A 56928-nucleotide genomic window follows, 5' to 3' on the forward strand; every position below is an offset into this window, starting at 1 on the left:
AGTGTGGGGCTTCCCCATGTGAGAGTAGGTCATCGCCAAGCACTTATTTAAGACGCCCTGATCAGCAATGGTCAGGGCGTTTTGCTATGTGCGATTTAAAGACGCTCATATGAGCAAGCCCGCGATAAGCGTGTGGGGCTCCGAACGTCGGACCGCCCCCTGTGAGGGTCGCTCATCGCCATGCCAGGCATTTAATGAAGTGAAAGCCCCGGTCTCGTCGAGATCGGGGTTTTTGCGTTATGGGCCGCGCCAGAGCTGCATAAAGATTTACGCAGAACTTCCAGCTACCGCTTCAACTGACTACATCCAAGATCAAACTCGCTTACCCAGGTGCGATATTCAGCACACGGAGACTATATGAATGGCAGTGGATATTTGTGGGAATAAAATCGGTACAGTCTGGAAATGAATAGCCCTGGCAGGCAGAGGTTGTGTTTGGTGTAACGACTTCAGGTCACTGTAAGAGAAAGTAAAAACGTACTTGTGCACTGCCTTGGAAAAACGAATGGAAGGCAGTGTTATAAGGAAGGATTAACTGTGGGTAAAAATGAAGGGCCCCGACGCAATCCGTGCCAAGGGGCCCTGTCACCGACATCCATGTCAGCTGCTGCATGTTCCTGTGCAGCTTGAGGTGCGCTGTTCCTTCACGCTGTGATCACGTCCTGTGAACCTCGAGGACAATATTAGTCAGGCTTCCTGATCGGGTATATAAGAAAAATTCTTAAAACTCGTGGGGCAGGGCATTGCTATGACAGAAATTGATCCAAGTCATCTTTTGGAAAAGCCATCATAAATACAGATGCCTTGACTGGTGAAAGGGGCGAAGTAATGAAGAGTTGAGAGGGCTGGAAATCTTTCTTGGTGGCGTTAAAAAAGCGGCTTATAGCGTGTTAATCCATGGGTACGAGGATAAGGTTATCGATTGCCAGTGCGCGGGAAAAGGTGTTCGAGAAAAATGGCAGAAACAAAAAAGCCCCGCATATGCGAGGCTTCTTTGAAATGTTTGGTGCCCAGAGGCGGAATCGAACCACCGACACGGGGATTTTCAATCCCCTGCTCTACCGACTGAGCTATCTGGGCAAGTCGGGGAATTCTGCCAGTGACAGCTGAGCAAGTCAACTATCTTCATGATTTTAAATTAATTATTGCTCCTGATGGAATCTGCGCACCAGAGTGTCCAGGTTACGGCTGACATCATCCATCTCAAGTGCCAGTTGCTTGTTGTTATCCGCGCCTGTAGCCGATTCGGCTGCAAGCTCTGCACTGTGTTCGATGGCTTGCTGCAGGTCTGCCGTTGTTGCTGACTGTTGCTCGGTGGCTGACGCGATAAGTGCGTTCATTTCGGCAATCTGGCTGACCGCATCGCGTATCTGCTCCATGGAGGTACGGCTATCAGAGATGGCGCCAACGGTGGCATCAACCAGTGATTTCTGTTTCTCGACGCAGTTTGCGGCATCGTCGGATGCCTTGTTCAAGGTGTTGATCAGTTGCTGGATCTGCTCGGCGGATGCGGAGGTATTGGTGGCCAGGTTGCGCACCTCTTCGGCTACAACTGCAAAGCCACGCCCGGCTGTACCTGCGCGTGCGGCTTCAATGGCGGCATTGAGGGCCAAAAGGTTGGTTTGCTCGGCAAAGCCATGAATCACATTGAGTACTTCGCCAATGGCAAGGGTGTCACGTCGCAATGTTTGAATACTGGCTTCCGTGCGTTCGGCCTCCTGGATCAGCTGACTGGCATAGTCGCTGGTACTGAGGATACGCTTATGCCCAGTATCGGCCTGTTTGCCAGCATCAAAGGTGACATCGTTTGTGCGCGCGGCATTAGCGGCAACCTCCTGGAACGACTGGGTTAGTTGTTGCATCTGTTTGGCAGACTGGGCCGCTTGCTCATGCTGCTGGCTAACCCGTTGTTCAAGAGTTGCAGCACTATCAATGGCTCGACTTTTGAGAGAGCCCAGCGCGTCGGTTTGTTGGCCGATCTGGCTGATGAGCCGCTTGAAGTAATCCTGCAGACGGTTCAGTGCCTGGTTAAGCTGGCGGGCTTCTTCAAAGCGGCTGATCATATTGATCTGCCCGTGCAGCTCGCCTTCGGCAAGCTGGGCAATATGGTGGCTGCCCACGACCAGCAGGCAGGCCAGGCGGTTGAGCAATATTGTCATGAGAACAGCTGCCAACAGAATAAGGCCGACACCAATACCCAGAATCCAATAGGTGGTGCTGAGCGTGTTGCGGTATGACTCATTCAGCACTTCTTCGATATGGGCCAGCTCTTGCTGCAATGCCTGCATGCTCTCACTGGCTGCGGCCTGCCCCTGTTGCTTGAGAACATTGAACTTGCGGGCATTGCCGAGCTCTTTGGGGTAGCGGTTGATCAGGTTGCTGATCTGGCTAACCGGCTCTTCACCAATTTCAGTGCGTTCCTGATCGGTGTCCCACCCCATCAATGCCGCCATGGGGTCCTCTTCCTCGACCTCATAGAGGCCCAGTAATTCACGGGACTGTATCTCGGAGGCTTGTGCCTGCATCTTTTTCAGGTGCAACTCGATGGAGTCTGCTGTCTCGGCGTCAGGTTGGCTGAAGTAGCTTTGGCGCAAGAGGGTAAGGTGGTGAAGGCTGGACAGCAGGCTGGCACTGCTTTCCAGGAAAAACAGTGCGCGATCCTGTGCAGCTCCATTAGGTTGCTCGCCCAGATACTGTTGTGCATAGTCGGACAGGCTTTTGAGGCTATACGCCAGTTCCCGTTCGTTATTGATCAGTAATGATTGCGGGTCTGACAGTTTGCCGGCGCTGCGCAATTGGGGAAGCGTCTCCTGCTTCAGGCCTGACAGTATCTGTTGTATCTGGCTGCGAATGGCTTCCTCAAGCCAGAGGTTCTGGGTGTTGGTCTCCAGAGCCTGATCTATCCCATGATCCAGTTCGGTAAGGCGTGTGGCATTGCCGGTATTCAAGTACTGGTTGGCGGGTTGCTCGATCCGGTTTTTGATCTCGAGGGTATAGTCCTGGTAATTGGTGCTGTTGGAAAAGGCATCGCTGAGTAATTTCAGGGAAATAACGACAGATGCAGTCAACAGAGCCAGCATCAGGAGGAGCGTCAGGGATGAGAGGCGTGCTAGTGTTGAAATGCGCATGAGACTCACAATCAGATGTTCTTAAAAAGCGACAATATATTACTTCTCTATGACACTCAGATGACGCGGACGGGTTTCAAGCTGATAGACGTGCAAGGCGGGATAGTCTAAAATATTGCCGTTTACCTGCTACAAGTGCAGGACACAAACAGCCCAATTTTCGAAAGCGAGGTAAGCATCAAGTTTTGCCTCGCTTTTTTGCACGTATACTATCCAAATTTGTCCAGTGAAGCAGCGCATGCGCGGGGAGGTTCAATTGACGCGACCAGCCATTCTAGCCCTTGAAGACGGCAGTATTTTCAGGGGAATAGCGATTGGCGCTGATGGTGAGTCCAGTGGTGAAGTGGTATTCAACACTTCCATGACCGGTTACCAGGAGATCCTGACGGATCCCTCTTACTCTCGCCAAATCGTAACCCTGACCTATCCCCATATCGGTAATACAGGGGTAAACCAGGAAGACCAGGAATCCACTCGCACCTGGGCCGCCGGCCTGGTGATCCGGGATCTGCCACTGCTGGCCAGCAACTTCCGCAGTGAACAGAGTCTGGATGCGTACCTGAAGGACAATAATATAGTCGGTATCGCGGATATCGACACCCGCCGCCTGACCCGTATTCTGCGTGAAAAAGGTGCTCAGAACGGCTGCATCCTGGCTGGCGATGAGCTGGATGAAGAAAAAGCACTGGCCGCGGCACGCGCATTCCCGGGCCTGAAAGGCATGGACCTGGCTAAAGAAGCGAGTGTTGAAGCACAGTATGAATGGCGTTCATCTACTTGGAAACTGGGTCAGGGACACGCGGAAAAAGCAGACAGCGAACTGCCTTTCCATGTGGTTGCCTATGACTTTGGTGTCAAACACAACATCCTGCGTATGCTGGTCGAGCGTGGCTGTCGCCTGACCGTCGTGCCTGCACAAACTCCCGCTGCTGATGTGCTGGCTCTGAATCCGGATGGTGTGTTCCTGTCCAATGGCCCGGGCGACCCCGAGCCCTGTGATTACGCAATCACGGCCATTCGCGACATTCTGGATACTCAGGTGCCGGTATTCGGTATCTGCCTGGGCCACCAGCTGCTGGCTCTGGCATCAGGTGCCCGTACCGTGAAGATGAAATTTGGCCATCACGGGGCCAACCACCCGGTTCAGGATCTGGACAGCACTCACGTGATGATTACCAGCCAGAACCACGGCTTTGCAGTTGATGAATCATCACTGCCGGCCAACCTGCGTGCGACCCACAAGTCACTGTTCGATGGTTCCCTGCAGGGAATCGAGCGCACTGACTGCCCGGCATTCAGTTTCCAGGGTCACCCGGAAGCAAGCCCCGGTCCGCACGACGTGGCGCCGCTGTTCGATCGTTTCATTGAACAGATCAAAGCCCGCAAGCAGGCCTGAAGCCTGACTGTGAACCCGTGATAGCTATAGATACGACCGGTTAAGACAGATGCCAAAACGTACGGACATTAAAAGTATTCTCATCCTTGGTGCGGGCCCGATCGTTATCGGACAGGCCTGCGAATTCGACTACTCCGGCGCCCAGGCCTGTAAGGCACTGCGCGAAGAGGGGTATCGTGTAATCCTGGTTAACTCGAACCCGGCTACCATCATGACCGACCCGGTTATGGCGGATGCGACCTACATCGAGCCGATCAACTGGAAAACCGTCGCCAAGATCATTGAAAAAGAGCGCCCTGATGCGCTGCTGCCGACCATGGGTGGCCAGACCGCACTGAACTGTGCCCTGGATCTGGACCGTGAAGGCGTGCTGGCCGAGTTCGGCGTAGAGATGATCGGCGCTACCCAGGACGCCATCGACAAGGCGGAAGACCGCGAACGCTTTGACAAGGCGATGAAGAACATCGGCCTGGAGTGCCCGCGCGCGGCGATCGCACACAGCATGGAAGAAGCACTGCAGGTGCTGGATTCCATCGGCTTTCCGGCTATCATCCGCCCGTCCTTCACCATGGGCGGCTCCGGTGGCGGTATTGCCTACAACCGTGAAGAGTTCATCGAAATCTGTGAGCGTGGTCTGGACCTGTCGCCGACCAACGAGTTGCTGATCGATGAATCCCTGATCGGCTGGAAAGAGTACGAGATGGAAGTTGTGCGTGACAAAAACGACAACTGCATCATCGTCTGCTCGATCGAGAACTTCGACGCCATGGGCGTGCACACCGGTGACTCCATCACCGTGGCACCGGCCCAGACCCTGACCGACAAGGAGTACCAGATCATGCGTAATGCATCGATCGCGGTACTGCGTGAGATCGGTGTGGAAACTGGTGGTTCCAACGTGCAGTTCGGTGTGGATCCTGAAACCGGTCGCGTTGTGGTTATCGAAATGAACCCGCGTGTATCCCGTTCTTCTGCCCTGGCTTCCAAGGCAACCGGCTTCCCGATTGCCAAGATCGCGGCCAAGCTGGCAGTGGGTTACACCCTGGATGAGCTGCAGAACGACATCACCGGCGGTCGTACCCCGGCGTCTTTCGAGCCGTCCATCGACTATGTCGTGACCAAGATTCCGCGTTTCACCTTCGAGAAATTCCCGCAGGCCAACGACCGCCTGACCACGCAGATGAAATCTGTAGGTGAGGTCATGGCGATCGGTCGCTCTCAGCAGGAATCCCTGCAGAAAGCACTGCGCGGTCTGGAAGTCGGCTCTGTCGGTTTTGATCCGGTGCTGGATCTGGACGCTGAAGATGCCCGTGACGAAATCGTGGCCGAGCTGACCCAGCCGGGTGCACAGCGCATCTGGTACATCGGTGATGCCTTCCGTCTGGGTATGAGTGTCGACGAAATCTACAAGCTCAGTGGTGTAGACCCCTGGTTCCTGGTTCAGATCGAAGATCTGATCAAGGACGAGCAGCGTGTTTCTGAAACCGCGCTGAGCGAGCTGGATAAGGACCAGATTTTCCGCCTCAAGCGCAAGGGTTTCTCCGATGCGCGCCTGGCACAGCTGTTGGGTGTAAGCGAGAAGCAGTTCCGCAAGCAGCGTCAGAAGCAGGGCGTGCGTCCGGTATTCAAGCGTGTGGATACCTGTGCGGCTGAGTTCGCAACGGATACCGCGTACATGTACTCCTCTTACGAGGAAGAGTGTGAAGCCAACCCGTCTGATCGTGACAAGATCATGGTCATCGGTGGCGGCCCGAACCGTATCGGTCAGGGTATCGAATTTGACTACTGCTGTGTACACGCGGCACTGGCGGCCCGTGAAGACGGTTACGAGACCATCATGGTCAACTGTAACCCGGAAACCGTATCCACCGACTACGACACCTCCGATCGTCTGTTCTTCGAGCCGATCACGCTGGAAGATGTGCTGGAGATCGTTAACGTTGAACAGCCCAAGGGCGTCATCGTGCAGTACGGCGGTCAGACGCCGCTGAAACTGGCTGTGGCACTGGAAGCAGCCGGTGTGCCGATCATTGGTACCAGCCCGGAAGCGATTGACCGTGCGGAAGACCGTGAACAGTTCCAGCAGATGCTGAAACGTCTGGGCCTGAAGCAGCCGGAAAACGCGACTGTACGCAGCCTGGAAGAAGCGATCGTTGAAGCTGGCAAGATCGGTTATCCGCTGGTGGTTCGCCCGTCCTATGTACTGGGTGGTCGTGCCATGGAGATCGTCTACAAGGAAGATGAGCTGCGTCGTTACATGACGTCTGCCGTTAAAGTGTCCAACGACGCACCGGTTCTGCTGGACCACTTCCTCAACGCAGCGGTCGAAGTTGATATTGATGCTGTCAGCGATGGTGAAACCGTCGTGATCGGTGCCATCATGCAGCATATCGAGCAGGCGGGTGTTCACTCCGGTGACTCGGCATGTTCATTCCCGCCATATAGCCTGGCGGCAGATGTGCAGGACGAAATGCGCGACATGGTCCGCAAAATGGCGCTGGAACTGGGCGTTGTTGGCCTGATGAACGTACAGCTGGCTTACCAGGATGGCGAAATCTACGTCATCGAGGTGAACCCGCGTGCTTCCCGTACCGTGCCGTTTGTTTCCAAGTGTATCGGTACTTCACTGGCCGCTGTGGCGGCACGTGTCATGACCGGCAAGACCTTGCAGGAGCTGGGTTTCACCGAGGAAATCGTGCCCAAGTTCTTCAACGTCAAGGAAGCGGTATTCCCGTTCAACAAGTTCCAGGGCGTTGACCCCATCCTGGGCCCAGAGATGAAGTCCACCGGCGAAGTCATGGGCACAGGCGCGACCTTCGGCGAAGCCTTCATGAAGGCCCAGATCGGCGCTGGCGAGAAAATGCCGTCTGCCAAGGGCAAGGCGTTCATCTCCGTGCGTGATGTTGACAAGGCTGCCGTTGTACCGGTTGCCAAGGACCTGACTGAGCTGGGCTTTGCTCTGGTTGCAACAGGCGGTACTGCGGCGCTGCTGGAAGAATCCGGCCTGAGCGTTACCCGCGTCAACAAGGTAGCGGAAGGTCGCCCGAATATCGTTGATATGATCAAGAATGGTGAGATCAGCTACGTGATCAACACCACTGAAGGTCGCAAGGCGATTGCCGATTCTGCCGAAATCCGTCGTTCTGCTCTGCAGCACAAGGTGCCTTACACCACCACGCTGGCAGGTGCTGCGGCAACCGCCGAAGCACTGAAGTACGGTGAAGAGAAGACAGTTCGCCGTCTGCAGGACCTGCACGCAGGAGAAGCATCATGAATCGTGTTCCTATGACGGTCTACGGTGAAAAAATGTTGCGGGAAGAGCTGGCCGACCTCAAGTCGGTTCAGCGCCCGGCAGTCATTGCCGCCATTGCGGAAGCCCGCGAGCATGGTGACCTGAAAGAGAATGCTGAGTACCATGCCGCGCGTGAGCAGCAGGGATTTATTGAAGGTCGTATCCGCGAACTTGAATACAAGCTGTCCCAGTCTCAGGTGATCGATATCACCGAGATTCCGCACTCGGGCAAGGTTATTTTTGGCAGCACTGTGGATCTGCTCAACATTGATACCGATGAAGAAGTTCGTTACCAGATCGTGGGTGATGACGAAGCGGATATCAAAAAGGGCAAGATTTCAGTGAACTCGCCGATTGCGCGTGCGCTGGTGGGTAAGGAAGAAGGGGATATTGCCGCAGTGCAGACCCCGTCAGGCCTGATCGAGTATGAAGTGTCCGCGGTCGAGCACATCTGACCCTGACATGAAAAAAAACCGCCGGCATGCCGGCGGTTTTTTTATATAGGCTGTTTTACGTCTGCCAGTTAGCGCAGCAGGTTGGACAGCTTGGGGTTGGGTTCCTGTGCCGGGCGATACAGCAAGGCGATGTTGCCGATCTCCTGAACCAGCTTGGCTTCGACGATTTCGCACAGTTGGCGAATCAGTTGGCGCTTCAGGTTGCGGTCGCCAACAGCGAACTTCACCTTGATCAGCTCGTGGTCTTCCAGAGCACGATCCACTTCAAGCTGGATGTTCTCGGACAGGCCGTTACCGGCCACCATGACGATCGGATTCAGGTTGTGGCCCAGGGTGCGAAAGTGCTTCTTTTGCTCAGCCGTCAAGCTCATACTAGAATATGGTGCCTCTTGGTGGGGGCAGAGCCCCGTTGATCAACAATTAAACGACTATTTTACCTGAGTCAGATAAAACTGAGTAGCGGGTGCGAAGAATACAAGGGCAGTGTGGTGGCGGACAGGAACAAATTGCCATGCTGTCGATCAAACGGGCAGGTCGGAATAACCGGGCCGTGCTCGGAATACGCCACAGGGCCGTACAAGAGAAAAAGTTGCGTAGTGATGCTGATTCAGTAACAGTGGCAATCAGTAACGGCCGACAGAATTGAGTGAACAGAGGGTGGTCCATTGAACGATATGGCAAAAAATCTGGTGTTGTGGTTAGTGATCGCAGCGGTGCTGCTCACTGTCTTCAACAATTTCAGTGCCGAACAGGAAAGTAGCAATCTAAGCTATTCCGACTTTGTAGCCGAGGTGCAAAGCGGTCGTGTGTCCAAGGTGACTATCGACGGCTATACCATTGTAGGGCAGCGCAGTAACGGAGACAGCTTCCAGACAGTGCGTCCGGCCGTACAGGACCCCAAGCTGATCGATGATCTGCTGGACAATAATGTAGTGATTGAAGGCAAGCAGCCTGAGCGTCAGAGCATCTGGACGCAGCTGCTGGTGGCATCCTTCCCGATACTGGTCATTATTGCAGTGTTCATGTTCTTCATGCGCCAGATGCAGGGCGGCGGTGGCGGCAAAGGTGGCCCCATGTCGTTCGGCAAGTCCAAGGCACGGATGATGGCGGAAGACCAGATCAAAACCACCTTTGATGATGTGGCCGGTGTTGAAGAGGCCAAGGAAGAGGTAAAAGAGCTGGTGGATTACCTGCGTGATCCGGGCAAATTCCAGCGTTTGGGTGGTCATATTCCCCGTGGTGTACTGATGGCCGGTTCTCCGGGTACGGGTAAAACCCTGCTGGCGAAAGCGATTGCCGGCGAGGCTCGCGTGCCTTTCTTCAGCATTTCCGGTTCCGACTTTGTCGAAATGTTTGTCGGTGTGGGTGCGTCCCGTGTTCGTGACATGTTCGACCAGGCAAAGAAACATGCACCTTGTATCATCTTCATTGATGAGATCGATGCCGTAGGTCGTCACCGTGGTGTCGGCATGGGCGGCGGTAATGATGAGCGCGAACAGACGCTTAACCAGCTGCTGGTTGAGATGGATGGTTTTGAAGGTACCGAAGGTATCATCGTAATTGCGGCAACCAACCGTCCTGACGTACTGGACCCGGCGCTGCTGCGCCCTGGCCGTTTCGACCGTCAGGTCCATGTGGGCTTGCCGGATATTCGCGGTCGTGAGCAGATCCTGAAAGTACACATGCGCAAGGTTCCGCTGGGTGATGACGTCAAGCCGGAGCTGATTGCACGTGGTACTCCAGGCTTCTCCGGTGCCGATCTGGCTAACCTGGTGAACGAAGCGGCTCTGTTTGCAGCACGCAACAACCGCCGTACCGTGGGCATGGAGCAGTTCGAACAGGCCAAGGACAAGATCATGATGGGTGCTGAGCGCAAGTCCATGGTCATGTCCTACAAGGAACGCCTGAACACGGCTTACCATGAAGCCGGTCACGCCATCATTGGTCGTGTCATGCCTGAGCATGACCCCGTGTACAAGGTCTCCATTATTCCGCGTGGTCGCGCCCTGGGTGTGACCATGTTCCTGCCGGAAGAGGATCGCTACAGCCACAGCCGCCAGTGGATCATTTCTCAGATCTGTTCACTGTATGGTGGTCGTCTTGCCGAGGAGATGACGCTGGGTAAAGAGGGTGTGACAACCGGTGCCTCCAACGATATCCAGAAAGCGACATCGTTGGCGCGTAACATGGTGACCAAGTGGGGCTTGAGTGACGACCTGGGACCCTTGCTGTACGGCGAAGAGGATGATGATCCCTTTGGCCGTGGCATGGGGCAGGGCTCCAAGCCGATGTCTGAAGAGACACAGAAGCGCATCGATACCGAAGTGAAGCGGATTATTGACGAGTGCTACCAGAAAGCCTCACAGATCCTGCATGACAATCGTGATATTCTCGATGCCATGGCCGAGGCGCTGATGAAGTACGAAACCATCGGTTCAGACCAGCTGGATCAGCTGATGGAGCGTACCGAAGTTTCACCGCCGGATGGCTGGGAAGAAGCTCAGGAACGTGCCGACAAGGCCGAGCGTGATGTTGAGGAAATGAAGCAGTCTTCTCCCCGTGCAGAAGAGGCTCCGCAGGCGGAGCAGGATGCGGACGATGAGGGTGACAATCAGGACAGCGGTCGCGAATCGGACTCCTCCGAGCGCAGCGACGGTAACCCCTGGAACAAGCCGGACGGTGACCGCTAGGTTGCATTCGGCCTGAAGATCAAGCCGGCATACGTGCCGGCTTTTTTGTTTGTGATTGACCGCCGCTGAGAGCGGCAGCGTTTGCGAGGGTAGGGCAAATGGCAGTACTTGAATGTGGCACGCGCAGGCTGAATCTTGATCGTACACAGGTGATGGGCATTCTGAATGTCACCCCGGATTCTTTCTCGGATGGTGGCAGTGTCTATGATGACCAGGCGCTGTCTGTGTCCAGAGCACTGCAGAAAGCGGAGCAAATGGTGCGTGACGGGGCGAGCCTGATTGATATCGGTGGCGAGTCCACCCGCCCGGGGGCGACACCGGTTCCGGTACAGGAGGAGCTGGACCGCGTGGTACCGGTGGTCGAAGCGGTCGCACGCGAGCTGGATGTGGTGATTTCGGTGGATACCAGTGCGCCGGAAGTGATGCGGGCATCTGCAGAAGCGGGCGCCCACCTGCTCAATGATGTACGTGCCTTTACCCGTCCGGGCGCACTGGAGGCTGCAGCTGCCACTGATCTGGCGATCTGTACCATGCATATGCAGGGCAATAGCCCGATTGATATGCAGAACAGTCCACACTACGCAAATGTAGTCGAAGAGGTTGCCGCTTTCCTGCAGCATCAGATTGAGCGTTGTAGGCAGATCGGGATCAAGGATAATCGCATTCTGCTGGACCCGGGGTTCGGTTTCGGCAAAACTCTCGAACATAACCTGCAGTTGTTGAATCGTATGCAGGAATTGCACGCGCTGAAGTTGCCCCTGCTGGTAGGGACTTCACGCAAATCCATGATTGGCCAGGCGTTGAATCGCGATGTTGATGAGCGTTTGTACGGTAGCCTGGCGACAGCGGTACTGGCTGTTACCAAGGGGGCGAAAGTCATGCGTGTGCATGATGTCGCGGCCACTGTGGATGCCGTGCGCATGACCGAAGCGGTTATGTGTGAAAGTGCCGACCGGGAGAATAATGAGTGAGTAGAAAGTATTTCGGTACCGATGGTATCAGGGGAGAGGTCGGTCAGTTCCCGATTACACCGGATTTTGTTTTGAAGCTGGGCTGGGCTGCCGGCTGTGTATTTGCCCGCGAAGGGCGCAGCAAGATTTTGATTGGCAAGGATACCCGTATCTCGGGTTACATGTTCGAGTCTGCGCTGGAAGCAGGGTTGTCCGCAGCCGGAGTCGATGTTCTGTTGACGGGCCCCATGCCGACGCCGGCCGTGGCCTATCTGACGCGTACCTTCCGCGCCAATGCCGGCATCGTTATCAGTGCCTCGCACAATGTGTTTTCCGACAACGGTATCAAGTTCTTCTCCGAAAACGGCACCAAGCTGCCCGACAGTGTCGAAAAAGCGATTGAAGCACAGATGGATATCGCCATGACTACAGTCCCCTCGGCTGAGCTTGGGAAGGCGCGCCGTGTTGAAGATGCGGCCGGTCGTTATATCGAGTTCTGCAAGGGTACGCTGAATAACCATCTGAGCCTCAAGGGCATGCGTATCGTGCTCGACTGTGCCAATGGCGCAACCTACCACGTCGCGCCTAAAGTACTCAGCGAGCTGGGGGCCGATGTGATCGAGATCGGTTCATCGCCCGACGGTATCAATATCAATGATGGCTGCGGTGCCACCGATACGGCACGACTGGAAACAGTTGTGAAAGGTGAGCAGGCTGATCTGGGTATTGCGCTGGACGGGGATGGTGACCGTCTGATGATGGTCGACCATCGCGGCGAAGTAGTGGATGGTGATGAGCTGTTGTTCATCATTGCCAAAGCCTGGCAGGCACAGGGCACTATGCAGGGCGGTGTCGTCGGTACCCTGATGTCCAATCTGGGTCTGGAGCAGGCAGTGGAGCGCCTGGGGCTGCCGTTTGTACGTGCGAAGGTGGGTGATCGCTATGTCATTGAACAGCTCAAGGCTCACGACTGGGTGTTGGGTGGCGAGAGTTCTGGTCATATTGTGTGTGGCAATCTGACCACGACGGGCGATGGTCTGGTAGCGGCCTTGCAGGTGCTCAAGGCCATGCATGACAGCGGCCAAACGCTGGCCGAGTTGAAAGCCGGCATGCACAAAATGCCGCAGACCATGATTAATGTGGCCATGCCTGTGCGTGTAGATGTGATGCAGCAATCTGATGTGCAGGAAGCCGTGCGGGCCGTAGAAGCAGAGCTGGGCAGCCGTGGTCGTGTTCTCTTGCGCCCCTCGGGTACCGAGCCTGTTGTTCGCGTAATGGTGGAAGGCGAGTCTGCCGATGAGGTAGAGCGCCTGTGTCGCCAGCTCTCGGAAAACGTGGAAAAAGCCCTGGGGGCTCTTGTCAGTTGACAGGGGCTCCGATAAAATGTGCGCCTCTTTCATGAGGGGATATCGATGCGGAAGGCACTGGTAATCGGAAACTGGAAGATGAACGGTCGGCAAAATGCGAATGAGGCACTGCTGAACGCTCTGACAGCCGGATACGACAACAAGCTTGAACGTGTAGATGTTGCCTTATGTCCGCCCAGCGTATATCTGGCGCAGGCGCAGTCTCTGTTGCAGGCTGGCTCTATCGAGCTGGGCGCGCAGAATGTTTGCGCAGATGTCGAAGGGGCATTCACCGGTGAAGTGTCTGCGGGCATGTTGGCCGAGTTTGGGTGCCGCTGGGTTGTGATTGGTCACTCGGAACGCCGTTCGCTCTATGGTGAGGCGGATGCACAGGTGGCCGAGAAAGCAAAGCGCGTCCTTGATGCAGGTATGACCCCGGTCGTCTGTGTGGGTGAAACCCTGGATGAGCGTGAGTCCGGTCTGGCTCTTCAGCGTGTGCAGTCGCAGTTGCGCGCCGTGCTGGAAGAAGTGCCAGTCGAGCACTTGGCAGAGCTGGTTGTGGCGTATGAGCCCGTATGGGCGATAGGTACAGGCCTGACCGCAACGCCGGAGCAGGCTCAGGAAGTTCACCGTGCATTGCGCGATACACTGGCTGCGCAGCAGGTTGAACTGGATGAAAAAGTGCGTATTCTCTATGGCGGTAGCGTAAACGCGGCGAATGCCGATGCACTTTTTGCACAGCCGGATATTGATGGCGGGCTCATTGGTGGAGCATCGCTCAAGGCTGACGATTTTCTTGCGATCTGTCGCGCTGCGGCAGGCGAAAGCTAAGACGGTATTTTTATGGAAAGCGTTATTCTGATTGTCCATGTGTTGCTCGCGGTAGCCGTCGTTGCGCTGGTGCTTTTGCAGCAGGGTAAGGGTGCTGAAGCAGGTGCAGCCTTCGGTGGTGGCGCTTCTCAGACCGTTTTTGGCAGCCAGGGCTCAAAAAGTTTTCTGGGACGTTTGACTGCAGTCGTGGCTGCGGGTATCTTTGCGTCCAGTTTTGCACTGGCCGTCTTCGCCAAGCAGAAGGCCGAGAATGTCAGCGGTGCCGGTATCCCGGCTGCTGAAGTGATCGAGTCCGCTGCTCAGGCCCAGGATGAGCCGGAACTGCCGGCGCTGGAAAGCGAGCAGGCAGGTGACAAAGCGGCAACTGATATTCCGGTTGCCGAGTAAGAATTAAGCCGAAGTGGTGAAATTGGTAGACACGCCATCTTGAGGGGGTGGTGAGCTATGCTCGTGCCGGTTCGAGTCCGGCCTTCGGCACCATTTGTAAGTTGATCAGGTGTTGTGTATAATATGCACCTGTTTCTGATGCGGGGTGGAGCAGTCTGGTAGCTCGTCGGGCTCATAACCCGAAGGTCGTTGGTTCAAATCCAGCCCCCGCTACCACTTTTACGAAAAAGCCCCTATTAAGGGGCTTTTTCGTAGGTAAACAATGGCTTTAGTGCCGTCAGAAATGGGTCCTTAGTGACCCATTTTTTGTTTCGGCAAGCGCCAACACGAGGTCTTCATCAGTGTCAGCCAAATTAAATGCTCTGAAAGAATTGATCGAGCCGGCCATTAGCGCCCTGGGGCTCGAACTTTGGGGGCTGGAGTTCAACTCCGCCGGGCGTCACAGCTCTCTGCGTATTTTTATCGATGGTCCTGAAGGGGTCACGGTCGATGACTGTGCACGTGTGAGCCACCAGGTCAGTGGTGTACTGGATGTAGAAGATCCGATTCAGGAGCAATACACACTGGAGGTGTCATCGCCCGGTGTGGATCGCCCTCTGTTTACCCTGCAGCAATTTGAGGCCTATGCGGGCCATCAGGTGCAGCTGCGTCTGAGGGTGCCTTTCGAGGGGCGCCGCAAATTCAAAGGCCTGCTGAATGGCGTCGAAGGCGACGAAGTTCTGCTGGTTGTTGATGATGAAGAGTATCTGTTGCCGATCGACTATATCGATCGTGCCAATGTGGTTCCCCAGTTTTAATACCGGTTTGAGGTTTGGCGAGGCAGTCATATGAATAAAGAGATTCTACTGGTTGCAGAAGCTGTTTCTAACGAAAAAGACGTGCCCAAGGGTGTCATTTTTGAAGCGATCGAAGTAGCTCTGGCTACGGCGACCAAGAAACGCTATGACGAAGAAGCGGACATCCGTGTCGAGATTGATCGTACGACCGGTGACTATGAGACCTGGCGCCGTTGGCTGGTAGTCAGCAATGAAGAAGTGCCTGCATTGGGTACCGAGCTGACACTGGAGGAAGCCCTCGAGATCGATACCAACCTGCAGCCGGGTGATACCTACGAAGAGAAGGTTGAATCTGTTGGCTTTGGGCGTATTGCTGCGCAGACAGCAAAACAGGTTATCGTGCAGAAAGTACGTGAAGCCGAGCGCGCCAAGGTAGTTGAGCAGTACCAGGACCGTAAAGGTGAGCTGGTTGCGGGTACCGTCAAGAAAGTGACGCGTGACAACATTATTGTGGATCTGGGTAATAACGCCGAGGCTTTGCTGCCGCGTGAAAACCTGATTCCGCGTGAAAGCTTCCGCATGGGCGACCGTGTTCGTGCAGTACTGGAAGAAGTTCGCAGTGAAGGCCGTGGTCCTCAGTTGATTCTGAGCCGTACCTCCAATGCGATGCTGATCGAGCTGTTCAGCATCGAAGTGCCGGAAATTGCCGAGGAAGTCATCGAGATCCGTGCCGCTGCCCGTGACCCGGGTGCGCGTGCCAAGATCGCGGTGAAAACCAACGATGGCCGCATTGACCCCGTGGGTGCCTGTGTCGGTATGCGTGGTGCACGTGTACAGGCGGTATCCAACGAACTGGGCGGCGAGCGTGTGGATATCATCCTCTGGGATGACAACCCGGCTCAGCTGGTCATCAATGCGATGGCACCGGCAGAGGTGGCCTCCATCGTGATGGATGAAGAAAGTCATTCCATGGACGTGGCAGTTGCTGAAGAAGCGCTGGCCATGGCCATCGGTCGCAGCGGCCAGAACGTACGTCTGGCCAGTGAACTGACCGAATGGGATCTGAATGTGATGTCGGAGGAAGAAGCCGCCGATAAGCAACAGTCCGAAGTGGGTGCTGTCGTTGACATGTTCGTCAAGCACCTGGATGTAGAAGAGGAGCTGGCTGAGGTTCTGGTCGCTGAAGGGTTCACGTCCGTTGAGGAAGTGGCTTATGTACCAACCGAAGAAATGCTCGATATTGAAGATTTTGATGAAGAGCTGATCGAGGCCCTTCGTGAGCGCGCCAAAGATGCTTTGATCAACCTGGCGATCGCCAGTGAAGAGCAACTGGGCGATACCGAACCGGCAGAAGACCTGATGAACATGGATGGCATGGAGCGCACGCTGGCATTCAAGCTGGCCGCACGTGGCATTGTCACCATGGAAGATCTCGCCGAGCAGTCCGTAGAGGATCTGCTGGAGATCGACGGGTTGACCGAAGAAAAGGCAGCCGAGCTGATCATGACCGCTCGTGCGCCCTGGTTCGCGGAAGAGCAGTAAACGCCAGCGGAAGAGGAGAACACATATATGGCAGAAGTAACCGTAAAGCAACTTGCCGATGTGGTTGGTGTATCCGCTGAGCGTCTGCTGACGCAAATGCAGGAAGCCGGCATCAACGGCAAGAAGATCGATTCCAAAGTGTCTGAAGACGAGCGTCTTAAGCTGCTCAGCCACTTGAAGCGCAGTCACGGCGAGCAGTCTGACTCTGCTGAACCGAGCAAGATTACCCTGAAGCGCAAAACGCGCTCACAGCTGAAAATTTCCGGCGCGTCCGGCCAGCGCAAGACGGTCAGCGTAGAAGTACGTAAAAAGCGTACCTATGTGAAACGTTCTGTTCTGGAAGACGAAGCCAAACCGGCTGAAGTGGAAGAAAAGCCGCAGGTAGCTGAAGCACCGGCAGCTGAGCCGGTCGCGAAGGCCGAAACACCTGCTGCGACTGAAGCACCGGCTAAACCGGCAGCCACTGAAGCTGCACCGGCAGAAGCCAAGGCTGCAGCACCTGCTGCACCGGCCGCTCAGCCTGAAGCTGCCCCGGCTCCTGCTCCTGCTGCAGAACCTGCGGGCGACAACCCGCGTCGCAAGAACAAGGACAAGGAGCGCACTCGTCGCAAGGACCAGGATGATGATCGTCCGCGTCGCGGCAAGGGTGCCAAGGGCAAGGGTGGTCGTGATGACAACCGTCGTGGCAAGCTGAACAAGCGTGCCGGCGCCGGTCGTGGTGGTCGCAACACACCTAACCAGCATGGTTTCGAGAAGCCGACAGCACCGGTTGTTCATGAAGTCAGCGTTCCGGAGAGCATCACTGTGGCCGATCTGGCCAAGAAGATGTCCGTGAAAGCGGCCGAAGTGATCAAGGTGATGTTCAAGATGGGCGCCATGGCGACCATCAACCAGGTCCTGGATCAGGATACTGCCGTACTGGTCGTTGAAGAGATGGGCCACAAGGCCAAGGCGATGCAGGAGAACGCAATCGAGGACGAACTGCTCGAAAGTGTACAGGCGGTTCAGGGCGACCAGGAAGAGCGTGCTCCGGTTGTTACCGTTATGGGTCACGTTGACCATGGTAAAACATCCCTGCTCGACTACATCCGTCGTACCAAGGTTGCCACAGGCGAAGCGGGTGGCATCACCCAGCACATCGGTGCTTACCATGTGGAAACCGAAAACGGCATGGTCACTTTCCTGGATACTCCGGGGCACGCGGCCTTTACCGCCATGCGTGCACGTGGTGCTCAGCTGACCGATATCGTGGTACTGGTCGTTGCGGCTGACGATGGCGTGATGCCACAGACCGAAGAAGCTGTTCAGCATGCCAAGGCAGCGGGCGTTCCGCTGGTCGTTGCGGTCAACAAGATCGATAAGGAAGAAGCGGATCCCGATCGCGTCAAGAACGAACTGGCGCAGCGTGACGTTATTCCGGAAGACTGGGGCGGTGACGTTCAGTTTACCCACGTATCCGCCAAGAGCGGCGAGGGTATCGACGAGCTGCTGGAAGCGATCCTGCTGCAGTCTGAAGTACTGGAACTGAAAGCGGTTAAAGACGCACCGGCACAGGGCGTTGTGGTTGAGTCTCGCGTCGACAAGGGTCGCGGCTCCGTCTCCACGCTGCTGGTTCAGAACGGTACCCTGAACAAGGGCGACATCGTTCTGGCAGGTCTGCATTATGGCCGCGTTCGTGCCATGCTGGATGAGAACGGTCAGCCGATCGAATCCGCAGGCCCGGCAATTCCGGTCGAGATCCTCGGCCTGGACGGTACACCGGATGCAGGTGACGAGTTCACTGTGGTATCCAGCGAGAAGAAAGCCCGTGAAGTGGCACTCTTCCGTCAGGGTAAATACCGCGAAGTGAAACTGGCGCGTCAGCAGAAGTCCAAGCTGGAGAACCTGTTCGAAAACATGCAGGCCGGCGATGTGAAGTCTCTGAACATCGTCCTGAAAGCGGACGTACGTGGTTCTCTGGAAGCGATCATCCAGTCTCTGGAAGACCTGTCCACCGACGAAGTGAAGGTGAACATTGTCTCCAGTGGTGTTGGCGGTATCGCCGAGACCGATGCCAACCTGGCGCTGGCATCTTCTGCCATCCTGGTCGGCTTCAACGTTCGTGCGGACAACCAGGCCAAGGCTGTGGTTGAGCGCGAAGAGCTGGAACTGCGTTACTACAGCGTCATCTATGACATCATCGATGATGTGAAACAGGCAATGACCGGTCTGCTGTCTCCGGAATACCGCGAAGAGATCGTTGGTATTGCTCAGGTACGTGACGTCTTCCGTTCACCGAAGCTGGGCGCGATTGCCGGTTGTATGGTTACCGAAGGTACCGTATACCGTAACAAGCGTATCCGTGTACTGCGTGACAACGTGGTTATCTACGAAGGCGAGCTGGAATCCCTGCGTCGCTTCAAGGATGCCGTCAGCGATGTCCGTCAGGGCATGGAATGTGGTATCGGCGTGAAGAACTACAACGACGTGAAGGTCGGTGACCAGATCGAAGTGTTCGACACTGTTGAAGTACAGCGTACGCTGTAATCGGAGCACTATGGCACGCGATTTCAAACGAACTGACCGGGTAGGGGACCAGATCCAGCGTGATCTGGCCTCCCTCATCCAACGCGAAATCAAGGACCCGCGTCTGGGCATGGTCACCATCAGCCACGTCAAGGTGAGCAAGGATCTCGGCTATGCCGATGTCTACTTCACCGTGATGGCCTTTGGTGAGCAGACCGACGAGACGCAGGCAGAGGCGATTAAAAACGCCACTCAGGTTCTGAACAACGCGTCCGGTTTTCTGCGCACCGAGCTGGCCCGTGGCATCAAGCTGCGGATCATGCCTCAGCTGCGTTTCCACTTTGATGAAAGTGTGGAGCGTGGCCGTCACCTGCATGGCCTGATCGAAAAGGCCTGGCAGCAGGAAGCTCAGCGCGCGGATGAAGATGAAGACACTAACGGGAACTGACCACTATGGCCCGTAAACCGAAAGGCCGCTCAATCAGCGGCCTTTTTCTTTTGGACAAACCCCAGGGACTGTCATCCAACTCAGCACTGCAGCGGGTCAAGCGCCTGTACGGTGCAGCCAAGGCGGGGCACACTGGTGCACTGGATCCTTTGGCGACCGGCTTGCTGCCGGTGTGTCTGGGCGAGGCGACCAAGTTCTCCCAGTATCTGCTGGACTCGGATAAGCGCTATCTGACCACGGCTAAACTGGGGCAGCGTACCGATACCTGTGATGCTGAAGGCGAAATCACCGAGGAAAAGCCTGTTCCCCAGGACCTGACGCCTGAGCAGGTTGAAGCCCTGTTGCTGGAACACTTCAGTGGCGAGATTGAGCAGGTGCCGCCGGTGTATTCGGCGCTCAAGCTTAATGGCCAGCCGTTGTACAAGCTGGCACGCCAGGGTATTGAGGTCGAGGTGAAGCCGCGTCAGGTACGCATTCACGAGATCAAACTGCTGGCGCTGCGCGAAGATGAAGTGGACCTGGAAATTTTCTGTTCCAAGGGCACTTACATTCGCAGCATCGTTGAAGATCTCGGCTTGCTGCTGGGCTGCGGCGCTCATGTTACCGTACTTCGACGTCTGCAGACCGGACCGTTTCATGCCGATCAGATGATGACGCTGGAACAGCTGCAAAGTTTGGCTGAACCCCGTGCGGATGAGGCTGAAAACAGCATACATCAGCGCCTGGATGCGTTATTATTACCGGCTTGGAGTCCGGTAGCTCAGTTGCCGGCTCTGGAGTTGACCGCAGAGGAAATGGACCGCATGCGTGTGGGGCAGCGTTTCCGCGCGGCCAACGCAGGTTCACTCAGTGGTGAACTGCGTCTCTTCAGTGAGGGGCAAACCGAATTTATGGGTATCGGCGAGATCGGTACCGATGGGGTGCTGCGGGCCAAGCGTCTGGTCAGCACCAACTGAATTGTTCGGCTCAAGGGCCGACTGACGCTGTACTGAAAATATGCTCGGTGCAGCGCGACTATCAATCCGCAGTCCTCTGGATTGTGTGCATATTAACCAGGAGATAAACATGGCTCTTTCTAACGAACAAAAAGCAGCAATCGTAGCTGAATTCGGTCGTGGCGCTGGCGACACCGGTTCTACCGAAGTACAGGTTGCGCTGCTGACTGCGAACATTGAAGGCCTGCAGGGTCACTTCAAATCGCACAAGCAGGATCACCACTCTCGTCGTGGTCTGATCCGCATGGTAAACCAGCGTCGTAAGCTGCTGGACTACCTGAAAGGCAAAGATGCCGACCGTTACCTGGACCTGATCGGTCGTCTCGGTCTGCGTCGCTAAGCAGTACCCCTCTGAGGCCATACACTGTATGGCCTCAGTTTTATCAGCTCTTTATTCAAACCCCGCAAACGCCGACACAATCATCCAGCCTGTACTCACTTATCCACTGCCACAGTGAATAACTGAGTACCGGCTTACAAAGAGGAATGGTTGGTCAGCAGGCGGGATAGACTCAAGCCAAGGAGTTTTTATCGTGCAAGCGATTAGCAAAACATTCCAGTTCGGTAAACACGAAGTCACTATCGAAACCGGCAAGGTTGCCCGTCAGGCGACAGGTTCTGTCATGGTTTCCATGGCTGGCGTTCAGGTGCTGTGTACCGTTGTCGGTGCCAAGGAAGCGCGCGAAGGTCAGGACTTCTTCCCACTGTCCGTTCACTACCAGGAAAAGTACTACGCCGTTGGCCGTATCCCGGGTGGTTTCTTCAAGCGTGAAGCGCGTCCGTCCGAGAAGGAAACACTGACCTCTCGTCTGATCGACCGTCCGATCCGCCCGCTGTTCCCGAAAGGTTACATGAACGAAGTACAGGTGATCTGTACTGTCATGTCTGCCGACAAGGTCAACGATCCTGACATCGCTGCGATGATCGGTACCTCTGCTGCGCTGGCCATCTCCGGTATCCCGTTCCTGGGTCCGATCGGCGCTGCACGTGTCGGTTTCACCGAAGACCAGGGCTACATCCTTAACCCGACCTTTGAAGAGCTCGCAACCTCCGAGCTGGACATGGTTGTTGCCGGCACCAACGACGCCGTGCTGATGGTTGAGTCCGAAGCTCAGGAACTGACCGAAGACGAAATGCTGGGCGCTGTCCTGTTCGCACACCAGGAAATGCAGGTAGCTATCAACGCTATCAACGAACTGGTTGCTGAAGCTGGCAAACCGAAGTGGGACTGGCAGCCGGCCGCCAAGAACGAAACTCTGATTGCTCAGGTTCGTGAACTGGTAGGTGAAGGCATCGCCGCTGCTTACCAGGTCGCTGACAAGATGCAGCGTCAGGGCGCTCTGTCTGACCTGCGCAGCAATGCTGTTGAAGCGCTGTCCGGTTCCGAAGAAGGCCAGCCGTCCGATAAGGAAGTGGCCGGTATCTTCAGCTCACTGGAAAAAGAGATCGTACGTAACCGTATCATCGACGGTCAGCCGCGTATCGACGGTCGTGACAACAAGACTGTCCGTGGTATCGACGTTGAGATCGATATTCTGAAAGGCGTGCACGGTTCTGCCCTGTTCACCCGTGGTGAAACCCAGTCCATCGCTACCTGTACTCTGGGTACCAGCCGCGACCAGCAGATCATCGATGCGCTGGAAGGCGAGCGTAAAGATCCGTTCATGCTGCACTACAACTTCCCGCCGTACTCCGTCGGTGAAGCTGGCCGCATGGGTGCGACCGGTCGTCGTGAAATCGGTCACGGCCGTCTGGCACGCCGCGGTGTTGCTGCGGTTCTGCCGACGCAGGAAGAGTTCCCGTACACCATCCGTATCGTATCCGAGATCACAGAATCCAACGGTTCCAGCTCCATGGCCTCTGTCTGTGGCGCTTCCCTGTCCATGATGGACGCGGGTGTACCGCTGAAGGCGCCGGTTGCCGGTATCGCCATGGGTCTGGTGAAAGAAAACGATCGCTTTGCCGTACTGACCGACATCCTGGGTGACGAAGATCACCTGGGCGACATGGACTTCAAGGTTGCCGGTACCGAAGCAGGCGTAACTGCGCTGCAGATGGATATCAAGATCACCGGTATCACCGAAGAGATCATGGAAATTGCGCTGGAGCAGGCGCACGAAGCGCGCAAGCATATCCTCAAAGAGATGGCCAAGGTCATCGGTTACGCGCGTCCGGAACTGCCGGATAACGCACCGGCGATGCAGCTGCTGAAGATCAACCCGGAGAAGATCCGTGACCTGATCGGTAAAGGCGGCGCGACTATCCGTGCGCTGACCGAAGAAACCGGCGCCATGATCGACATCGAAGATGACGGTACCGTCCGCATCTACGCTGACGACAAGGCCAAGGGCAAGGCGGCGCTGGATCGCGTGACTGCGATCACCGCCGAAGCCGAGATCGGCAAGATCTACGAAGGCAAGGTTGTGCGTATCGAAGAGTTCGGTGCGTTCGTGAACATCCTGCCGGGTAAAGATGGTCTGGTTCACATCTCCCAGATCGCCAAAGAGCGTGTCAACAAGGTCACCGACTTCGTCAACATGGACGACGTGATCAAGGTTAAAGTCCTCGACGTTGATATGCGTGGCCGCATCAAGCTGTCCATGAAGGACCTGGAAGCGGACGACGCCGTTTCCTGATCCTGATGCAGTAAGTCTGCACGCTATACCCAGCCCCTGCCGGTTCGCCGCCAGGGGCTTTTTTGCGCACGTATGTACTTATGCCGCGGGCGCATGGGTGCGCAGAAGCGGCGCTGTACATGCCTGTGTTTATGTCATGTGTGCAGGGAGGTACGAAAGCGACATTGTTCAAGATGAAGGGGATCTCGGCCACAGGACAGCCATCTGCGGCACAGTAGCAGCGTGGTTAAAGGGCTGGGGGAAGAAAGCGCAGCCACCCGTGGCAGCCGCGCAAAAGGAAAATCAGGCGGGACGATCGCCTTCTTTCATCACGCAGTAGAGGCGGTAGGCGAAAATGGTGGGTACCACGCCCAGGAACTGGATCACAAGGGATACCAGCATCATCAGGTCCTGCTGTTCGTTCAGCATCTGGCCCAGCGTCAGTTCAATGGCCAGCAGCAGGCCGATGATCAGGGCCAGGCCCTGGAACAGGGGCCAGAAAAATTCCTTGGTAGTGTTCCAGCTGGCGCTGATGGACTGAAGTGGCCCCTTGCCTTCCATTACACAATAAAACTCGGCAAATGCCAGGCGGATGCCGATATAGATACCGGGCACGATAAACAGCAGCAGACCGCTGGAAATGGCCAGTGCCGTGAGGATATAGGTCAGCAGCAGGCGGCCCCAGCATGCCAGTCCCATCACCAGTGCCTGACCGACACCGAGCGGCTCCCCCTGCAGCACTGAACGCAGGTAGAGCAGGGTCGCACCCCAATAGACCGGCATCAGCGCCAGGTCGAGAGAGGAGCTGATGAATATACTGTGTCGGATCTGGTCGGTGTCCGTATCGATACCTTGCAGCAGCTGGTACTGCACAATGCTGACCAGAGCCAGAAAGGGAATCTGTATCAGAGCCAGCTTGTTGGCATGGTTACGAAAGAAAAACAGGCTCTGACGGAGATAGTCTAAAGTCATGTGTCTCTCGGTGTTCAAGGGGTGAGTGGGTGGCGCAGCCGAACCAGTTTGAACTGGCCGTTATCGGCATGCAGCTGAATATCACGGAAGAGTCCCTGTGCCTTGCGCTCCAGCGGGATATGTTGGTTGACCACAAAGCAGGCGGTTCCGTTCCGGTCGAGTAGTCTTTGTGCGGCCTTGAGGAAGCGGTCGGTCAAATCGCCATCCACGGCGAAGCCACTGTGGAACGGCGGATTGCACAGCAGTGTTTGAAACGTCCCGCTCACTTGGTCGCCGGCATCGGAAGCCAGAACCTGAGCGTTCAGACCTGCCTGGTCAAGGTTATAGCGGCAGGCTTTCAGTGCTGCTGCATTGTTGTCAGTGCAGACCAGCGTGCTCTCGGCGCCACAGGCATTGAGTGCGAGGTAACCGAAGCCACAGCCCAGGTCCAGTACCGAACCTGTCAGCGGGAGAGACTGGCCCAGCATTTCGGGCAGCTGTTCAATGAGAAAGGCACTGCCGCGGTCGATCTTGTTCCAGCCAAACAGGCCGGGTTTGGAAAAATACTGCTGTCGTGTGTCTTCACAGGCAGGGCGCAGCTCGGTGTAATCCTGGTCGGGAGGGCACTCGCCGGTTTGCTTCGCGCGCACAATGTCGGCCCGCCAGCTGTCACCACCGAGTTTTTGCTCCTGTCGCTCACTGCCCAGGCAGGTTGCAGCCTTGCGAACGTAGGTGCGGATGCCTTCGCCTTTTTCACCCAACAGAGTCAGGGTACCACCGGGTTTGAGCAGGCGGCTGGCGCCACTGATCAAGTAGTGCACCACCGGTTTTTCCTTGGATACGCGATACAGAACCTGGTCGTACTCGCCATTTGGACACTCAGACAGGTCAAAGTCACTGAACTGTGCCTGCCAGCCACTGGCTTCAAGCCGCTCAATGACGTCAAAGCGATTACCAATCACGTCGATATCCTGCCGGGCACTCAGGCTTAGCTGGATGTTCTCATCCACCAGCCAGAGGGTCTTGCCACTGGCCTGACGCAGGCACTGGTTGAGTTCGCTCGAGATCAGGTCCATATCAGATACTGGCTACCTCGGCCTCGGTCAGCTCGCGGTATTCACCGGGCTCCAGCATCTCGTCCAGCTCAATTGCGCCGATACGCTCGCGATGCAGTGCTTCGACCTTGTTACCCAGGGCCGCAAACATGCGCTTCACCTGATGGTAGCGCCCTTCATGCAGACATACGCGGGCTTCGAATTCGGACAGAATCTCCAGCTCGGCCGGTTTGGTACGCTCCTTTTCGCCATTGAGCATCAGGCCGTCGGCAAACTTGCGCACGGCTGACTGGGCAATGGGGTCGACGGTAGTGACATGGTAAACCTTGCCGGTCTTGTGATTGGGCGAGGTGACACGGTGTGCCCATTGGCCGTCGTCGGTCAGCAGGACCAGACCTGTGGTATCCACATCCAGACGCCCGCAGATATGCAGACGCTCAACCCGAGGCATTTCCAGCAACTCCAGTACGGTTGGATGGGTCGGGTCTTCGGTGGAGCAGACCAGCCCTTCGGGCTTGTACAGCATCAGATAACGGGTACGCGGCGCTTCCAATGGCACGCCCTGGAGGCAAACCTGGTCATCTTCAGCTATCTTGCGCGCAGGGTTGCGTTCGTGTTCGTCGTTGACACTGATTTCACCGGCGTGCAGAAAGCGTTTTACTTCCTTGCGCGAGTAGTCGGTGACGCTGGCAATATATTTATCGAGTCGCATGTGAACCTGAACGTCATTCAAAACGTCTAGTATATAGTAGCTGCCGGATTGACCACAGGCCGTCATGAAAGCCCGCAAGGGATCCGCTAAAATACTCCTTCGAAACCAACAGATGAGGTGGCTGTGAAGCTTTTTGTCGATAACCTGACCCATGTGGATTTTTCCTACCTGCACCCCGAACGCGGGTTGCTGGGTGAGTCCTGGGCCGTGAATCTGGTGCTGGATGGCAGTCTGGACACTCAGGGCATGATCTGTGACTTCGGCGTGGTCAAGCGGCGTGTAAAGCAGTGGCTGGATGACCAGGTTGATCACCGTCTGGTGGTGCCGGCACAGATGGAGCGTCTGACACTTGAGCAGGATCAGGGCCGCACCCGAGTCGAGTGGCGTTACCCCAGTGGCGAGCGTTTTATCTGCGATGCCCCGGAGCAGGCCATTGCAGCCGTGCCGTTGGCGGAGATTGATGAGCTGGGGCTGGCCCAGTGGTGTCGTGACCAGTTGCTGGCGCTGTTCCCGGATCAGGTGCGCGGTGTCGATCTGGCGTTCGTGCCGGAATCAATTGATGGCCACTTCTACCACTACAGCCATGGTCTGCAGCAGCATGATGGCAACTGCCAGCGTATTGCCCATGGTCACCGCTCCCGTATCGAGATCTACCGCAATGATCAGCGTGATGAAGCGCTGGAAGGCATCTGGGCGGAGCGATTCCGTGATATCTATATCGGTACCCGCAGCCACCTGCAGGCTGAATCCGCCGAGGAGCATCACTACGCGTATACCGCACCTCAGGGTGAATTTGAGCTGATCCTGCCGGCATCGGTGTGCTACCTGATGGATAGCGAAAGCACCGTGGAGCAGATCGCTGCGCACCTGGCAGCGGAGCTTCAGGCCGAGTATCCGCATGACCGTATCATCGTGCGGGCATTTGAAGGGATTGGCAAAGGCGCCATTGCCGGCGATATTGCCTGAGTTAAGCTTCAGGCCTCAGAAACGCAAACAGCCGCCTCTGGGCGGCTGTTTTGTTTTACGGCGCAGGCTATATCAGTCGCGTTCGATCGCCAGAGCAGTACCCATACCACCACCGATACACAGGGTGGCGAGGCCTTTCTTGGCGTCACGCTTGATCATCTCATGTACCAGGCTGACCAGGATGCGGCAGCCGGACGCGCCGATCGGGTGACCCAGAGCGATGGCACCGCCGTTCACGTTGACCAGGTCGGTGTTCCAGCCCAGGTCCTTGTTGACGGACATCGCCTGAGCGGCAAAGGCTTCGTTGGCTTCGACCAGTTCCAGATCGTCGATGCCCCAGCCCGCTTTTTCCAGAGCCTTGGTGGTGGCGCAGATCGGGCCGGTACCCATGATGGCCGGATCAACACCGGCAGAGGCGTAGGCCTTGATGCGAGCCAGCGGCTTGAGGCCCAGTGCTTCGGCTTTCTCGGCCGAGCAGAGGATCACAGCGGCGGCACCGTCGTTGATGGTAGAGCTGTTACCTGCGGTAACAGAGCCGTCTTTTTTGAATGCCGGGCGCAGCTTGGCCAGCGCTTCAGGGGTGCAGCCGAAGCGTGGCTGCTCGTCGGTGTCGAATACAACCGGATCGCCCTTGCGCTGCGGGATGGTCACCGGAATGATCTCGTCCTTGAAGCGGCCGGAGGTGACAGCGGCTTCTGCCTTGTTCTGGGAGGCACTGGCAAAAGCGTCCTGCTCTTCACGGGTGAAACCGTACTTCTCAACGATGTTCTCGGTGGTGATGCCCATATGGTAGTTGTTGAAGGCATCCCAAAGACCATCGGTGATCATGGAATCAATCATTTTCCAGTCGCCCATGCGCGCACCGTTGCGCGAGTTCGGCAGCAGGTGGGGAGACTGGGACATGCTTTCCTGTCCACCGGCAATGATCACGTCGGCATCGCCGCAGCGAATCGCCTGAGTGGCCAGCTGCAGGGCCTTGAGGCCGGAGCCGCACACCTTGTTGATGGTCAGCGCGGGGACTTCCTGAGGAATGCCGGCATTGATCAGCGCCTGGCGCGCCGGGTTCTGGCCGCAGCCAGCGGTCAGTACCTGACCCAGAATAACTTCATCGACTTCGGCCGGATTCAGGCCGGTTTGCTCCAGCAGCCCTTTCAGGACGGTGGTACCCAGAGTTGCAGCGGTAAGGGAGGAAAGTGAACCATTGAACGCACCCACCGCTGTACGACCAGCGGCAACGATTACAACATCGCGCATAGTAAGTGTGCCTCTTTCATTCTTCTCGAGATTAATTCCTGTGGCCATGCTAGCGCCGGAACGTGACCGCACTGTTGCATGACATGTCTGCACACAGGTGACCGGGCCCTGAATGGCCGCGGGGTCCTTTCGAGTCTGCGCGAACAGGGCGCAGAATGTCAATAAGACCTATAGAGGCTGGGGATAATGGAGGCCAGCGGAACGGCTGGCCTCCTGAGGTGGCAGGGCGTGTGTCTGATCAAACTTCGATATTGTCAATCAGGCGAGCCTTGCCAAGGTGTGCGGCGGCCAGAATCACCAGCTCGTCACCGGGCTGTGCCGGCTGCAGGCTATGGCGATTGAGAATGCGGTAGTAGTCGCGGCGGAAACCGGCAGCTTCCAGTGCGGCCTGGGCGGATTCTTCCAGTGACGCGAAGCCTCGGTCACCGCTCTGAATAGCGGCTGCAGTTTGCTGCAATGTTTGCTGCAGCAGAGGCGCAACCCGAAGTTCGTCGTCGGTCAGGTAGCCATTGCGCGAGCTCAGTGCCAGTCCGGTATCGGCCCGAACGGTGGCGACACCAAAGATCTCCACCGGCATGCAAAGGTCAGCGACCATGCGGCGGATAACCGCGACCTGCTGGTAATCCTTGAGGCCGAATACGGCGATATCCGGTTGCACCATGTTGAACAGCTTGCACACGACGGTAGTGACGCCACGGAAGTGACCCGGACGGCTGGCGCCGCAGTGCAGATCCGACAGAACCGGTACTTCAACCAGTGTCTGTTGTTCTTGGCCGTCAGGGTAAACTTCTGATACCGAGGGCGCGAACACCAGGTGACAGCCAGCTTTCTGCAGCTGTTGCTGGTCCTGTTCCAGGGTGCGCGGATAGCTGTCCAGATCTTCGTTGACGCCAAACTGCAGCGGGTTAACGAAGATACTGGTGATGACAATATCAGCCTGCTGCAGGGCAGTTTCAACCAGCTTCAGGTGGCCCTGATGCAGGTTGCCCATGGTCGGGACCAGCGCGATGCGCTTGCCGGCACTGCGGTGCTGCGCAACAGCGGCGCGCAGCTCCTTGATGGTATGTAACGTCTGCATGATTAATCGAATCCGTGTTCCTCGGCCGGGAAACGGCCGTCGCGAACCTGATCACCATACTGCTGCAGGGCGTCCTGAATGCTGTCGGCTTCGGCCATGAAGTTCTTTACGAACTTGGGTGTGCGGCCGGCGGTAATACCGAGCATGTCGTGCATCACCAGTACCTGTGCATCGGTATGCGGACCTGCACCGATACCGATCACCGGAATATCCACATTGCGGGTGATCTCTTCGGCCAGCAAGGAAGGCACGCATTCCAGCAACAGCATGCTGGCGCCGGCATCTTCCAGTGCTTTGGCATCTTCCAGCATCTTCAGGGCGCTGTGCTTGTCACGGCCCTGGACACGATAGCCACCCAGCTTGTTAACGGCTTGCGGGGTCAGACCCAGGTGGGCACAGACGGGCACGCCGCGTTCGGCCAGCAGGCTGACGCTTTCGCACAGCCAGGCATCGCCTTCCAGTTTGACAATCTGGGCACCGGCCTGCATCAGGGCAGCCGCGCTGTCCATTGCCTGTTCCGGTGTGGCATAGCTCATGAAAGGCAGGTCGGCCATGATCATGGCGCCCTGGTTGCCGCGGGCAACGCAGGCGGTGTGGTAGGCCATCTCTTCAACGGAGACGGGCAGGGTGCTGTCCTGTCCCTGCAGTACCATGCCGAGGGAGTCGCCCACGAGGATCATCTCGATTCCGGCGCTGCTGACCTGGTGCGCGAAGGTTGCGTCGTACGCGGTCAGGACGGCAAATTTTTCACCCGCCTGTTTACGGGCGCTGAGGGTATGCAGCGTGATGTTACTCATAGCCTTCTCTTTTTTATCGTTGAGATGCCGATCAGCTCGGCTTGCGCGATTATAGCGATATCTTTTCCAGTGTGCCCAGAGGACAAAGGTCCAGATGTTGCTGCAGTGCGGAACCATCCGGGAGCTGCAGCTCCGGTGCGATCTCGGCCAAAGGCCAGAGCACAAAGTTACGTTCCAGCATCCAGGCATGAGGCACGATGAGGCGTTCGGTCTCGATTACCTGGTTGTTGTACAGCAGGATATCCAGATCCAGGGTGCGTGGCCCCCAGTGGATCTTGCGTACCCGCTGATGCGCCTGCTCAATGGCCTGCAGGGCATCCAGCAGCGGCTCGGGTGCCAGCTCGGTTTCCAGTGCTGCAACCGCATTGATGTAGTCCGGTTGTCCGGCCGGGCCTACGGGGTCGGAGCGATATACTGATGATTGGGCAACCAGTTTGGTCTGTGGCAGCTGCTGCAACTCTTTCAGCGCATCCTGAACCTGCCGCAAGGGGGTGTCCAGATTGCTGCCCAGTCCTATATAAGCACGCATGAATCAGTCGTCCTGTTTCGGCGCATTGTCAGCCGCAGGCTTGCGACGACGCGGGCGGCGACGGCGTTTGCGACGAGGGCCTTCATCCCGTTCCTGAGGCGTCATTTCGCGACGCGAAACGGGATTGGCCGCCTGATAGTCGGTCCACCACTGGCTCAGGCCATCCAGGTCTTCGCCGCTGTTTTCACGCAGCAGCAACAGATCGTAGGCAGCCCGGAAGCGCGGCTGCTCCATCAACTGATCGGCTTTCTTGCCGTGGCGGCGTGGCAGGCGCAACTGAAGTTCCCAGATCTCTCGTACCGGCGTGGAGAAGCGGCGCGGTATGGCGGTGTGCTTCACCTGTTCTGCCAGTACCTGGTTCGCGGCTTCATGCAGGCGCGGCACCGGTGGCAGATCGGTCTCATCTTCCAGTTCCTGCATGCGGCGTTGCAGTGGGTACCAGAGCAGAGCTGCAAACAGGAAGGCGGGTGTTACGCTTTTGCCCTGGGCCAGGCGGCGGTCGGTATTACACAGCGCGTTCACCACCAACGTTTCGACCGGATAGTCTTCATCATCCAGGGCTTCATCGGTGAGCGGGAACAGGTACTGGAACAGACCGAAGCGTCTCAGCTGGCGAAAGGACGCCTCGCCATGGCCGCTTTGCAGCAGCTTGAGGACTTCATCAAACAGGCGGGCAGGGGCGACATTGCGCATCAGCGGTGCCAGTTCGTGAATGGGGCGGGCCGTGTCGGGTTCAATTTCAAAGCCGAGTTTGGCGGCGAAGCGTGCGGCACGGATCATGCGGACGGGGTCTTCGCGGTAGCGCTCGGAGGCATCACCGATCATGCGCAGGCAACGGTCCTGAATATCACGATAGCCGTTGGCAAAATCGATCAGGCTGTGGTCCTTGGCATCGTAGTAGAGTGCATTGACGGTAAAGTCACGGCGCAGTGCATCTTCTTCGATGGTGCCATAGACGTTATCCCGCACAATCATGCCGGTATCGGCGGTGCGGGCATTGTCCTTGCCTGCCTTGTCATGGTTGTGCGAGGCGCGGAAGGTGGCCACTTCAATAATCTCACGCCCAAAACGCACATGCAGCAACTTGAAGCGTCGGCCGATCAAGCGGCCACGGCGGAACAGCTCTACAGCCTGTTCCGGGTGCGCAGAGGTAGCAATATCAAAGTCCTTGGGTTGCTTCTGCATCAGCAGGTCGCGGATACAGCCGCCGACCAGATAGCCTTCGTAGCCGGCGTCTTCCAGGCGATACACAACCTTCATGGCGTTATCGTCGAGGCGACGGCGAGGGATCTGATGCTCGCTTTCCGGGATGACACGGCGTGTGCCCAATGGCAGGACTTCGTCTTCCTGAATGGCGGAATCGGCGGCAGGCTGTTCAGCAGCAGCTGGGTTGCTGTCGGCCTTTTTGGTGCGGCGCAGCAACAGCACGATGATCACGGCTGCAGCCAGCAACGCGATCGAAATTACAACGGTGTTCGACATGAGTAATGTTGTGTCCCTGTCTTTAACTGGTCACGGATGACGCATCATACCACCTGGGTCGGTGCTCGCATAAGGTCGTTCAATTGGGGTATGAAATTTGAAACAGGGCAGGAGGGGGAGATTGGGGGGTGTCGGTCGCGAAGTGACAACGTAAAACTTAGCTTGTTTTTTTTGTTCCTAAGAGCACTGTTTGGGGAGCGCTGCTTGTCACTTCTACGACCGACTAAGCCTCATTGTTATTTTTATTCGAGGCAAGTCACTCATCCACCTGATCTATTTTTATTTTTATTGATGACCAGATTTTTGGGTGTCGTTGTTGTTGTTCTACTTCATATAAAGCATGGCACGTGCCAACTTTTTTAACTATTTGTTTTTAAAGGATATGTGTTTTTTGGTCTAGTCCTTTTGGCCTAAAAACGCACAAGAGTGTTACCTAAATATACGACTTTTGTGCTGCGCTTGGGTAGTAAGGTAACAAGCTGTGGAAGTGTTACCCCCACCCGCACATTCAGCCCTTGGGCTTGCGCGGGATGCCAAGTTTCTGGCGGCGTTCCCACAGACTTTTACGGCTGATACCCAGCGTCTTGGCCAGTTCGGTTTCGCTCATGGTGTCCTGGTTCTCCAGCACAAAGCGCTGGAAATAATCATCCAGAGACAGGTCCGTGCGCGACTGTTCGCGCGGAGCCTGGACCTCAGGCTGAGGCGTATAGTGCGCTTCCAGCTCAGACAGGCTCTGTGGCTCCACTTCTATACCGAGCAGGTCGGGAGTAATGCGGTCGCATTCAGCAAGAATGACCGCACGCTCGATGGCATTTTCCAGCTCACGGACATTGCCGGGCCAGGGGTAGCGGCGCATCAGCTCAAGAGCATCCGGTGTGAAACTCAATTGCTCGCAGCCCAGCTTTTCGCCCTGCTTGGCCAGAAACGCGCGGGCCAGTTCCAGAATATCGGCCTCACGGTCGCGCAGGGGTGGCATGCGCAGTTCCATGACATAAAGACGGTAATAAAGGTCTTCACGGAACTCACCATTGCGGGCCCGGTTTTTCAGGTCACGGTGGGTGGCGGCAATCAGGCGTACATCCACGGTAACCGGCTGGACGGCTCCCACGCGGCGAATTTCACCTTCCTGCAGAAAACGCAGCAGGCGGGCCTGGGCTTCCAGGGGCAATTCGCCAATCTCATCCAGGAACAGGGTACCGCCGTCAGCCGCCTCAATCAGACCGCTGCGGGCACTGGTCGCGCCGGTAAAGGCACCTTTCTCGTGACCAAAGAGCTCGGATTCGATCAGTGTTTCCGGAATGGCGGCACAGTTGACGCACACCATCGGTTTATTGGCACGGCCACTTTGTTCATGAATGGCGCGGGCAGCGAGCTCCTTGCCGGTACCGGACTCGCCCAGGATCAATACAGTGGCATCAGTGCGAGCGACCTTCTGGATGCGGCGATCCAGTTCCTGCATGGCACGGCAGGAGCCGATGATCTGGGTTTTGCCATCCTTGCTGTCGGCGGGAGGCGGTGCAGACGGATCGGCAGCGGCAATCTCTTTCTGTTGCAGGATCGCCGCCACTGTCTTGAGCATCTCGTCATGGTCGAACGGCTTGGCAATATAATCCACAGCGCCCAGCTTCATGGCGTCCACGGCGGATTTAAGGCTGGCATAGCTGGTCATGATCAGGACGGGCACATTGCTGGCCATGCCGATCAGGTCGGTGCCCGGCGCGCCGGGCAGACGCAAGTCGGAAATGATCAGGTCAAAGTTGTCCAGACTGAAACGTTCGGTGGCGTCACTGACGGATTCGGCATCGCTGATGTCATAGCCGTTTTTTTCCAGCAGTCGTTTTAACGCCGAGCGAATAATATTTTCGTCTTCGACAATCAGAATTCGATTCATCCGGACAAACCTTCCTCATCTGCCGCCGGTGTCTGCTGAGCAATGGCATCGCTCTGCAGCCGGGGTAAGGTGATAACAACCCGTGTGCCTTTGTTCTGTTTCTTGTTGGCCGGACTCAAGATTTCGATATTACCATAGTGCTGGGTAATGATGTTGTAGACCAAAGGTAGACCCAACCCCGTCCCCTTGCCCGGTTCCTTGGTGGTAAAGAAGGGCTCAAACAGTTGACCTTGCAGTTCTGGCGGTATGCCGGAGCCCTCATCGATGATCAGCACACGCACGCTATGGGTGTTTAGACTGGCCTCGATATGAATCTCGCCATATTCGTCAGAAGCATCACTGGCATTGTTGAGCAGGTTTACGAATACCTGCAGCAGCAGTTGCAGATCGCCGGGAATCTGCAGGTCGGTTTGAACCTGGTTATGGAACTGTTGCTGGCGACCGCGGCGGTCCAGTGATACCAGATGAACCGCTTCGGCAATGCAGTCGTGCAGGTTAACCGGTTCAAAATGCTCAGGACCTTCCTGACGACCGGTGTGAGCGAAGCGCACCAGTGACTGCACGATACGGGTAATACGATGGGTCTGGTCGACGATCTGATCGCCGGTCGACAGAATTTCGGGTTCTTCGGTTTCCAGTTTCAGGTTCTGGGCCAGACAGGCGATACCGGTGACCGGATTGCCAATTTCGTGTGCCACGCCCGCGGCAAAGCGGCCGATGGAGGCCAGGCGTTCGCTGTGTGCCAGTTTGCGTGCCAGTAACTGTGTCTGGGTCTCGTCTTCTATCAGCAGCACCATGCCGGGGTCCGGTGCGTCATCCAGCGCGGCCTTGTGCAGGCTGAACCAGCGCTGCGCGCCCTGCAGTTCCACACCCTGGGCTTCCAGGTGAAACTCGCTGGCATCGGCAAAGTCATTTAACAACTCATCCCAGGGTGCGGGCAGCTGTGCCAGGTCGATGCCCAATGCCGCTTCGGTGCTCAGGCCCGTGTATTGCTCCATCTCGGCGTTCCAGAACAGGATGCGGTGCTGGGCGTCGATGGTGCAGGCCCCAATCGGCAGGCGTTGCAGGGTGGCGCGGTGATAACGGCGCAATTGATCCAGCTCCGCCGCCAGGCCGGACAGGCGCTGGTCGTAGGTTTCCAGTTGCTGTTCCAGCAGGTGCACATTTCGGGCCTTGAAGCCGGAGTCCAGGCTTTCATCCAGCGGCTGCAACAGAGTGGCGGCTTCCACCGGGCCCAGCAGGCCCGACAGGTTCTGCTCCAGCTGGGTACGCAGGCGCAGGGTGTCCAGAGGCTTAAGCTGTCCGGCCGGCAACTGCAGTTCACGCAGGGCCCGGCGAACCTCGCGCCGAGCCGGCTTGTCACCCAGGCGCGGGCTCAGTCGGGTAATAAAGTCATTGTCGCTTTCGACCCGGATCTGGCGTTCGGTAGGACCGGGCAGGGCGTTCAGCATGCAGGCATCGGCGGCGGCACGCTCCTGGCGGCTGCCGGGAAAAATCAGCGAGCCCAGCACCAGCATGGCGATATTGGCCGTCAACGACAGCAAGGCGGCGCTATGGCTATCTCCGGCCAATGGGCTCTCGGGGGTATCCCCCAGCAAACTCAATCCCATCATCGGCAGCAGCAGGCCCTGTGCCCAGACAACGAAGCCTGCGATCAGGCCAAGCAGGAAGCCATTGCGGCTGGCGCGTGGCCAATACAGCGTGGCCAGTACGCCGGGCAGGAACTGGAGAAAGCCGATGAAGGCCAGCAGACCCAGCTGGTTGAGGCTGAAACGGTGGCCAATGAACTGGAAAAACAGATAACTGCCCAGCACCAGGCCGAGAATAATCAGGCGGCGAATCCACAGCAGCCAGGCATAGAAGCGCACATTATTGGGCACGCGAACCAGCGGCAGTACTACGTGGTTCTGCAGCATGGAAGCCAGGGCGACGGTGGCGACAATAATAATGCCGCTGGCGGCTGACAAGCCGCCAATGAATGCCAGGGTGCTGAGCCAGGGCAGCTGCAGCGCCTGTCCCAGCTGAAGTACCAGGTACTCGGGGTTGGTCAGCGCCTGGGTTTTGACCGCGGCCCATAGAATCGGCAGGACCGCCAGTGCCAGTACCAGAAGAAACAGCGGTACGCCCCAGCTGGCGCGATACAGGCTTTCCGGCGGCAGGTTTTCGGTAAAGGCGATCTGGAACATGTGTGGCATGACAAAGGCACAGGCAAAAAAGGCCAGCAGCAGAATCTGCCAGTGATCGCTTTGCTGCTGTTGTTGCAGCGAATCCAGCTGTGCGGGATTGCTCTGCAACCAGTCACTTAATTCGGCGGGGCCGCCTAATACAAAGAAGAGGGCATAAACCGCAATGGCCACCAGAGCGACCAGTTTGATCAGCGACGCCAGAGCGATAGCAAATACCAGACCGTTATGACTGTTGCGCAACGAAGCGTGACGGGCGCCGAACAGGATGCTGAACACGGCGATGACCACACAGAACACCGCCGCAGCATGGGATGAAGATACCTGCGGATTGAGCATGGGCAGGGAGTCGGCCAATGCCTGAATCTGAATCGAGATCAGCGGCAGACTGATAAACAGGGTCAGCAGGGTGGTGAGCGTTCCTACGCGTCCGCTGCGGAAACGGAAGGAAAACAGGTCGGCCAGCGAGCTGAGCTGGTGCCGCCGGGTGATACGCATGATCGGTATCAGTACAACCGGTGCCAGCAGAAACGCAGCTGAAGCACCTAGATAAGACGATAGATAGGCAAAGCCGGCATTGTGGGCCAGGCCAAAAATGCCATAGAAGGTCCAGGCGCTGGCAAATACGCACAGAGCCAGTACGTGCACGGCCGGATGACGGGTCAGACGGTCGGGCAGCAAACGGCGTTCCGTCAGCCAGGCGACCCCGAACAGGGTCAGCAGGTAACCGCAGCCCAGTACTAATAAAGCCGAGAGTTCAAAGTTCATGGTGACGTTGGCGCCATTCAGCCAGTGCGACCAGGGCGATCAACAGGCCCCAGATAATAAAAGGTGTCAGCCAGTGGTGGTTGCCAAACAGCCACCAGTCCAGCAGGCCGGGAAACAGCAGCAAGGTGCCCAGTGCAACCAGCAACAGCAAGCGGTGTCGGTGCATTTCATTCCTCTCCCTGTGGCAGGCTGAGCACAGTCGGTACCCTGGCAATGTGCCAGTGTACGATAGCCCATTGCAAGAGTTCCTCGGTGGTGGCAGCTTCCAGCTCCGTCGGAGGGTTTTGTCCCAGTAGCCTCAGGGCTTTTAAAAGCAGGTGTTGGCGTTCATGGCCGGAAATCGCCGGTGCCAGATTCTGTTTACTCAGCTTTTGGCCTTCGGCGTTGGTGATTACCGGAATATGCGCATAGCTCGGTTGGGCATAGCCCAGATGAGACTGCAGCAACAGTTGATGCGGTGTCTCGTCAATCAGATCGCTGCCGCGCAGGATATCGGTGATGCCCTGTTCCGCATCGTCTACTACTACAGCCAATTGGTAGGCAAAGAGGTCGTCGCGGCGAAAAATGACAAAGTCGCCCTGATGCCCCTGCCACTGATATTCCCGTCGTCCCTGGATACGGTCTGCAAAAAACTGTGTCCCTTCGGGGTGTGTTACCCGGAAGGCGCAGTTGTCCAGGGAAGCTGGCGGGTGTTGCAGGCAGTAACCGTCATAGCCCTGGGCGCCGCGGGTGCGCAGCTGCTTGCGACTGCAGTTACAGGGATAGGTGAGGTTCAGCTGGCGTAATTGTCCCAGTGCTTCCTGATAAAGAGAGTGGCGCTGGCTTTGATAGACGACGTCACCGTCCCAACACAGGCCAAAGGCTTCAAGCGTTTTCAGAATATGCGTGGAAGCGCCGGGTTGTTCCCGGGGTGGGTCCAGATCTTCGATACGAACCAGCCAGCGACCCTTGCGGGCGCGAATATCGAGATAGCTGGCCAGTGCTGCCAGCAGCGAGCCGAAGTGAAGAGGACCGGTTGGCGAAGGCGCGAAACGTCCGACAGGTTGCACGAGGCGGGAGAGCAGAGGGGCGTTTGCACGCCCCGGCCGGTCTTAGCGACCGATCTGCTTTTCCTTGATTTCGGCCAGGGTCTTGCAGTCGATGCAGAGGGTAGCAGTGGGACGTGCTTCCAGACGGCGGATGCCGATCTCTACACCACAGGCTTCGCAGAAGCCGTAGTCATCTTCATCGATGCTTTCGAGCGCTTCGTCGATCTTGCGGATCAGCTTGCGTTCACGGTCACGGGTGCGCAGTTCGAGGCTAAATTCTTCTTCCTGGCTTGCACGGTCGCTGGGATCGGCAAAGTTGGAAGCTTCCTCTTTGAGATGGGTGATGGTGCTGTCGACCTCTTCCATCAGCTCGCGTTTCCATCCCAGCAGGATTTTGCGGAAATGCTCTTTCTGCGCTTCGTTCATGTACTCCTCGCCGGTATCCAGCGGGTAAGGTTCAAAGTGCATGAACTGTGTATCAGTTGTTTTAGGCATTTGGCGCAGCCTCACGTCATTGGGGGTCCAGACCAGTCGAAGCCCGACTGCCTCGGGTCCGGCGCCCCTGATAAGGAACACTGGTGCATTGAAAGCGGGTGAAAGTACCAGAACCCCACCCTTTAGGCTAGACCCGCTTTGGCATTTTGCCATCTCGATTGACGTTGGACAGCGGCGGGGTGGGTACAGTTTCGACCAATGTCGATATACTGGCGCTGAAACAACCTGCCAGGAGATGGAAATGACAAGGGGCTGGACCGAGCGTGCGCGTGAGATTGATTCCTTCAAGGTAATGGATCTGTTGAAACGGGCGGCGGAACTGGATAGTGCCGGTATGGATGTGGTGCACATGGAGGCGGGGGAACCGGACTTTCCGACTGCCGCGCCTATCGTACAGGCGGCGCATGCCGCGCTGGAAGCAGGTCAGACCCGCTATACCCCGGCGGGCGGCATCATGCCGCTGCGTGAAGCCATTGCCGGTTTTTATCAGCAGCGTTACGGCGTCGACCTGGCGCCCGAGCAGGTGCTGGTGACGGCGGGTGCCTCCGGTGCACTCCTGTTGGCTTTCTCTCTGCTGGCGGCACCGGGCAGCCGCTTCATGCTGGCCGATCCCGGCTACCCCTGTAACCGTCAGTTCCTGCGTTTGCTGGAATCACGCGGTCAGCTGGTGCCGGTGGGGCCGGAGACCAATTATCAGCTGACACCGGAGCTGATCGAAGAGCACTGGCAGCCGGATACCGCCGGTGTTTTGCTGGCCTCACCCTCCAACCCGACAGGCTCGGTGGTGCCTTCCGAACAGCTGGCTGCGATTGCCGAAACGGTTGCGCGTCTGGAGGGGCGTCTGATTGTGGACGAGATCTACCATGGTCTTACCTATGGGTTTGATGCCGAAACGGTACTGTCCGTGGCACCGGATGCCATTGTGCTGAACAGCTTCTCCAAATATTTCGGCATGACCGGTTGGCGCCTGGGCTGGCTGGTGGCGCAGCCGGATGAAGTGGCGGAGATGGAGAAAATCGCCCAGAACCTGTTTATTTCACCGGCTACCCTGTCACAGCACGCGGCGCTGGCGGCCTTCGAGCCAGACACGCTGGCGTTGCTGGAGCAGCGCCGGGAGGCCTTTGCGCTGCGCCGGGACCGTCTGGTGGAAGGTTTGCGGGAGCTGGGCTTTGGCATTCCGTTGATGCCGGAGGGAGCCTTCTACGTGTACGCCGATGCTTCCCATCTGACCGATGACAGCTTTGCGTTCTGCTGGTCGCTGTTGGAGGACGATTTGTTGGCGGTGACGCCCGGGGCGGACTTTGGCTGTAACCACCCTGAGCGTTTTATCCGCTTTGCCTACACCACGGGTATGGATCGTATCGAGCTGGCGCTGGAGCGTCTGCGCACCCGGATCAATCGCGGCTAAGGTAAACAGCCCCGTCCCTGATGGTGCAGCGCAGAGGCTCCAGCTGCTCACCGGGGCAGGGTCCGGCAATACAGGTGCCATCCTTGACGCCAAACAGCGCGCCGTGGGTGGCACACTGGATAAACTGCTTCTCGTAGTCGAGGAATTGGTCCGGCTGCCACTCCAGACGGATGCCACGGTGAGGGCAGCTGTTGCGCCAGGCGATGACTTCGCCATCACGCTGGAATAACAGGACGGCCGTGCCGTCGTCCAGATCAAATCCACGGCCTTCCACCGGGTCCAGCGCATCCAGCTGGCAGACATAGATCTCAGTCATCACCATCTTCCAGCAGGCGCTGTGCACGCAGGTGAGACATCAATTGCTCGATGGCCTCGTCATCACGGGTATCAACCTGCAATGAGAGCAACTGCTCATCGCTGGTCAGTGGCTGCATCATGTTCATCTGTTCACGCATCACTGCAACATCCGCATCTGACGGATCGCGGCCCTCTTCCTGACGGCGCTTCAGGCGCGCCTCAATCAGACTCTGCTCGCAATGGCAGCTGATGATACGCAGCGGCAGATCGAGGTTTTTGGCCAGTTCCAAATAGGCGTTGCGGGTGCGTTGCTGAATAAAGGTGGCATCCACTACCACCGAGTATCCGGCCTTGAGCATCAGTCTGGTGGTATCCAGCAGGTGCTGGAAGGTGCGACTGTTCATCTCGGCGCCATAAAGTTCTACCGACTGCCCCTGCAGGCTCAGCTCACGATAGATGCGTTTGCGTTCCACATCTGAGCGAATGCGAATCACGCCTACAGCTTCGGCCAGGCGTTCGCTGAGGTAGCTTTTGCCGCTGCCGCTGACACCGTGCATCAGGAAAATGGCGGGGCTGCGCTCGCGGTAGTAATGCTCGGTCAGCTTGAGGTACTGGCGGCAACTCGGAACATCTGGTTCAGCGCCCAGCATGGCAACCTTGGCGCGTACCATGGAGCGGTAGGCTTTGAAGAAGTTGAGCAGGGGCAGGGCTTCGTAGTCGCCGCTCAACTCCAGGTAGAGGTTGAGGCAGCGATTGGCCCAGCGGAACTGCTGGTTGGCTTCCAGGTCCATCAACAGGAAGGCCAGATCCGACATGGTATCGATCCAGCGGAATTCCAGATTGAACTCGATGCAATCGAACAGGCGCAAATGGTCGTGGAACAGGTTGACGTTGGCCAGGTGCAAATCGCCGTGGCACTCGCGGACATGGCCTTTTTGCTTGCGCTGCTTGATCAGTCCACTGAGGCTGCGGAAGCTTTGTGCCGTGTGCGTCGACAACTGCTGCAGCAGGGTCAGGTCGTCAGCCTCAAGATGCTCGGGGTGGATATGGCGATAGTTATCGGCCACCACTTCCCACAAAGTCTCCGGTTCGCCCCAGGGACTGTCCTGGGCCACGATCGGAATACGTGAATGGAAGTCGGCAATCTGTTCGGCCAGCAGGTCGATCCAGTGGGCTTCAAACAGGTGGCGCTGCAGCAGGCGGTCAAGGCGCAGTTCAGGATCAAACTGATACATTTTGACGGCATACTCGATCGCTTCGCCTGCCGTATCCAGCTCCGGCTTCTCGGTGCTGCCGCCAATGGCCACCAGACCAATATAGATATCCGGTGCCAGGCGTTGATTCAGGCGAACTTCCTCTTCACAGCAATGTCGCCGCTGGGCAAGGGTAGTGAAGTCCAGAAAGCCGAAATTGACCGGTTTCTTGACCTTGTAGGCATATTCACCGGTAAGAAGAATCCAGGAGATGTGCGTCTCGATCACCTCTATCTGCTCCACGGGGTGCGGGAAACAGGCGGGATCGCGCAGGGATTCGATCAATGTGGGTAACATGGGGTTCCTGCTGTTGTCGGCGACGGCATAGGATTATACTGATCCGATGAGTAAAAAGAGAACACCTTCCGCCAAAGGACGCCGTTCGCGTCAGAAATCCAAACCTTCTCGTCTCGGTCGTTTCCTGCGCTGGCTGTTCAAGCTGGGGCTGGTGCTGACGGTTATTGCGGCGGCCGGTCTGGTGTATCTGGACGCTCAAGTGCGTAGCAAATTCGAGGGCAAACGCTGGGCTGTACCGGCCAAGGTTTATGCCCGCCCGCTGGAGCTGTATCCCGGTCAGTCGATCGCCATGGACGAGCTGAAGCAGGAGCTCAAGACGCTTAATTATCGTTTTGTGCGCCGTGCCGATCAACCCGGGGCGGTGGAATGGGCCAGCAGCCGCGCGCGTATCTACAGCCGTGGCTTTGATTTTCCGGATGAGGTTGAGCCTTCACGCAATATGCTGCTGTCCTTCTCGGGCGGGCGTCTGCAGTCGATCAAAAGCAGTGACGGGCGTTCACTGCCACTGGTACGACTGGAGCCCATGCTGATCGGGGGGATCTATCCCAAATCCAATGAGGACCGCGATCTGATCAAGCTGGAGGAGGCGCCGCCTCATCTGGCGCAGGCACTGGTTACCGTGGAGGATCGGGCTTTCTATGATCACTGGGGGGTGTCACCCAAGGGTATTGCCCGCGCCATGTGGGTCAATATCCGCGAAGGCCGTTTCGTGCAGGGCGGCAGTACGCTGACCCAGCAGCTGATCAAGAACTTTTATCTCACGTCCGACCGCACACTGAGCCGCAAGCTGTTGGAACTACCCATGGCGATGTTGCTGGAGCTGCATTATGACAAGGATGAAATCCTGGAAGCCTATCTGAATGAGGTGTACCTGGGGCAGTCCGGCAGTCGCTCCATTCACGGCTTTGGCCTGGCCAGCCAGTATTACTTTGCCCGACCGGTGCAGGAACTGGAGCTGCATCAGGTGGCCCTGCTGGCCGGCATGGTGAAAGGCCCCTCCTGGTATGACCCGCGCCGCAACCCAGACCGAGCCATGGAGCGCCGTAACCTGGTGCTGAAGATGTTGTTCGAACAGGGGCATATCAGCCGCGATGAATATGATCAGGCACGTCGTCAGACCCTGGGCGTGGTAAAACAGCGCAGCTTGCATAAAGGGGCTTTCCCCGCCTATCTGGATCTGGTGAAGCGCAAACTGCGCGAGGAATACCGTGATGAGGATCTGAGCAGTGAAGGTCTGCGTGTATTTACATCCCTGGATCCTCTGGTGCAGACCCGTGCGGAAGCGGCACTGGAAACCGGTATTGGCCGTCTGGAAAAACGCTACGGCAAGCGGGCCAAGGAGCTGGAAGCCAGTATGGTGGTGACCGACCCGCAAACCGGCGAGGTGATGGCGCTGATTGGTGGTCGGGATAATCGCTATACCGGGTTCAACCGCGCTCTGGATGCCTTGCGCCCCATCGGTTCACTGGTGAAACCGGCGGTCTATCTGGCCGCACTGGAGCAGGGCTATACCCTGGCAACGCCGCTGGAAGATGAGCCGCTGAGTGTAAAAATGCCGGATGGCTCAGTATGGCAGCCGCAGAACTTTGATCGCCGCAGCCATGGCGTGATCCCGTTGCACCGTTCGCTGGCGCTGTCCTATAACCAGTCCACGGCGCGTCTGGGGATGAACGTGGGTCTGGACAATGTCATCGACATGCTCCACCGCCTGGGTGCCGAGCGTGACCTCAAGGCTTATCCCTCATTGCTGCTGGGCGCCCAGGCGTTGTCGCCTCTGGAGCTGGCCAGTGTCTATCAGACCATTGCGGCCAATGGTTTCCGTATGCCGTTGCGAGTTATCCGCCGGGTAACCGATGCGGAAGGTGAAGAATTGTCACGTTACCCCTTTACCCTGAAACAACAGGTAAAACCCGAGCTGGTGCATCTGTTACAGTACGCGCTGCAGGAAGTGGCGCGTGAGGGTACGGCTCGCAGTGTGTATTCGGTATTGCCGGATAACCTCAATGTGGGTGGCAAAACAGGCACCTCCAATGATCAGCGAGACAGCTGGTTTGCCGGTTTTGCCGGCGACCGTCTGGCGGTGGTCTGGCTGGGGCGTGATGACAACAGTCAGCTGCCCTTTACCGGTTCCGGCGGGGCTCTGCGCGTGTGGACCGAGTTCATGCGGCGTGAATCTCCCGAGCCCTTCCTGGCGACTCGCCCTGCCGGGGTTGAGTATGTATGGATAGACGAGGCGACAGGTCTTCGATCTGATCGTCGCTGTGAAGGGTCCCGACAGCTGCCGTTCCTGACGGGCACGGCGCCCAGTGAAAAAGTGGACTGTGGTCTGGATAACCCTGTTCGACGTTCGCTGGACTGGTTCCGCAACTGGTTTGACTGATGTGAGAAGGATGCGATGAAAAAAATCTGTCTGATGCTGGCCGCGGCCGCGCTGGTGACTGGCTGTGCCGGTCCCAACCCCTACCGCGCGCCGGTGGAAGATCGCGGTCAGGACTATGAGCCGGCCAAAGAGCCCGTGACCCAGCCGGGTACCGTGGTGCCGGCCGAAACCTCCCCCGGTGTGACCGTACAACCGGTAACCCGTGTACCTGTGGTGCGTGAACAGCGTGACCCGGAAGCCGCCTCGCAGCCGGTGGAAATTCAGTCCAGCCAGCCGGTAGTCAGCCAGCCACAGAGCCCGGCCGTGATTGCCTTGCTGGAAACGGCACGTACCGATAGTGGCAAGGGCGATCTGCGCATGGCGCAAAGCCGGCTGGAGCGCGCTCTGCGAATCGCGCCGCGTGACCCGGAAGTGTATATCCAGCTGGCCGATGTGCAGCGTCGCCAAGGGCAGTTCCTGCAGGCAGAGCAGGTGGCGCTGAAAGGTGTCAGCGTTGCCGCCGGCCAGTCCGGTGCGCTCAAGCGGTTGTGGCAGTTGATTGCCGAGATTCGTCAGGAAGGGGGAAATGCTCAGGGTGCCAAGGAAGCGCGCGACAAGGCCGCCGCTTACTGACACCCTGAAAGGCGTCAGCCTGTTTGTTCAGGCTGGCGCTTGCAGGTGTGCTGCAGCAATGCGAAGCTGATGAGTCCCAGCCCTGCGGCTTGTGCCAGCGGTGGCAGCAGTGCCGGAGGTGTTGCCGTCATGAGCGTGCCGGCACTGATACCCAGCAGTATCAGGGGGGCTGCCAGCGCCAGTGCAATCCGGCCTGTCAGTACGGGCAGTTTGAATGCGGCAACCAACAGGGCTGCTGCCAAAGCCACGCTGAGCCAGAGAGTGTAGCTTTCTCCCAGTCCCATGCGACGCAGCAGTTCAAACAGGGCAAACAGAGCCAGCAGCCAGCGGCCCCAGCCTGCTTTAGACCAGAACCATCCCATCGATAATGCCAACACCGCTGTCACCAGCAGGGGCAGTCCCGCGTACAGGGCCAGGTTGCCCAGCAGTCGCTGCAGTGTGGCGACATCCTGATTATCGGGTGTCAGTAACAGCTGACCCATAGCCGCCAGGGCGATAAATACCAGGCTCAGGCTACTCACCTGAAGTTGCGACTGAGGTGCTTCGGCCAGCGCCTCGCTGCGGCGAAACAGCAGCACGGCGCTGGCGAGAGCAGCAACCAGAATCAGGCTACTTCCCAGCATTGCTTAAGCGGCCAGTTTGGCAAATACACGGTCAGCGGCCGCCAGGGTCGCATCCAGCTCCGCTTCGGTGTGGGCGTTGGAGACGAAGCCGGCTTCAAACGCGGACGGCGCCAGGTAGACGCCTTCGTCCAGCATGCCGTGGAAGAACTTGCCGAACAGCTCGGCATCGCAGGCGGTGGCTTCGGCGAAGCTGGTAACGCTGTCCTGATCGGTAAAGAACAGACCGAACATGCCGCCAACGCAGCTGGTAGTGAAGGCGATGCCGTGACGTGCAGCCATGGCTTCCAGCCCCTGAGTCAGGTATTCCGCCTTGGCGGCCAGGGCTTCATGAATGCCTTCCTGCTTGAGCGCGGTCAGCATGGCCAGTCCGGCGGACATGGCCAGCGGGTTTCCGGACAGGGTACCGGCCTGATACACCGGGCCCAGCGGCGCGATGTGTTCCATGATTTCACGTTTGCCGCCGAAGGCGCCAACCGGCAGGCCACCACCGATAACCTTACCCAGAGTGGTCAGGTCAGGTTTGATGCCGTACAGCTCCTGGGCACCGCCCAGCGCGACACGGAAGCCGGTCATGACTTCATCAAAAATCAGTACGCTGCCGTGCTGGTCACAGACTTCGCGCAGGCACTCCAGGAAACCTTCCTTGGGCGGGATGCAGTTCATGTTGCCGGCAACCGGCTCAACAATGATGCAGGCAACCTGGTCGCCAATTTCGGCAAAGGCTTTGCGCACGTTGTCGATATCGTTGTACGTCAGGGTAATGGTGTGCTCGGCCAGTGCGGCAGGAACCCCCGGAGAGTTGGGTTCACCCAGAGTCAGGGCACCGGAGCCGGCTTTAACCAGCAGGGAGTCGGAGTGGCCGTGGTAGCAGCCTTCAAACTTGACGATCTTGTCGCGGCCGGTGAAGCCGCGGGCCAGACGAATGGCGCTCATGGTCGCTTCGGTACCGGAGCTGACCATACGCACCATATCCATGGACGGCACCAGTTCGCACACCAGGTCGGCCATTTCGGTTTCGATGGCGGTCGGTGCGCCGAAGCCCAGACCGTTATCCAGCATCTCGCGCACGGCATTCATGACTGGCGGATAGGAGTGGCCCAGCAGCATCGGACCCCAGGAGCCGACATAGTCGATGTACTGACGGTCGTCCTCGTCAAACAGGAAAGGACCTTCACCACGCTTGAAGAACACCGGCGTGCCACCCACGCCCTTGAAAGCGCGGACCGGCGAGTTTACGCCACCCGGGATGTGAGCCTGTGCGGCCTGAAACAGGGATTCTGAACGTGACATGGGACACTTCCTATTAACTGAAAATAAGTGGGTTATACCATCGTAAATTGTTGCGTGAAGCGGTGTGCCTGTTGCTCTACATCATCGGCAGCAAAGAGGGCGTGCACGACGGCGACAAGGTCGGCACCGGCTTCGATTACCTGGCTCGCATTATCCACGCTGATTCCGCCAATCGCCACCACCGGGACCTGGAATTCTGTTTTTGCTGCCTGCAGCAGGCTCAGTGGTGCCGGGCTGGCGCCGGGCTTGGTGTTCGACGGGAAGAACGCGCCGAAGGCGACATGGTCGGCACCGGCGGCAATGGCGTTGCGCGCCAGATCGAGGCTGTCGTGGCAGGTCTGGCCGATCAGCGCCTTACTGCCCAGGTAATCACGTGCGCCGGCAACGCTGCCATCGCCCTGGCCCAGGTGGACGCCATCCGCCTGAGATGCGCGGGCCAGTTTGACATCATCGTTGATCAGCAGCGGACAGTGGTATTGGTGGCACAGGTCTCGTAATGCCAATGCCTGGCGCAGGCGTTTGGGGCCGTCTGTGGACTTGTCGCGGTATTGCAGCAGGCGCATTCCGCCACGCAAGGCGGCTTCTACCTGTTCCAGCATGGTGTCATCTGTCGGCATCAGGCCGGCGTCGGTAAGGCCATAAAGGCCGTGTAATCGGGTCATGAAAGACTCTGTTTCTGGTGATAGTACTCTTCAATCTGCTGACGGCTGATCATGCCCATCGGCTCTTCCTGGTTGCTGACCACAACCAGCGATTCCAGTTCCTTCTCGCGCAGCAGGTCCAGTGCCTCCTTGAGGGTGGCACGATAGAGCAGATAACTGGTGTCGATACGGTGCGCCGGGATCGACAGCAGGTTGATGTTCAAGTCATCCGGTGCCTGCTCCGGCAGGCTGTCGATGTAATGACGCAGGTCCGCAGGCGGCAGCAGGAAATGGCGTTTGTCGCTTTCCACCAGGATGCGGTAGGGGGCGGCTTCCAGCAGGGTGCGTGCGGTGCTCAAGTGGATTTCACTGGAGGCCTGGCAGATATCCCGTCGCATCAAGCTGCCGACGGCGGCACGAGAGAGTATTTGCGCCAAAGGTGCCTGGCGGACATCAAGCCCCTGGCGCAGCAGGGAGGCATGGAAAATGGAGGGCAGTTTGAATCCGTAGCGAGTGGTCAGGCTGGCAATCAGCAGTGCCAGCATGCCGGGCAGCACGATACCGGCATTTTGGGTCAGCTCCAGCATGGCCAGCAAGGCAGCCAGGGGCGCGTTGAGCAAAGCCGCCATCATCGCGCCCATGCCGATCATGGCGTACATGCCGGTGTGGGTGGTGCCGGTCAGCAAACTGTCGACTGCACCCAAGAGGGCACCGGCAACGGCGCCGATAAACAGGGTCGGACCGATCAGCCCCGCCGGAATCCCCAGACCTATCACCACCGGTGTGAGCAAACATTTGGCGACCAGCAGGCCGCACAAAAACAGAATGGGAGCGGGCTCATGGAACAGGGACTCAATGGTGTCATAGCCGCCACCCATGACTTCCGGCCAGTAGAGTGCGACCAGCCCTGTCAGTAAACCGGCCAGCAGAAAGCGGATCGAAAAGTGCCAGTGCAGCAAACGAAATGTCTGCATCTGCAGCAGGTGGAAGCCGGCTGCCAGCAGTCCGCACAGAAGGCCCAGCAGGGCAACCAGCGGCAACTGCGTCAGTTCGCCAATGGCCAGATCGGGAGCCGTAAAGACGATTGCCTCGCCGATTAATGCACGCGACACCACATCCCCCACCAGCGCCGCGACCATGACGGGCAGGAAGCCGACCATGGTGTACTCCAGCAGGATAATTTCCATGGCGAAAATCACGCCGGCCAGAGGTGTATTAAAGGTGGCGGAAATCCCTGCCGCTGCACCGCAGCCAACCAGGAGGCGTAAAGAGTTATTGGGCAGGTTCAGTTTTTGCCCCAACCAGCTGCCGGCACCGGCACCCAGGTGCACGGCAGGGCCTTCTCGGCCCACCGAGTGGCCACTGGCCAGCGCAATAACGGCGGCCAGCCATTGAATCAACAGGTTAAAGGCAGGCAGGCGCCCCTGATGGTTACTCAGGCGCTCCAACAGGTGCACAATGCCGACCGCACGGGCCTGGGGGGGAATACAGGAAAACAGGCCAATTAATAAAAGGCTGCCGGCCACGGGCAGTAGCAGCCGGTACACATCGGGCAGTTCTTCAAAGCGTTCGGCACCGCCGCTCAGTAGCCAGGCCTGCAGCAGGGTGTCGGCTGATCTGAACAGGCTGATCAGGCCGCCGGCAGCCAGGCCGGAGAGAATGCCCAGTACGACCAGTTGCGGCAGGGCATCGGCATGAGCCAGTCGGTGGCGGAAGTGTTCCAGTGAGAGCAGTTGGTGTGGCATGATGATTCGTTCAGAGGATCATGGTCATCTGCTGTGCAGCTAAGTACTATACCCTAACAGTTTTTACGTACTGATGAGAGGTTGATGTGGTCAAGGTAGGTATCGTCGGAGGCACCGGCTACACCGGTGTTGAATTGTTGCGTCTTTTGGCAAACCACCCCCAGGCGCAGGTGGAAGTGATTACCTCGCGCTCAGAGGAGGGCGTCAAGGTGGCGGACATGTTCCCGAACCTGCGAGGCCATCTGGATCTTGCTTTCACAGTACCGGATGTAGACCGTCTGGCAGCCTGTGATGTGGTGTTCTTCGCGACACCGCACGGTGTGGCCATGAGCATGTCTCCCGAACTGATCGATCGTGGCGTTAAAGTGATCGATCTGGGTGCTGATTTCCGCATCAAGGATATTCCGCTGTGGGAAAAATGGTACAACCTGGAGCACACTTGTCCAGATCTGGTTGAGAAAGCGGTATATGGCCTGCCCGAGCTGAACCGTGATGCTATCCGTGAAGGTCAGATGATCGGTTGTGCCGGCTGCTACCCCACCGCGGTGCAGCTGGGTTATCAGCCGCTGTTGCAAGCAGGCCTGGTTGATCACCGTCGTTTGATTGCTGATTGTAAATCCGGTGTCACCGGTGCCGGCCGTGGTGCCAACGTGGGCACTTTGCTGGCGGAAGCCAGTGAAAGCGTCAAAGCCTATGGTGTTCCGGGCCATCGTCACCTGCCGGAGATCAAGCAGGGACTGAGCGATATGGCTGGTCGTCCGGTAGGGCTGACCTTCAGTCCGCACCTGATGCCGATGATTCGTGGTATTCACGCGACCCTGTACTCGGTTCTGAAAGACCCGGTCGGCCCGGACCTGCAGACCCTGTTTGAAGACTTTTATCGTGATGAGCCTTTCGTGGATGTGATGCCTGCCGGTGCTCACCCGGAAACACGTAGTGTCAAAGGTTCCAACATGTGCCGTATCAGTGTACATCAGCCTCAGGGCGAAGATACGGTCGTGGTTCTGTCTGCCATTGATAACCTGATGAAAGGTGCCTCTGGCCAGGCGATTCAGATCATGAATATCATGTTTGACCTGCCGGAAACCGCGGGCCTGGAACAGGTTGCACTGATGCCCTGATCTGCCAATACTTGACTGAATTAGTCGGTTTAGGCAGAATGCGCTGTATCTAAGAGGGTTTAGTGTAACTATGAGCGATACTGCACAAGCGGCCGACCTGGTATTTACCAATGCGGCGGCCAACAAGGTCAAATCATTGCTGGAAGAAGAGCAGAACGACAAGCTTAAGCTGCGTGTATACATCACCGGTGGCGGCTGTGCGGGCTTCTCTTATGGCTTCACGTTCGATGAAAACATGGCGGACGATGATGCAGCGGTTGAGCGTGACGGTGTAACGCTGGTAGTGGACCCGATGAGCTACCAGTACCTGGCCGGGTCGGAAGTTGATTACAAGGAGGGGCTGCAAGGCTCTCAGTTCGTAATCAACAATCCCAATGCGACCACGACTTGCGGCTGCGGTTCGTCCTTCTCGATCTGATTCCGTCTCGGGATGGCAGCTAAGGCTGTAAGGCCCTGACGATTGGTTACAAGCCCCGTAGGCAATAGTGCTTGCGGGGTTTTTGCGTTTCTGGTGCCTGCTGACCCGAGTTGCGCTTCCTTGCTCCCTCCCTTCTATACTAAATCCGGTCCTGAAGCTTATTCCTGCTTCATGCAGCGGGATCTATTGTTTTAAGTTTCAATTTAACTTGTTCGTGCATTGTGTGCCTGATAGCTCTATGGGTGCTTCTCAACTTCACAGGTGGTGGTTCGGTGAGGCTGCTTCCATGAGTTCACATCCGTAATTGAAGTCGCAAACAAGACGTAAGTGAGGGGGAAGTATGTCCGGTTCAGACGTGATGAAATTCGATATTCAGAACAACGAAGTGATCGCGGTTTACGAATATGATGATGGTGTCTGGGAGCTTGAGAGCCCGGATGGCAACACCACTTACAGCGTTGAGGGTGACAACGTCATCGAGACGGAAGTGGAGCATGGGGTCACGGAAACAACTGTTTACACGGCTCAGGAAAACGGTACTTACATTGAAACCTCCAGCCAGTCACAGGTGACTGATGACAGCTCTTCAGGCAGCGAGGCAGATGGCAATGGCTCCGGGTACGGCGATGACTTGATGCGGTTCGAGATCCAGAACAACCAGGTGGTCGCTGTGTTTGAATGGGACGATGGCTTCTGGGAGCGCGAACACATTGATGCCAATACCACTTACACCCTGCAGGGTGATAACGTCATCGAAGTTGAAGTCGAGCATGGCTACACCGAAACCAAGGTATATACCCATCTGGGTAATGGCAGCTATGTCGAAATTTCCAGCGAAACGCAGCTGAATGGCAGTCAGTCGGGTAGCCCCTCCTCGGATGTATATATTGATGGCCAGTTGTTTGAGCGTGAAGACGAGAATGAATACTCCTTCGATCTCAGCCAGGATGCGGAATACCGAATTGACGATGATCTTTATCTGGTACGTGACGGGGTGATCTATGAGCTTGAAGATGACGGCTTCTACCAGAAAGATGGCAGTGTCGTCATGTTTGAAGGCGAACGTCATGAAGTCGAGTTTTACCATTCCAGCCTGGGTGCATCTGACGAAGCTGAGGCGGTCTATGCCAAGCGGTCCGATGGCAGCCGAGTGGAGGTCGAAGACGCGGCAGAAGCCTATAGCGAAGATGGTGCCGTGTACCGACTATATCGGGCTGTTTTTGATCGGGATCCTGATGAGGCAGGTTTCAAGTATTGGGCTGGTCGACTGGATCACGAATTGAGTTTTGAGCAGATCATCGACCGGTTCATCGACAGTGGTGAGTTCAAAACGCTGTATGCCGATGCTGATGATCAAGGGTACGTCAGCAAACTGTACAATAATGTGTTAGAGCGCGAACCTGATGAGGAAGGTCTGCGATATTGGGTCGGAAATCTTGAAGAAGGTCGCTGGGATCGTGGCGACGTGCTGGCCCGCTTCAGTGATTCCGGCGAGTTCAAGAACAATACGCAGCAGGCGCTCGATGATTACCTTGAGCTGGTGGGGCAAACATCAATCACGACCGATATGATTGCTTGACCGGCGTTGCGGGAGCGAATGCCCCCCGTTCACCTATTGCCTGGGAAGCTGTTCATCTGCTCAAGGCAGATGAATGGCCCCCAGTATGCGATCGCCACGTGCGCCGGTGACGCTGGCCCTGCTGGCCGTTTTTCGGTTCAACGTTCGCATGGCAAACCAGGCAAAAGCGGTCGCTTCCATCCAATCCGGGTGCAGCCCCAGTGCTTCAGTGGTACTGATTTGGCTGTCAGGTAACAGCTGTTGCAGACGCTGGTGCAATCCCTGATTATGGCTGCCGCCGCCGCAAAGGTAGAGCTCGGGCTGGGCCAGGCTGTGGGTTTTTATAGCGTCTGCCAATGATCGGGCCGTCAGTTCCAGCAGCGTTGCCTGTACATCCTCTGCCCTGGGGGCTTCTGCCAGGCGAGTGATCGCCCGCTCAAGCCACTCGGAGTTGAACGTTTCCCGTCCTGTGCTCTTGGGCGGTGGCTGGTGAAAGTAGGCGTCACTCAGCATGCTGTCCAACAGCTCTTCTATCACCTGGCCGCTTCTGGCCCAGTCGCCATGACGATCAAAGGCTTTGCCCTGCTGGCGCTGAATCCAGGTATCCATAAGCACATTGCCCGGTCCGGTATCATAGCCACTGACATCCTGCTGTGGGTTGGCAGGTAGCAGGGTGATATTGGCCATGCCGCCGAGATTAACCAGCACGCGATCCTGCTTGTGACTGCGGAACAGGTGTTCGTGGAAGGGAGGGACCAGGGGAGCGCCTTGCCCTCCGGCAGCAAGGTCGCGGCGGCGGAAATCGGCCAGGGTTGTGATGCCGGTGTGCTCGGCAATACTGGCAGGGTCGCCAATCTGAAGACTGAACCCCTTTTCGGGACGATGGCGTATGGTTTGCCCATGGCTGCCGATGGCAATGATGTCAGCCGGGTCAGTGCCTGATCGCTCCAGTAGTGTGTTCACGGCGTCTGCAAACAGTTCTCCAAGCTGCCGGTCCAGCAACCCCAGATGCTCAATCTCGTTATCACCGGGTTGCGTCAGTTGCAGAATCGATTGGCGCTGGGGTTCCGGCAAGGCGTGCTCATGCCAGGCCAGTAACTCGAATTCCGGTTCGAAACGCACCAGAACGGCATCCACACTGTCCAGGCTGGTGCCCGACATTAAGCCAATATAATACTGGCTCATGGCTGAGCGCTCTCATCGTTCATGGCCAGGCGGGTATCGGAGTGGCGTTCCAGTTCGGCGACGAGGCGGTTGGCCTCGGCCAGAAATGCATCGCGTTCGTTGGCTGGTACCGGATCGGCGGCCGGGAGATCAACGGTGAGCGGGTTACGGTGAACGCCGTTGCTGCGAAACTCGTAATGCAGGTGCGGGCCAGTGGCCAGGCCGGAGGCGCCGACATAGCCGATAGTCTGGCCCTGTTTTACGCGCGTGCCGTTGCTGACACCTTTCTGGTATCGGCTCATATGCGCATAGAGTGTGGTGATGTTGCCGCCGTGTTGCAGAATTACGGTGCGACCGTAGCCACCCTTGGTGCCACGCCAGATTACCTTGCCGTCACCGGCGGCCTTGATGGGCGTGCCTGTAGCAGCGGCATAGTCAACGCCACGGTGGGGGCGTTTACGACCCAACACGGGATGGTAACGTTCAGGCTTGAAGCGGGAGCTGATACGACGGAAATCGACCGGTGAACGCAGGAACGCCTTGCGCATGCTGTGTCCGTCAGGGCTGAAGTAATTGCTGTTGCCCTGGCTGTCGGTAAAGCGGATTGCGGTGTAGGTGTTGCCGCGGTTCATGAATTGAGCGGCCAGAATGCGCGTGCTGTTCAGGGCTTCGCCATCGAGATAATCCTGCTCGTAGAGTACTCGAAAGTGGTCGCCTTCCCGGATATCCAAAGCAAAATCGATGTCCCAGCCAAAAATCTGCGCCAATTGCATGATGGTGCGCTGAGGTAATCCGGCATCAGCCGCATCGAGAAAGAGTGAGCGACGGATGTCGGCTTCGGCGTAAGCACTTTGCGCTTCGGGGGTACGCTCCTGCTCACTGATGACATATCCGTCGGGTGTGCGTTCTATCAAAGTGCTTTGCAGGCGACTGCGCACATGTTTCAGTTTACGCAGCTCCCCGCCTTCAATGAGAAAAGCCAGGGTTTGACCCGGCTTCAGGTATTTGAGGGCATCCTGGCTGCTGGCTGCCTGTGATACCTGGTAGACATCACGCGGCCCCAGGCCTGCGCGTTTGAAAATTGTGGTGAGGTTATCGCCGGAGCGAACATTGTATTCTGTCCAGTTTTCAACCGCCGCGGGAATAGGGGCAGGGGAGCTGACGTTCTCTGTTTGAGTCGGTTCGACGGGCACGACAGTGTTGGCCGCTACCGAATTGTCTGCAGGGATTGTAGCCTTGTCTGGATCAGATAATGACAACGGCAGGCTGACCCGTTCAATTTCATCGCGAGCAGGTGTGTCATTAGCGGAATCGTCGACTTCGTTTACTGCAAGCGGGGGAAAATTGGGACTGGGGGTTGATTGCTCTTCCGGCAGAAACATAGCTGCCAGGGTGATAACGGCCAGAACGCCTGCCAGTAGATAAAGATGCAGTTTGGGCAGGGCGCGCAGGTAATGGGGTATTGGAGCCACGAAAATCCCCTGAATATATTAAGTCAGAACGTTAAAGCATCAGTATAACCAAATTACACGGCTCGGGGCTGAATACAGGTCATCTACCGGCAAACTAACAGTATAAAGCGCATTTCTGGCCATCCTGTCCGAAACAGCTGTAGAATGCCGTCTCTGCTAATTTTCAATCCAATAGAGGGATTTCGGCGGTTATGAACGCAAACAGTTTGATCGAAGATCTCAAGGCCCGTGGTCTCATCGCACAGATGACCAGTGAAGAGGAGCTGGTTGAGCATATGGCTCAGGGACCGGTGACGCTTTATTGCGGCTTCGATCCGACTGCCGACAGCCTCCATCTGGGTCACCTGGTGCCTCTGCTGATGCTTAAGCGCTTCCAGGATGCTGGTCATCGCCCCATCGCACTGGTGGGTGGTGCAACCGGTTTGATTGGTGACCCGAGTTTTAAGGATCAGGAACGCCAGCTGAACTCCGAAGACGTTGTGAAGCAGTGGAGTGACTGCCTGAAAGGACAGATCAGCCGCTTTATCGAATTCAATGATGAAGACGGTGCCATCCTGGCCAATAACTACGACTGGACAGCGAATGTCGATGTGCTCAGCTTCCTGCGTGATATCGGCAAGCACTTCACCGTTAACAAGATGATTGCCAAGGAATCAGTGAAGCAGCGTATCGAACGTGAAGGCTCTGGCCTCTCGTTTACTGAATTCACCTACCAGATTCTGCAGTCATACGATTTCCAGCAGCTCAACAGCAAGTATGGTTGTACCATGCAGATCGGGGGCTCCGACCAGTGGGGCAACATCGTCGGCGGTATCGATCTCACTCGACGTGTGAATGGTGCTGCGACCCATGCTCTGACACTGCCACTGATCACCAAATCTGATGGCACCAAGTTTGGTAAAACCGAAGGTGGTGCGGTCTGGCTGGATGAGAAGAAGACCTCACCCTACGCCTTTTATCAGTTCTGGCTGCAGACACCTGATGCGGACGTCTACCGTTTCATGAAATTCTTTACCTTCCTGTCGGTGGATAAGATCGATGCCATTGAAGCGGAAGATAAGGAACGTGAAGGACGTCCTCAGGGCCAACAGGTTCTGGCGGAAGAAATGACGCGACTGGTTCATGGTGAAGAGGCTTTGCTGGCGGCTCGTCGTATTACCGATGCGCTGTTCTCCGGTGATTTGTCCAGCCTGAGTGCTGATGACTATGCCCAGCTGCAGCTGGACGGCCTGCCGGCATCAGCTGTTCCGGCTGAGCTGAGCGAGCAGCCTCTGACGACACTGCTGGTGGATGCGGGTATGGCAAACTCCGGTAAGCAGGTTAAGGATGCACTGCAGCGCAACGCGGTAATCATTAATGACCAGGCATGTGGCATGGATCAGAATATGAGCGCCGCTGAACTGTTCAGCGCTGCCAATGCGCGCTTCGACAAGTACTTCCTGGTGAAGCTGGGCAAGAAGAAGCACCATCTGTTCTACCTGGCGGACTAACAGTCCCTGGTATGTAGCAACGGGCACCCTTGGGTGCCCGTTGTCGTTTATGCCCTTTACGTGGCTATGCTGAATACCTCTACCTCTACCTCTACCTCTACCTCTACCTCTACCTCTACCTCTACCTCTACCTCTACCTCTACCTCTACCTCTACCTCTACCTCTACCTCTACCTCTACCTCTACCTCTACCTCTACCGGCAGGGTAGTAGTCGAAAGTGACGCTGTTTCACCTTTTTGAAATTATTTTACACAAAACAGTTGACGCCCCATCTTATGTGTGTAGAATTCGCCTCCTCGCTTGAGACGACAGGGTTCACGGAACACTGAACGGCTTAGGAGAGAAGGAGATAAGCTCTTGAAATCATTTAGATTTCTGATGTAGAATTTGCCTCCTTGGTTTTAACCGCTTCGTTGTTTAAGTGCTTCGGCACTGAAACAAAAAACGAAAAAAACGGTTGACACCGAATGAGGATGCGGTAAGATACGCGCCTCGCTTGAGACAACAGGTTCTGCCACGCGGCAGGTTGCTCAAGCCCGCTCTTTAACAAATTGATCAGGTAATATGTGTGGGCGCTTGTCAGGATTGAGCACACAAAGCTTAATCAAGGCAAG

Annotated in this window: 47 protein-coding genes and 3 tRNA genes; 26 read left to right on the forward strand and 24 right to left on the reverse strand. The window is 57.0% G+C overall.

From position 1 onward, the window contains the following. Positions 1-1004: 1004 nt before the first annotated feature. Both BW956_RS21360 and BW956_RS21365 read right to left on the reverse strand, forming a co-directional pair. Positions 1005-1080 (reverse strand) — tRNA-Phe (locus BW956_RS21360). Positions 1081-1142: 62 nt separating this feature from the next. Then, positions 1143-3128, reverse strand: coding sequence for a methyl-accepting chemotaxis protein (locus BW956_RS21365; protein ID WP_083703202.1), 1986 nt, complete (start codon positions 3126-3128; stop codon positions 1143-1145). Between the two features lie 256 nt (positions 3129-3384). On the opposite strand from BW956_RS21365, the gene carA reads away from it, so the two are divergent. The 3 genes from carA to greA are packed head-to-tail and all read left to right on the forward strand — an operon-like array spanning position 3385 to position 8271. Next, positions 3385-4524 (forward strand): glutamine-hydrolyzing carbamoyl-phosphate synthase small subunit, encoded by a 1140-nt coding sequence (carA, locus tag BW956_RS21370; protein WP_076466423.1) that lies wholly within the window; start codon positions 3385-3387, stop codon positions 4522-4524. A 49-nt stretch (positions 4525-4573) separates the two neighbouring features. Beyond that, entirely contained in the window at positions 4574-7798 is a 3225-nt protein-coding gene (gene carB / locus BW956_RS21375) for a carbamoyl-phosphate synthase large subunit (RefSeq protein WP_076466388.1), read from the forward strand. After that, positions 7795-8271, forward strand: coding sequence for a transcription elongation factor GreA (greA, locus tag BW956_RS21380; RefSeq protein ID WP_076466390.1), 477 nt, complete (start codon positions 7795-7797; stop codon positions 8269-8271). The genes carB and greA overlap by 4 nt, the downstream gene beginning before the upstream one ends. Positions 8272-8339: 68 nt before the next feature. Here the strand turns inward: greA and BW956_RS21385 are convergent, their stop codons facing one another. Beyond that, positions 8340-8642: a YhbY family RNA-binding protein gene (locus BW956_RS21385; RefSeq protein ID WP_010325166.1), complete on the reverse strand. Its 303-nt coding sequence runs from the start codon at positions 8640-8642 to the stop codon at positions 8340-8342. Between the two features lie 303 nt (positions 8643-8945). Here BW956_RS21385 and ftsH point away from each other — a divergent pair, with 303 nt between their 5' ends. The 14 genes from ftsH (at position 8946) to pnp (ending at position 23377) form a co-directional block, all read left to right on the forward strand. Further along, positions 8946-10961 carry an ATP-dependent zinc metalloprotease FtsH gene (gene ftsH / locus BW956_RS21390; RefSeq protein WP_076466392.1) on the forward strand — a complete coding sequence of 672 codons (2016 nt, stop codon included), beginning with the start codon at positions 8946-8948 and terminating at the stop codon, positions 10959-10961. A gap of 98 nt (positions 10962-11059) precedes the next feature. Continuing rightward, positions 11060-11932, forward strand: coding sequence for a dihydropteroate synthase (gene folP / locus BW956_RS21395; protein WP_076466394.1), 873 nt, complete (start codon positions 11060-11062; stop codon positions 11930-11932). Then, positions 11929-13278, forward strand: coding sequence for a phosphoglucosamine mutase (glmM, locus tag BW956_RS21400; RefSeq protein ID WP_076466396.1), 1350 nt, complete (start codon positions 11929-11931; stop codon positions 13276-13278). Before folP ends, glmM begins: the two co-directional genes overlap by 4 nt. 45 nt (positions 13279-13323) lie before the next feature. Next, a complete protein-coding gene (tpiA, locus tag BW956_RS21405; protein ID WP_076466399.1) occupies positions 13324-14088 on the forward strand; it encodes a triose-phosphate isomerase in 765 nt (254 codons plus the stop codon). 12 nt (positions 14089-14100) lie between these two features. Continuing rightward, a complete protein-coding gene (gene secG, locus BW956_RS21410; RefSeq protein ID WP_010325161.1) occupies positions 14101-14475 on the forward strand; it encodes a preprotein translocase subunit SecG in 375 nt (124 codons plus the stop codon). 7 nt (positions 14476-14482) lie between these two features. Further along, positions 14483-14568, forward strand: a tRNA-Leu gene (locus BW956_RS21415). A gap of 46 nt (positions 14569-14614) precedes the next feature. After that, positions 14615-14691, forward strand: a tRNA-Met gene (locus BW956_RS21420). 125 nt (positions 14692-14816) lie between these two features. Further along, positions 14817-15272, forward strand: a complete 456-nt coding sequence (gene rimP, locus BW956_RS21425) for a ribosome maturation factor RimP (protein WP_010325160.1) — start codon at positions 14817-14819, stop codon at positions 15270-15272. A 30-nt stretch (positions 15273-15302) separates the two neighbouring features. Next, positions 15303-16793: a transcription termination factor NusA gene (nusA, locus tag BW956_RS21430; protein WP_010325159.1), complete on the forward strand. Its 1491-nt coding sequence runs from the start codon at positions 15303-15305 to the stop codon at positions 16791-16793. A 27-nt stretch (positions 16794-16820) separates the two neighbouring features. Beyond that, positions 16821-19319 (forward strand): translation initiation factor IF-2, encoded by a 2499-nt coding sequence (gene infB, locus BW956_RS21435; protein WP_076466400.1) that lies wholly within the window; start codon positions 16821-16823, stop codon positions 19317-19319. A 10-nt stretch (positions 19320-19329) separates the two neighbouring features. Next, positions 19330-19746 (forward strand): 30S ribosome-binding factor RbfA, encoded by a 417-nt coding sequence (gene rbfA / locus BW956_RS21440; protein ID WP_010325157.1) that lies wholly within the window; start codon positions 19330-19332, stop codon positions 19744-19746. Positions 19747-19751: 5 nt separating this feature from the next. Next, on the forward strand, positions 19752-20702 hold the full coding sequence (truB, locus tag BW956_RS21445; RefSeq protein WP_076466401.1) for a tRNA pseudouridine(55) synthase TruB: 951 nt from the start codon (positions 19752-19754) through the stop codon (positions 20700-20702). Between the two features lie 109 nt (positions 20703-20811). Next, positions 20812-21081 carry a 30S ribosomal protein S15 gene (rpsO, locus tag BW956_RS21450; protein ID WP_010325155.1) on the forward strand — a complete coding sequence of 90 codons (270 nt, stop codon included), beginning with the start codon at positions 20812-20814 and terminating at the stop codon, positions 21079-21081. A gap of 193 nt (positions 21082-21274) precedes the next feature. Then, positions 21275-23377 (forward strand): polyribonucleotide nucleotidyltransferase, encoded by a 2103-nt coding sequence (gene pnp, locus BW956_RS21455; RefSeq protein WP_139327275.1) that lies wholly within the window; start codon positions 21275-21277, stop codon positions 23375-23377. A 282-nt stretch (positions 23378-23659) separates the two neighbouring features. On the opposite strand, the gene BW956_RS21460 is transcribed toward pnp, so the two are convergent. From BW956_RS21460 to rsuA, 3 genes are read right to left on the reverse strand one after another with little or no spacing between them, the layout of a single operon-like run. Then, positions 23660-24328 carry a YciC family protein gene (locus BW956_RS21460; protein ID WP_010325153.1) on the reverse strand — a complete coding sequence of 223 codons (669 nt, stop codon included), beginning with the start codon at positions 24326-24328 and terminating at the stop codon, positions 23660-23662. Between the two features lie 14 nt (positions 24329-24342). Continuing rightward, positions 24343-25383, reverse strand: a complete 1041-nt coding sequence (locus tag BW956_RS21465) for a class I SAM-dependent methyltransferase (RefSeq protein ID WP_076466403.1) — start codon at positions 25381-25383, stop codon at positions 24343-24345. Position 25384: 1 nt separating this feature from the next. Continuing rightward, the gene (gene rsuA / locus BW956_RS21470; protein ID WP_010325151.1) at positions 25385-26074 is read right to left on the reverse strand and encodes a 16S rRNA pseudouridine(516) synthase RsuA; all 690 of its coding nucleotides are present in this window, start codon (positions 26072-26074) and stop codon (positions 25385-25387) included. A gap of 123 nt (positions 26075-26197) precedes the next feature. Here rsuA and BW956_RS21475 point away from each other — a divergent pair, with 123 nt between their 5' ends. Continuing rightward, entirely contained in the window at positions 26198-27040 is an 843-nt protein-coding gene (locus tag BW956_RS21475; RefSeq protein WP_076466404.1) for a 6-carboxytetrahydropterin synthase, read from the forward strand. A gap of 72 nt (positions 27041-27112) precedes the next feature. Here BW956_RS21475 and BW956_RS21480 read toward each other — a convergent pair whose 3' ends face one another. From BW956_RS21480 to dksA, 10 genes are all read right to left on the reverse strand, one after another. Then, entirely contained in the window at positions 27113-28294 is a 1182-nt protein-coding gene (locus BW956_RS21480) for an acetyl-CoA C-acetyltransferase (RefSeq protein WP_010325149.1), read from the reverse strand. A 238-nt stretch (positions 28295-28532) separates the two neighbouring features. After that, positions 28533-29372 (reverse strand): pantoate--beta-alanine ligase, encoded by an 840-nt coding sequence (gene panC, locus BW956_RS21485; protein ID WP_076466405.1) that lies wholly within the window; start codon positions 29370-29372, stop codon positions 28533-28535. A 2-nt stretch (positions 29373-29374) separates the two neighbouring features. Next, on the reverse strand, positions 29375-30169 hold the full coding sequence (panB, locus tag BW956_RS21490; protein ID WP_076466406.1) for a 3-methyl-2-oxobutanoate hydroxymethyltransferase: 795 nt from the start codon (positions 30167-30169) through the stop codon (positions 29375-29377). Positions 30170-30218: 49 nt separating this feature from the next. Beyond that, positions 30219-30698, reverse strand: a complete 480-nt coding sequence (gene folK / locus BW956_RS21495) for a 2-amino-4-hydroxy-6-hydroxymethyldihydropteridine diphosphokinase (RefSeq protein ID WP_076466407.1) — start codon at positions 30696-30698, stop codon at positions 30219-30221. A 3-nt stretch (positions 30699-30701) separates the two neighbouring features. Next, positions 30702-32180 carry a polynucleotide adenylyltransferase PcnB gene (pcnB, locus tag BW956_RS21500; protein WP_010325145.1) on the reverse strand — a complete coding sequence of 493 codons (1479 nt, stop codon included), beginning with the start codon at positions 32178-32180 and terminating at the stop codon, positions 30702-30704. A 508-nt stretch (positions 32181-32688) separates the two neighbouring features. Beyond that, positions 32689-34071, reverse strand: a complete 1383-nt coding sequence (locus BW956_RS21505; protein ID WP_076466408.1) for a sigma-54-dependent transcriptional regulator — start codon at positions 34069-34071, stop codon at positions 32689-32691. Further along, positions 34068-37022, reverse strand: a complete 2955-nt coding sequence (locus BW956_RS21510) for an ATP-binding protein (RefSeq protein ID WP_076466409.1) — start codon at positions 37020-37022, stop codon at positions 34068-34070. Before BW956_RS21510 ends, BW956_RS21505 begins: the two co-directional genes overlap by 4 nt. Then, complete coding sequence (locus tag BW956_RS22515) at positions 37012-37188, reverse strand: hypothetical protein (RefSeq protein WP_010325142.1); 177 nt, start codon at positions 37186-37188, stop codon at positions 37012-37014. Before BW956_RS22515 ends, BW956_RS21510 begins: the two co-directional genes overlap by 11 nt. A gap of 1 nt (position 37189) precedes the next feature. After that, entirely contained in the window at positions 37190-38071 is an 882-nt protein-coding gene (gluQRS, locus tag BW956_RS21515; RefSeq protein ID WP_076466410.1) for a tRNA glutamyl-Q(34) synthetase GluQRS, read from the reverse strand. A 42-nt stretch (positions 38072-38113) separates the two neighbouring features. Continuing rightward, positions 38114-38545 carry an RNA polymerase-binding protein DksA gene (gene dksA, locus BW956_RS21520; protein ID WP_010325140.1) on the reverse strand — a complete coding sequence of 144 codons (432 nt, stop codon included), beginning with the start codon at positions 38543-38545 and terminating at the stop codon, positions 38114-38116. 241 nt (positions 38546-38786) lie between these two features. Between dksA and BW956_RS21525 the strand changes: the two genes are divergently transcribed. Then, a complete protein-coding gene (locus tag BW956_RS21525) occupies positions 38787-39953 on the forward strand; it encodes a pyridoxal phosphate-dependent aminotransferase (protein WP_076466411.1) in 1167 nt (388 codons plus the stop codon). Here BW956_RS21525 and BW956_RS21530 read toward each other — a convergent pair. Together BW956_RS21530 and BW956_RS21535 are read right to left on the reverse strand one after the other, a co-directional pair. After that, positions 39940-40269: a Rieske (2Fe-2S) protein gene (locus BW956_RS21530; protein ID WP_076466412.1), complete on the reverse strand. Its 330-nt coding sequence runs from the start codon at positions 40267-40269 to the stop codon at positions 39940-39942. The genes BW956_RS21525 and BW956_RS21530 overlap by 14 nt on opposite strands. Next, positions 40262-41800 carry a bifunctional aminoglycoside phosphotransferase/ATP-binding protein gene (locus tag BW956_RS21535; protein ID WP_076466413.1) on the reverse strand — a complete coding sequence of 513 codons (1539 nt, stop codon included), beginning with the start codon at positions 41798-41800 and terminating at the stop codon, positions 40262-40264. The genes BW956_RS21530 and BW956_RS21535 overlap by 8 nt, the downstream gene beginning before the upstream one ends. 46 nt (positions 41801-41846) lie before the next feature. Here BW956_RS21535 and mrcB point away from each other — a divergent pair, with 46 nt between their 5' ends. Further along, on the forward strand, positions 41847-44180 hold the full coding sequence (gene mrcB, locus BW956_RS21540) for a penicillin-binding protein 1B (RefSeq protein WP_076466414.1): 2334 nt from the start codon (positions 41847-41849) through the stop codon (positions 44178-44180). 15 nt (positions 44181-44195) lie between these two features. Then, positions 44196-44792 carry a tetratricopeptide repeat protein gene (locus tag BW956_RS21545; RefSeq protein ID WP_010325135.1) on the forward strand — a complete coding sequence of 199 codons (597 nt, stop codon included), beginning with the start codon at positions 44196-44198 and terminating at the stop codon, positions 44790-44792. Positions 44793-44806: 14 nt separating this feature from the next. On the opposite strand, the gene BW956_RS21550 is transcribed toward BW956_RS21545, so the two are convergent. The 4 genes from BW956_RS21550 to BW956_RS21565 are packed head-to-tail and all read right to left on the reverse strand — an operon-like array spanning position 44807 to position 49091. Beyond that, the gene (locus BW956_RS21550; RefSeq protein WP_076466415.1) at positions 44807-45415 is read right to left on the reverse strand and encodes a hypothetical protein; all 609 of its coding nucleotides are present in this window, start codon (positions 45413-45415) and stop codon (positions 44807-44809) included. 3 nt (positions 45416-45418) lie between these two features. Then, positions 45419-46705: a glutamate-1-semialdehyde 2,1-aminomutase gene (gene hemL, locus BW956_RS21555; protein ID WP_076466416.1), complete on the reverse strand. Its 1287-nt coding sequence runs from the start codon at positions 46703-46705 to the stop codon at positions 45419-45421. A gap of 32 nt (positions 46706-46737) precedes the next feature. Further along, on the reverse strand, positions 46738-47367 hold the full coding sequence (gene thiE / locus BW956_RS21560; RefSeq protein WP_076466417.1) for a thiamine phosphate synthase: 630 nt from the start codon (positions 47365-47367) through the stop codon (positions 46738-46740). Continuing rightward, the gene (locus tag BW956_RS21565; protein WP_076466418.1) at positions 47364-49091 is read right to left on the reverse strand and encodes a chloride channel protein; all 1728 of its coding nucleotides are present in this window, start codon (positions 49089-49091) and stop codon (positions 47364-47366) included. The genes thiE and BW956_RS21565 overlap by 4 nt, the downstream gene beginning before the upstream one ends. Before the next feature lie 86 nt (positions 49092-49177). On the opposite strand from BW956_RS21565, the gene argC reads away from it, so the two are divergent. The 3 genes from argC (at position 49178) to BW956_RS21580 (ending at position 52209) form a co-directional block, all read left to right on the forward strand. Beyond that, entirely contained in the window at positions 49178-50212 is a 1035-nt protein-coding gene (gene argC / locus BW956_RS21570; protein WP_010322485.1) for an N-acetyl-gamma-glutamyl-phosphate reductase, read from the forward strand. 70 nt (positions 50213-50282) lie between these two features. Beyond that, a complete protein-coding gene (gene erpA / locus BW956_RS21575; RefSeq protein ID WP_010322486.1) occupies positions 50283-50630 on the forward strand; it encodes an iron-sulfur cluster insertion protein ErpA in 348 nt (115 codons plus the stop codon). A gap of 340 nt (positions 50631-50970) precedes the next feature. Continuing rightward, positions 50971-52209 (forward strand): DUF4214 domain-containing protein, encoded by a 1239-nt coding sequence (locus BW956_RS21580; protein ID WP_076466419.1) that lies wholly within the window; start codon positions 50971-50973, stop codon positions 52207-52209. Positions 52210-52269: 60 nt separating this feature from the next. Here BW956_RS21580 and BW956_RS21585 read toward each other — a convergent pair whose 3' ends face one another. Both BW956_RS21585 and BW956_RS21590 read right to left on the reverse strand, forming a co-directional pair. Then, on the reverse strand, positions 52270-53373 hold the full coding sequence (locus BW956_RS21585; protein WP_076466420.1) for an anhydro-N-acetylmuramic acid kinase: 1104 nt from the start codon (positions 53371-53373) through the stop codon (positions 52270-52272). After that, complete coding sequence (locus tag BW956_RS21590) at positions 53370-54824, reverse strand: peptidoglycan DD-metalloendopeptidase family protein (protein ID WP_076466421.1); 1455 nt, start codon at positions 54822-54824, stop codon at positions 53370-53372. The genes BW956_RS21585 and BW956_RS21590 overlap by 4 nt, the downstream gene beginning before the upstream one ends. Positions 54825-55015: 191 nt before the next feature. Here BW956_RS21590 and tyrS point away from each other — a divergent pair, with 191 nt between their 5' ends. Next, the gene (tyrS, locus tag BW956_RS21595; RefSeq protein WP_076466422.1) at positions 55016-56314 is read left to right on the forward strand and encodes a tyrosine--tRNA ligase; all 1299 of its coding nucleotides are present in this window, start codon (positions 55016-55018) and stop codon (positions 56312-56314) included. 29 nt (positions 56315-56343) lie between these two features. After that, the gene (locus BW956_RS22360; protein WP_139327276.1) at positions 56344-56535 is read left to right on the forward strand and encodes a hypothetical protein; all 192 of its coding nucleotides are present in this window, start codon (positions 56344-56346) and stop codon (positions 56533-56535) included. Positions 56536-56928 lie beyond the last annotated feature (393 nt).

The sequence above is a fragment of the Marinobacterium stanieri genome, from assembly GCF_900155945.1.
GTDB lineage: Bacteria > Pseudomonadota > Gammaproteobacteria > Pseudomonadales > Balneatricaceae > Marinobacterium > Marinobacterium stanieri.

What these genes read in the sequence shown, in the direction of transcription:
- BW956_RS21565 (WP_076466418.1), bottom strand. Translation starts at nt 49,091, where the DNA reads ATGCCACACCAACTGCTCTCACTGGAACACTTCCGCCACCGACTGGCT.
- BW956_RS21365 (WP_083703202.1), bottom strand. Translation starts at nt 3,128, where the DNA reads ATGCGCATTTCAACACTAGCACGCCTCTCATCCCTGACGCTCCTCCTG.
- greA (WP_076466390.1), top strand. Translation starts at nt 7,795, where the DNA reads ATGAATCGTGTTCCTATGACGGTCTACGGTGAAAAAATGTTGCGGGAA.
- panC (WP_076466405.1), bottom strand. Translation starts at nt 29,372, where the DNA reads ATGCAGACGTTACATACCATCAAGGAGCTGCGCGCCGCTGTTGCGCAG.
- BW956_RS21550 (WP_076466415.1), bottom strand. Translation starts at nt 45,415, where the DNA reads ATGCTGGGAAGTAGCCTGATTCTGGTTGCTGCTCTCGCCAGCGCCGTG.
- rbfA (WP_010325157.1), top strand. Translation starts at nt 19,330, where the DNA reads ATGGCACGCGATTTCAAACGAACTGACCGGGTAGGGGACCAGATCCAG.
- thiE (WP_076466417.1), bottom strand. Translation starts at nt 47,367, where the DNA reads ATGACCCGATTACACGGCCTTTATGGCCTTACCGACGCCGGCCTGATG.
- BW956_RS21460 (WP_010325153.1), bottom strand. Translation starts at nt 24,328, where the DNA reads ATGACTTTAGACTATCTCCGTCAGAGCCTGTTTTTCTTTCGTAACCAT.
- BW956_RS21545 (WP_010325135.1), top strand. Translation starts at nt 44,196, where the DNA reads ATGAAAAAAATCTGTCTGATGCTGGCCGCGGCCGCGCTGGTGACTGGC.
- BW956_RS21465 (WP_076466403.1), bottom strand. Translation starts at nt 25,383, where the DNA reads ATGGACCTGATCTCGAGCGAACTCAACCAGTGCCTGCGTCAGGCCAGT.
- dksA (WP_010325140.1), bottom strand. Translation starts at nt 38,545, where the DNA reads ATGCCTAAAACAACTGATACACAGTTCATGCACTTTGAACCTTACCCG.
- folP (WP_076466394.1), top strand. Translation starts at nt 11,060, where the DNA reads ATGGCAGTACTTGAATGTGGCACGCGCAGGCTGAATCTTGATCGTACA.
- carB (WP_076466388.1), top strand. Translation starts at nt 4,574, where the DNA reads ATGCCAAAACGTACGGACATTAAAAGTATTCTCATCCTTGGTGCGGGC.
- BW956_RS22515 (WP_010325142.1), bottom strand. Translation starts at nt 37,188, where the DNA reads ATGCACCGACACCGCTTGCTGTTGCTGGTTGCACTGGGCACCTTGCTG.
- tpiA (WP_076466399.1), top strand. Translation starts at nt 13,324, where the DNA reads ATGCGGAAGGCACTGGTAATCGGAAACTGGAAGATGAACGGTCGGCAA.
- pcnB (WP_010325145.1), bottom strand. Translation starts at nt 32,180, where the DNA reads ATGTCGAACACCGTTGTAATTTCGATCGCGTTGCTGGCTGCAGCCGTG.
- truB (WP_076466401.1), top strand. Translation starts at nt 19,752, where the DNA reads ATGGCCCGTAAACCGAAAGGCCGCTCAATCAGCGGCCTTTTTCTTTTG.
- BW956_RS21535 (WP_076466413.1), bottom strand. Translation starts at nt 41,800, where the DNA reads ATGTTACCCACATTGATCGAATCCCTGCGCGATCCCGCCTGTTTCCCG.
- folK (WP_076466407.1), bottom strand. Translation starts at nt 30,698, where the DNA reads ATGCGTGCTTATATAGGACTGGGCAGCAATCTGGACACCCCCTTGCGG.
- infB (WP_076466400.1), top strand. Translation starts at nt 16,821, where the DNA reads ATGGCAGAAGTAACCGTAAAGCAACTTGCCGATGTGGTTGGTGTATCC.
- panB (WP_076466406.1), bottom strand. Translation starts at nt 30,169, where the DNA reads ATGAGTAACATCACGCTGCATACCCTCAGCGCCCGTAAACAGGCGGGT.
- rpsO (WP_010325155.1), top strand. Translation starts at nt 20,812, where the DNA reads ATGGCTCTTTCTAACGAACAAAAAGCAGCAATCGTAGCTGAATTCGGT.
- nusA (WP_010325159.1), top strand. Translation starts at nt 15,303, where the DNA reads ATGAATAAAGAGATTCTACTGGTTGCAGAAGCTGTTTCTAACGAAAAA.
- BW956_RS21530 (WP_076466412.1), bottom strand. Translation starts at nt 40,269, where the DNA reads ATGACTGAGATCTATGTCTGCCAGCTGGATGCGCTGGACCCGGTGGAA.
- tyrS (WP_076466422.1), top strand. Translation starts at nt 55,016, where the DNA reads ATGAACGCAAACAGTTTGATCGAAGATCTCAAGGCCCGTGGTCTCATC.
- BW956_RS21585 (WP_076466420.1), bottom strand. Translation starts at nt 53,373, where the DNA reads ATGAGCCAGTATTATATTGGCTTAATGTCGGGCACCAGCCTGGACAGT.
- erpA (WP_010322486.1), top strand. Translation starts at nt 50,283, where the DNA reads ATGAGCGATACTGCACAAGCGGCCGACCTGGTATTTACCAATGCGGCG.
- BW956_RS21580 (WP_076466419.1), top strand. Translation starts at nt 50,971, where the DNA reads ATGTCCGGTTCAGACGTGATGAAATTCGATATTCAGAACAACGAAGTG.
- BW956_RS21505 (WP_076466408.1), bottom strand. Translation starts at nt 34,071, where the DNA reads ATGAATCGAATTCTGATTGTCGAAGACGAAAATATTATTCGCTCGGCG.
- hemL (WP_076466416.1), bottom strand. Translation starts at nt 46,705, where the DNA reads ATGTCACGTTCAGAATCCCTGTTTCAGGCCGCACAGGCTCACATCCCG.
- BW956_RS21525 (WP_076466411.1), top strand. Translation starts at nt 38,787, where the DNA reads ATGACAAGGGGCTGGACCGAGCGTGCGCGTGAGATTGATTCCTTCAAG.
- BW956_RS21480 (WP_010325149.1), bottom strand. Translation starts at nt 28,294, where the DNA reads ATGCGCGATGTTGTAATCGTTGCCGCTGGTCGTACAGCGGTGGGTGCG.
- mrcB (WP_076466414.1), top strand. Translation starts at nt 41,847, where the DNA reads ATGAGTAAAAAGAGAACACCTTCCGCCAAAGGACGCCGTTCGCGTCAG.
- rsuA (WP_010325151.1), bottom strand. Translation starts at nt 26,074, where the DNA reads ATGCGACTCGATAAATATATTGCCAGCGTCACCGACTACTCGCGCAAG.
- BW956_RS21385 (WP_010325166.1), bottom strand. Translation starts at nt 8,642, where the DNA reads ATGAGCTTGACGGCTGAGCAAAAGAAGCACTTTCGCACCCTGGGCCAC.
- secG (WP_010325161.1), top strand. Translation starts at nt 14,101, where the DNA reads ATGGAAAGCGTTATTCTGATTGTCCATGTGTTGCTCGCGGTAGCCGTC.
- BW956_RS21510 (WP_076466409.1), bottom strand. Translation starts at nt 37,022, where the DNA reads ATGAACTTTGAACTCTCGGCTTTATTAGTACTGGGCTGCGGTTACCTG.
- ftsH (WP_076466392.1), top strand. Translation starts at nt 8,946, where the DNA reads ATGGCAAAAAATCTGGTGTTGTGGTTAGTGATCGCAGCGGTGCTGCTC.